The organism is Flavobacterium poyangense (genome assembly GCF_011751075.1).
GTDB classification, from domain to species: domain Bacteria; phylum Bacteroidota; class Bacteroidia; order Flavobacteriales; family Flavobacteriaceae; genus Flavobacterium; species Flavobacterium poyangense.
On record NZ_JAALLN010000001.1, the window covers coordinates 288357 to 346027 of the forward strand.

44 protein-coding genes and 1 tRNA gene (2 of these 45 cut by a window edge) are annotated in these 57671 nt (G+C 34.9%); 12 read left to right on the forward strand and 33 right to left on the reverse strand.

The features are described from left to right. Positions 1-621, forward strand: the 3' portion of a protein-coding gene (locus G3A47_RS01155) for a hypothetical protein (RefSeq protein ID WP_166919626.1). It extends 435 nt beyond the left edge of the window; the window shows 621 of its 1056 coding nt (coding positions 436-1056); the start codon falls outside the window, past its left edge; it ends in the stop codon at positions 619-621. Between the two features lie 244 nt (positions 622-865). Here the strand turns inward: G3A47_RS01155 and G3A47_RS01160 are convergent, their stop codons facing one another. Then, positions 866-1405: a hypothetical protein gene (locus tag G3A47_RS01160; RefSeq protein ID WP_166919627.1), complete on the reverse strand. Its 540-nt coding sequence runs from the start codon at positions 1403-1405 to the stop codon at positions 866-868. Between the two features lie 521 nt (positions 1406-1926). Next, positions 1927-2241: a hypothetical protein gene (locus tag G3A47_RS01165; protein WP_166919628.1), complete on the reverse strand. Its 315-nt coding sequence runs from the start codon at positions 2239-2241 to the stop codon at positions 1927-1929. A gap of 839 nt (positions 2242-3080) precedes the next feature. Between G3A47_RS01165 and G3A47_RS01170 the strand changes: the two genes are divergently transcribed. Continuing rightward, positions 3081-3665, forward strand: a complete 585-nt coding sequence (locus G3A47_RS01170; RefSeq protein WP_166919629.1) for a hypothetical protein — start codon at positions 3081-3083, stop codon at positions 3663-3665. 230 nt (positions 3666-3895) lie between these two features. Here G3A47_RS01170 and G3A47_RS01175 read toward each other — a convergent pair whose 3' ends face one another. Next, the gene (locus tag G3A47_RS01175) at positions 3896-4726 is read right to left on the reverse strand and encodes a M57 family metalloprotease (RefSeq protein ID WP_166919631.1); all 831 of its coding nucleotides are present in this window, start codon (positions 4724-4726) and stop codon (positions 3896-3898) included. A gap of 579 nt (positions 4727-5305) precedes the next feature. On the opposite strand from G3A47_RS01175, the gene G3A47_RS01180 reads away from it, so the two are divergent. Then, positions 5306-8020 carry a S8 family serine peptidase gene (locus G3A47_RS01180; RefSeq protein WP_166919633.1) on the forward strand — a complete coding sequence of 905 codons (2715 nt, stop codon included), beginning with the start codon at positions 5306-5308 and terminating at the stop codon, positions 8018-8020. Positions 8021-8354: 334 nt separating this feature from the next. Here G3A47_RS01180 and G3A47_RS01185 read toward each other — a convergent pair whose 3' ends face one another. The 4 genes from G3A47_RS01185 to G3A47_RS01200 all read right to left on the reverse strand — a co-directional run bounded on the left by G3A47_RS01185 (position 8355) and on the right by G3A47_RS01200 (position 15110). After that, a complete protein-coding gene (locus G3A47_RS01185) occupies positions 8355-9440 on the reverse strand; it encodes a cytochrome-c peroxidase (RefSeq protein ID WP_166920989.1) in 1086 nt (361 codons plus the stop codon). Positions 9441-9527: 87 nt separating this feature from the next. Continuing rightward, positions 9528-11039, reverse strand: a complete 1512-nt coding sequence (locus G3A47_RS01190) for a DUF6850 family outer membrane beta-barrel protein (protein WP_166919635.1) — start codon at positions 11037-11039, stop codon at positions 9528-9530. Between the two features lie 10 nt (positions 11040-11049). Beyond that, on the reverse strand, positions 11050-12258 hold the full coding sequence (locus tag G3A47_RS01195) for a DUF4876 domain-containing protein (protein ID WP_166919637.1): 1209 nt from the start codon (positions 12256-12258) through the stop codon (positions 11050-11052). Positions 12259-12284: 26 nt separating this feature from the next. Further along, positions 12285-15110, reverse strand: coding sequence for a TonB-dependent receptor (locus G3A47_RS01200; protein ID WP_166919639.1), 2826 nt, complete (start codon positions 15108-15110; stop codon positions 12285-12287). Between the two features lie 315 nt (positions 15111-15425). Between G3A47_RS01200 and G3A47_RS01205 the strand changes: the two genes are divergently transcribed. Then, positions 15426-15510 (forward strand) — tRNA-Ser (locus tag G3A47_RS01205). A gap of 405 nt (positions 15511-15915) precedes the next feature. After that, entirely contained in the window at positions 15916-17136 is a 1221-nt protein-coding gene (locus G3A47_RS01210) for a site-specific integrase (protein WP_166919641.1), read from the forward strand. A gap of 44 nt (positions 17137-17180) precedes the next feature. Here the strand turns inward: G3A47_RS01210 and G3A47_RS01215 are convergent, their stop codons facing one another. The 9 genes from G3A47_RS01215 to G3A47_RS01255 form a co-directional block, all read right to left on the reverse strand. Beyond that, the gene (locus G3A47_RS01215) at positions 17181-17477 is read right to left on the reverse strand and encodes a MerR family transcriptional regulator (RefSeq protein ID WP_166919643.1); all 297 of its coding nucleotides are present in this window, start codon (positions 17475-17477) and stop codon (positions 17181-17183) included. Positions 17478-17525: 48 nt separating this feature from the next. After that, entirely contained in the window at positions 17526-17966 is a 441-nt protein-coding gene (locus G3A47_RS01220) for a hypothetical protein (protein ID WP_166919645.1), read from the reverse strand. A 99-nt stretch (positions 17967-18065) separates the two neighbouring features. Beyond that, entirely contained in the window at positions 18066-20135 is a 2070-nt protein-coding gene (locus G3A47_RS01225; RefSeq protein ID WP_166919647.1) for a type IA DNA topoisomerase, read from the reverse strand. A gap of 19 nt (positions 20136-20154) precedes the next feature. Continuing rightward, complete coding sequence (locus tag G3A47_RS01230; RefSeq protein WP_166919649.1) at positions 20155-21567, reverse strand: DUF4099 domain-containing protein; 1413 nt, start codon at positions 21565-21567, stop codon at positions 20155-20157. Positions 21568-21686: 119 nt separating this feature from the next. Beyond that, positions 21687-21986: a helix-turn-helix domain-containing protein gene (locus G3A47_RS01235; protein WP_166919651.1), complete on the reverse strand. Its 300-nt coding sequence runs from the start codon at positions 21984-21986 to the stop codon at positions 21687-21689. Between the two features lie 286 nt (positions 21987-22272). Next, positions 22273-23115, reverse strand: coding sequence for an RteC domain-containing protein (locus G3A47_RS01240; protein WP_166919653.1), 843 nt, complete (start codon positions 23113-23115; stop codon positions 22273-22275). Positions 23116-23239: 124 nt separating this feature from the next. After that, positions 23240-24088, reverse strand: a complete 849-nt coding sequence (locus G3A47_RS01245; RefSeq protein WP_166919655.1) for a helix-turn-helix domain-containing protein — start codon at positions 24086-24088, stop codon at positions 23240-23242. Between the two features lie 23 nt (positions 24089-24111). Next, entirely contained in the window at positions 24112-24390 is a 279-nt protein-coding gene (locus G3A47_RS01250) for a hypothetical protein (RefSeq protein WP_166919657.1), read from the reverse strand. Then, on the reverse strand, positions 24387-25109 hold the full coding sequence (locus G3A47_RS01255) for a hypothetical protein (protein ID WP_166919659.1): 723 nt from the start codon (positions 25107-25109) through the stop codon (positions 24387-24389). The genes G3A47_RS01250 and G3A47_RS01255 overlap by 4 nt, the downstream gene beginning before the upstream one ends. Positions 25110-25439: 330 nt before the next feature. Here G3A47_RS01255 and G3A47_RS01260 point away from each other — a divergent pair, with 330 nt between their 5' ends. Next, the gene (locus G3A47_RS01260; RefSeq protein WP_166919661.1) at positions 25440-27140 is read left to right on the forward strand and encodes an AraC family transcriptional regulator; all 1701 of its coding nucleotides are present in this window, start codon (positions 25440-25442) and stop codon (positions 27138-27140) included. A 180-nt stretch (positions 27141-27320) separates the two neighbouring features. Here the strand turns inward: G3A47_RS01260 and G3A47_RS01265 are convergent, their stop codons facing one another. The 10 genes from G3A47_RS01265 to G3A47_RS01310 form a co-directional block, all read right to left on the reverse strand. Further along, positions 27321-27803 carry a hypothetical protein gene (locus tag G3A47_RS01265; RefSeq protein ID WP_166919662.1) on the reverse strand — a complete coding sequence of 161 codons (483 nt, stop codon included), beginning with the start codon at positions 27801-27803 and terminating at the stop codon, positions 27321-27323. A 1-nt stretch (position 27804) separates the two neighbouring features. Further along, complete coding sequence (locus G3A47_RS01270; RefSeq protein WP_166919664.1) at positions 27805-29154, reverse strand: TolC family protein; 1350 nt, start codon at positions 29152-29154, stop codon at positions 27805-27807. Between the two features lie 65 nt (positions 29155-29219). Beyond that, positions 29220-30458 carry an HlyD family efflux transporter periplasmic adaptor subunit gene (locus G3A47_RS01275; RefSeq protein WP_166919666.1) on the reverse strand — a complete coding sequence of 413 codons (1239 nt, stop codon included), beginning with the start codon at positions 30456-30458 and terminating at the stop codon, positions 29220-29222. A gap of 10 nt (positions 30459-30468) precedes the next feature. Continuing rightward, positions 30469-32739 carry a peptidase domain-containing ABC transporter gene (locus tag G3A47_RS01280; RefSeq protein ID WP_166919668.1) on the reverse strand — a complete coding sequence of 757 codons (2271 nt, stop codon included), beginning with the start codon at positions 32737-32739 and terminating at the stop codon, positions 30469-30471. Positions 32740-32811: 72 nt separating this feature from the next. After that, on the reverse strand, positions 32812-33894 hold the full coding sequence (gwsS, locus tag G3A47_RS01285) for a grasp-with-spasm system SPASM domain peptide maturase (protein WP_166919670.1): 1083 nt from the start codon (positions 33892-33894) through the stop codon (positions 32812-32814). 2 nt (positions 33895-33896) lie between these two features. After that, positions 33897-34112: a hypothetical protein gene (locus tag G3A47_RS01290; RefSeq protein ID WP_166919672.1), complete on the reverse strand. Its 216-nt coding sequence runs from the start codon at positions 34110-34112 to the stop codon at positions 33897-33899. Continuing rightward, a complete protein-coding gene (gene gwsG / locus G3A47_RS01295; RefSeq protein WP_166919674.1) occupies positions 34105-35076 on the reverse strand; it encodes a grasp-with-spasm system ATP-grasp peptide maturase in 972 nt (323 codons plus the stop codon). Before gwsG ends, G3A47_RS01290 begins: the two co-directional genes overlap by 8 nt. Then, complete coding sequence (locus G3A47_RS01300) at positions 35073-36062, reverse strand: hypothetical protein (RefSeq protein WP_166919676.1); 990 nt, start codon at positions 36060-36062, stop codon at positions 35073-35075. Before G3A47_RS01300 ends, gwsG begins: the two co-directional genes overlap by 4 nt. Before the next feature lie 20 nt (positions 36063-36082). Continuing rightward, positions 36083-36331, reverse strand: coding sequence for a hypothetical protein (locus G3A47_RS01305; protein WP_166919678.1), 249 nt, complete (start codon positions 36329-36331; stop codon positions 36083-36085). Between the two features lie 327 nt (positions 36332-36658). Continuing rightward, entirely contained in the window at positions 36659-37318 is a 660-nt protein-coding gene (locus G3A47_RS01310) for a response regulator (protein WP_166919679.1), read from the reverse strand. 507 nt (positions 37319-37825) lie between these two features. Between G3A47_RS01310 and G3A47_RS01315 the strand changes: the two genes are divergently transcribed. Beyond that, positions 37826-38002 carry a histone H1 gene (locus tag G3A47_RS01315; RefSeq protein WP_128390614.1) on the forward strand — a complete coding sequence of 59 codons (177 nt, stop codon included), beginning with the start codon at positions 37826-37828 and terminating at the stop codon, positions 38000-38002. 112 nt (positions 38003-38114) lie between these two features. Here the strand turns inward: G3A47_RS01315 and G3A47_RS01320 are convergent, their stop codons facing one another. Next, positions 38115-38708 (reverse strand): hypothetical protein, encoded by a 594-nt coding sequence (locus tag G3A47_RS01320; RefSeq protein WP_166919680.1) that lies wholly within the window; start codon positions 38706-38708, stop codon positions 38115-38117. An 82-nt stretch (positions 38709-38790) separates the two neighbouring features. After that, the gene (locus G3A47_RS01325) at positions 38791-39042 is read right to left on the reverse strand and encodes a helix-turn-helix domain-containing protein (RefSeq protein ID WP_166919681.1); all 252 of its coding nucleotides are present in this window, start codon (positions 39040-39042) and stop codon (positions 38791-38793) included. A 669-nt stretch (positions 39043-39711) separates the two neighbouring features. On the opposite strand from G3A47_RS01325, the gene G3A47_RS01330 reads away from it, so the two are divergent. From G3A47_RS01330 to G3A47_RS01340, 3 genes are all read left to right on the forward strand, one after another. Beyond that, positions 39712-42726: a SusC/RagA family TonB-linked outer membrane protein gene (locus tag G3A47_RS01330; RefSeq protein WP_166919682.1), complete on the forward strand. Its 3015-nt coding sequence runs from the start codon at positions 39712-39714 to the stop codon at positions 42724-42726. 222 nt (positions 42727-42948) lie between these two features. Further along, on the forward strand, positions 42949-44136 hold the full coding sequence (locus tag G3A47_RS01335; RefSeq protein ID WP_243860366.1) for a RagB/SusD family nutrient uptake outer membrane protein: 1188 nt from the start codon (positions 42949-42951) through the stop codon (positions 44134-44136). A gap of 40 nt (positions 44137-44176) precedes the next feature. Next, positions 44177-46747, forward strand: coding sequence for a S9 family peptidase (locus G3A47_RS01340; RefSeq protein WP_166919684.1), 2571 nt, complete (start codon positions 44177-44179; stop codon positions 46745-46747). A 61-nt stretch (positions 46748-46808) separates the two neighbouring features. Here G3A47_RS01340 and G3A47_RS01345 read toward each other — a convergent pair whose 3' ends face one another. Continuing rightward, positions 46809-47078: a DUF6520 family protein gene (locus tag G3A47_RS01345; RefSeq protein ID WP_166919685.1), complete on the reverse strand. Its 270-nt coding sequence runs from the start codon at positions 47076-47078 to the stop codon at positions 46809-46811. A 104-nt stretch (positions 47079-47182) separates the two neighbouring features. After that, complete coding sequence (locus G3A47_RS01350) at positions 47183-48694, reverse strand: MauE/DoxX family redox-associated membrane protein (protein WP_166919687.1); 1512 nt, start codon at positions 48692-48694, stop codon at positions 47183-47185. Positions 48695-49075: 381 nt separating this feature from the next. On the opposite strand from G3A47_RS01350, the gene G3A47_RS01355 reads away from it, so the two are divergent. Beyond that, a complete protein-coding gene (locus G3A47_RS01355) occupies positions 49076-49513 on the forward strand; it encodes a DUF1896 domain-containing protein (RefSeq protein ID WP_166919689.1) in 438 nt (145 codons plus the stop codon). Beyond that, positions 49500-54887 (forward strand): N-6 DNA methylase, encoded by a 5388-nt coding sequence (locus tag G3A47_RS01360; protein ID WP_166919691.1) that lies wholly within the window; start codon positions 49500-49502, stop codon positions 54885-54887. The genes G3A47_RS01355 and G3A47_RS01360 overlap by 14 nt, the downstream gene beginning before the upstream one ends. Positions 54888-54909: 22 nt before the next feature. On the opposite strand, the gene G3A47_RS01365 is transcribed toward G3A47_RS01360, so the two are convergent. From G3A47_RS01365 to G3A47_RS01375, 3 genes are all read right to left on the reverse strand, one after another. Continuing rightward, complete coding sequence (locus G3A47_RS01365) at positions 54910-56085, reverse strand: hypothetical protein (protein ID WP_166919693.1); 1176 nt, start codon at positions 56083-56085, stop codon at positions 54910-54912. 286 nt (positions 56086-56371) lie between these two features. Continuing rightward, positions 56372-57163 carry a phospholipase D-like domain-containing protein gene (locus tag G3A47_RS01370; protein WP_166919695.1) on the reverse strand — a complete coding sequence of 264 codons (792 nt, stop codon included), beginning with the start codon at positions 57161-57163 and terminating at the stop codon, positions 56372-56374. 129 nt (positions 57164-57292) lie between these two features. Then, positions 57293-57671, reverse strand: the end of a protein-coding gene (locus G3A47_RS01375) for a PDDEXK-like family protein (RefSeq protein ID WP_166919697.1). Its footprint extends 758 nt past the window's final position; the window shows 379 of its 1137 coding nt (coding positions 759-1137); its start codon lies beyond the right edge, outside the window; its stop codon occupies positions 57293-57295.

Genomic DNA, 57671 nt, shown 5'->3' on the forward strand with positions numbered 1-57671 from the left:
GAGCTATTTGATAAATGGAATGCAATTTACGATTACAATCAAAAATTAGCCGACACTTTAAAAATTACAGTTATTGGAATTGATAAGAATTTTGATGACCAATCAAAAGGTTCTAGAGATGTTGCCATGGTGAGTAATTTTAAAGAAGCCGTTAAAAAACAGCATCTCGAAAATGAAAAGTTTTATGGACTTTTTGGATATTTTCATGTACTTCAAAAGAAAACAGAATCAGGAAAAGAAACTTTTGCTGCGGGATTAAAAGATTCAGGAATTAAAGTGGCGGGGTTTGTGAGCTACACCATAGATAGCGAAATGTATTTACCAAAAAATCCTCAATTCCCAACTCCGGAAAACGAAAGAGTAGATTGGATGAATGCCGACGGGCCATTAATGCTGGTAAAAGGAATTAACGATCTAAAAGAATTGAGCAAACCCAAAGTTATTACTCTTTTTAAACTTGATGCAAAGGATTCCCCTTATTTAAAGTCGCAAAATCTGGTAAGTGTAAAATCGAGGGCATTTGGAGAAAATGTTGTTCCCGTAAAAGGATCTTCTGTAACAGATTATTTTCAATATGTATTTTTATTGCGAAATTCTCAAGCTCTTACAAAGTTGAAATAAAACAAAAATTCTAAAACTAATTTAAAAAAATTGTATACCTGTATTATACTTATCCTCAATAAGATAAGGAGAAACTTTAAAAAGTTACCCTATTTACCCTGTTCTTAACATACGCTTGTAAGCCCTGTAAACACTGGGATTAATATAAGGTTCACGGAGCCTCTTTCTCCGCAAAAAGCACCTCATCGAGGTGCTTTTTTATTTTAGGTACTTTTCATTGTACTTTGCTAAATTGGATGCGCAGCTAGTTTACTCTACTAACGGCATCTCCAGTTATAACTACTATTCTTGGAGAATTATTACCACATGTGCCAATTGCTTTACAAAAATTAAGCGCAATAGTTGAAGGTTTAATCTGTTTATTTACCTTCATTAGTTCTGCAATAAATTGATCAGCATCTTCAGCTACTGAACCAAAAAACTCTTCTAACTTATTTACAAATTGATCAATAAATTCAATCGTCGCAACAACGGCAATTCCATATTTTGCTAACAATCCATAAATTAGTAAAAGTGCTGATAATTTACATGCCAAACACTCATTGAGTAAGTTTTTAAATGTTCTGAAAAGATATTTCACAGCCGCTTCAAAGTCTTCAACAAGTATTTTTGATTTAGCGATATAATCTAATAGAACAATATTTGTTTTCCTTCTCAAATAACTAAAGGGATTTCTTAAAAACTTGTCTTTTTCAATATCACTATTTTCAATCGTATACTTTAATTCGTCAATTCCAACTTTAAGGGTATCCTTTTCTTCTTGGGTTAAGTCTAGTTTTTCCATATTGTCGATTTTTGGTTAGCATTGGATACAACGTCAGTCTACTTCGCGAAGTTACCGGTCAAAGCGGGCCGGGTTCTATCTATCGAAGATAAACAAATTTCGCAAAAAAACAAGCACTCAACTTATTAAAAATCAACAACTTCAATAAAACATCAATTACTTTTTTTTGAATTCATGAAGTTTTCAATTTCTTGTAATTCCGGTTGTTGGCACTAGTGTTTATATTTACAATGAATTAGATTTTGTTAAGTTTTCTCTTTTAAATCTTTGAATTTCTTCGTAATCACTTATTCCCAAAATTTCGAGTAGATTTAAATAATTTAGTTTTCCTTTATTGCAATAACCAATCAAGATTTCACGATCATTTCGTATTTCATTTTCAAAACTTTGTTGAAAATTTAGTTCAATTCTACTATTATCATTTAAAAATATTTTAATTTTATTATCTACACCATTAGATAAAGTTCCATCAAAATTTCTAAAACCACTGTATGCTCCCTTGAAGTCAAAAGCACTTATCTCTATTTCTGAATATCATTTAGTAAATATTCTTTTTCGATTGTTAAAATACTATCTTTTTTAAGTTCAAAATCAGAATTTAATTCTCCTTTCAATGTTACAAATTTATTGTACTTGTATATCCCGATAATTGTTGCAATAAAAAATGTAACAACCAGTATGCATAACAATGTTTTATCGAATATTGTAATAGTCCCACTTTTAAAAATATTTAATTTTATAAAAACGGGTAAAGTAGTAATCAAAATAATTGCAAAAAATATATTATTTACTGTCCAGTAAAATTTTTTCGATTTGGTAAGTATTTTATATTTCAATTTATTCTCGTTTTTTTTTGCGGTAACATTACTGCCAACTCCCAAATATACATAACTCTAACAAAATGACACAAAAGTGACTGCTTAACTTTTTAGACAGCCTCTTTTCTTTTTTTAGTACTAAACACACCAAAATAGGCAATGTATCAGATGTGTTAGTGGTTAATAATGGACCAATCCAAAAACCTGTGAAGAAATAGAATTCTTAGCCTTATGTTTCTTAACCGCAAGGTGCACAAAGGTTTTACGCAAAGTACGCAAAGGTCTATACATACTGGTTTTACAGATTAAGCTAATACTTTTTTTTACCCTTCCTAGAAAATAATCTGAATAAATCTGCGTGAAAAAACACTTAACAAACATAAAAACTCAATAAATTCAGAACAAATAACTTTTTGATAAAGCTTTGCGAACTCTGCGATCAACACAAACAAAAAAACTTGCGCACTTAGCAGTTAAAAAAACATATAAAGTTTGCTGAAATTTTTTATCCACAGGTTTTCGTGTTTATCCGGGATCCATGAAAAAACAAAAGAACCAACATTACTGCATTTTGCTAAATAAATACCGAAAAACCAACAACCCTTCATTATTTGGAATATCACAATTATATTAGTACATTCGATCTCAAAATAAACACCTAGACATAAGCAAGTTAGATTTTTAATTAACGGCTACGAGAATGTGAGAGACAACCATCATTTATTCTAAAGTGTCGCGTGAATAACCAGGTTGCTATTTGATTATCATGCTGCTTTATACCATTACTGAATAAAAAAGAAAAGTCGCCGGAAACGTGAAGAATACGAAACGAGTATTAATTCAAAAAAGAAACGGTTATGAAACATTATTTTCTACTACTCTTTTTACTAACCGGATTCGGTTATTGCTATTCCCAAACTACTGTTCCGGGATATTATGTAACAAACACTAACGACACTATTAAAGCTCAAATAAAAATTCCAAAATCTGTTTGGGGCTCGGACGATTTATCAAAATTCTTCAATAAAGTGGAAGTTGTTGATAATAGTAACAATACTAAAAAATTTAAGCCCGAAGACATCAGAAGTTATGGATTTTTATACAATGATAAACAGTATCTGTTTTTTTCAAAACCTACTATAAGCATCAATAACCTTAAATTTCTGCAACCCATTATTCGTGGGCAAAAAACCAGTCTTTACTACTTTGATACCGTAAACCAAAACGGAGCTCGCATGGGTACTTTTTATACTTTAGAAAAAACTGACGGCACCTATATTTTTTTAATTAGCGCCACACGGCTTAGTAAATACAGAAACGAATTAAAAGACTTTTATAAAGACAATACAACCGTACAACAATTAATTGACACCAAATTTCAATCCAAGACATCAATAGAAAGTGACCTCATAAAAATCGTAGAAGCGGTAAATAAATTATAAACTTCCATCTGATTAAAAGGTTATTAGGTCATCCATTTTATTGATACGGCTTCTTTTTCTTATTATTTTCTCTGCGAAATTCTCACACAAAAAGAGAATTCTAAGAATCTTTATCTTCTTTACTCTATTTAAAGAGCATTCCGGACTTTACGCTTAAAGCAAAAAAGAGACTGCTTCACAAATAGTGAAGCAGCCTCTTATATTTTGTAAAAAGAACCCTAATCTACTTTTTAATATAAATAATTCAGGGCTGTGATATCGTTACCATTGAAAGCTCCGGTCTCATTTGAACCGAAACATGCTCTCATGTAAGAAGTTGAATCATATCCTGTAGGAGTTCCCGGAATGTGAATTGCTCCAACACCGGCAGATCCTTCATTTGAATTCTGTCCACAACTTTGACGGCTAAAATAGTCAGTATGACGTAAACCAATACAGTGACCAATTTCGTGTGCAGCCACATGCGCATTTACATTTACTGAGTAAGACTCTAATCCAGAATATAAAGTAACTGAATTAAAAGGCGCTCCTCCTGAAGGGAAACCAGCTACTCCACCGGCGCCTCCAACTTGTCTTCTCACTACTATGTTTGCTCCAGCAGTACTTGAACTAAAAGTTAATGTGAACTTAATAGTCAATCCTAAATTATTGTATCTGTTTATTGCCGCTTGCAATCCTGCTCTCATGTTGGTAGTCAAAGCAGTTGTACCTGTTCCTGACAATCCAACAACTTTAATAGTTCTTGGAGCAGACACTAAATTAGTAGTACGGTATTGTTCTGTTGTGATACCACCGTGAAGATCCATTTTGTTTAACTGATCTTGTGTTATCATGATGTCTCCTTCAACTAGGAACGCATCTTCAACAGAACCGTCTAACTTAGTATTTTTGATCACTTGAACATCTTTATTATTTAATGCAAGTGCATCAATTTTATTTAACACATCCTGTGTTACTTTAAGAGATTCTTGGTCTGCTTTTTTTGTCTCATCTTCTTTGTTACAAGAAAACAGCATTACTGCTACAAATGACAAGGCTAAAAGGGGTTTAAGTTTTTTCATTTAATAGTTTTTTGGTTAGTAAAATAATTTAATATAATTAGGGGTTTTACAAAATATTCGTACTATTTTTTTCAAAACTATATAATTTTAGTGTTAAAATACTTATAAATCAATTGATTTAACAAAATTAACATATTTTGTTAAATTATTTTGTTAACATTTTTTTATACTATTTATCTGATTATTGTTGCGAGCCCAATGAAATCAATAACTCAATATAAATCAAAGTTTTAAATAAAATAAAATGGTCTGTAATTTTCAATATTCCATTTTGCACAATAAATATTAAAAACGGTTTTAATTTTTCTTATAAAATTTTAAAAAGTAAACAATGATATAAAATTGAATAGTGCGTTTAAAAACCCGGAAGATTTTGAATGAGATAAAAAGACATAATTTTTTTACAAATATTTTAATAACTTTGATTTATCCGGAAGGATAAATATTTAAAATAGAAACCATTAAGAACAAATTTTGAGCAGTTTTATCTGGATTAAGAAGTAATGAACTACCATTATCCTCTCTTTTTAGTCTGAACATTTATGAATATGGTTAAAACTCCCCTAACAATTACAATAAATGAAGAAACAAATTACTTTACTCCTTTTTATGATTGCAACAATCGGTCTCTCTCAAAATTCTGAAAAATGGGAACAATACCTAAAAAAAGAAAACGAAAAGAAATTTGAGAAATACTATTTTACAACTTTAGAAAATGCACATTACAACAAATACAAGATTATAAAAAAATTGGATAACACTTATTGTATTGTTGAAACCGAAAGTTCAAAATCGAAACAGTCTTTAAAAAAAATTATTCCGGTTAATAATTTATGGAAACTACCCTCCAATTTTTCAAATCATAAGGAAGACAAACCCTATATAATAGCTACTGATTCCATCGAATTGTTGCTTGCTGATTTGAAATCTATACAGATTTCGGATATCAAAATACTCAACAACAATCTTATAATCATAAAAAGTAATTCCAAAAAAATTCTTGATGAGATTATAACTTTGAATAGTGTGACTTCTATTTCACAAGAATCGCTGCAACCAAAAGCAGAATCTAAAATAGTAGATCAAAATTTCACTATAAATTACATCAATAAAGCCAATAGCAATTTTCCTCTTTTAACAGGTGAAAATCAAATTGTATCGATCAAGGATGATTTTATTGATCTAAATGATATCGATCTGTTAAACAAACACATTCCTTCTTCAACACAATCCTCTACTGTATCAAGCCACGCAACGGCTATGGCCACTATAGTTTCCGGGTTAGGCAATAGTTCTGCTTTAGGAAAAGGAGTCGCTCAAAAGTCTAAAATACAATCGTCTGACTTATTGAATATGTATCCTGATGAAATCGCCACTTTACAAGGAGCTACTACCCAAAATCATTCTTACGGGACCGTGATTGAAAATTTTTACGGTTCACTTGCAAATGCCTATGACCAACAACTATTCTCCAATATGAATTTAACTCATTGTTTTTCTTCCGGAAATAGTGGACTTCAAGGCTATAAATCGATTACCGGCAATTTCAAACAATCTAAAAATAGTATTGCATTGGGTTGTATTGACCAAAACGAAGTAATTATGCCGTTTTCTTCAAAAGGTCCGGCCTACGATGGCCGTATAAAACCGGAGATAGTGGCTTTTAGTACACAAGGAACTTCAAATTCTACAGCATTAGTTACAGGAGTTATTACTCTTATGAAACAACATTATAAAACGATACACAATAACTCTTTACCAAATGCCCTTACAAAGGCAATTTTAATCAATAGTGCAAAAGATTTGGGTAATATTGGACCGGATTTCACTTATGGCTATGGCAATATCAATGCTGATAAATGCCTGAAAACGATCAGTGAAAACAGAATTCTTTCCGGTAGTTTAACATCAGGCCAGACAAACTCGCATAATCTTACACTTCCGCCCAATGCAAAAAACTTAAAAGTCACATTAGTCTGGAACGATTTGCCGGCTGCAATCAATAGTAACATCAGTTTGGTGAATGACTTAGATTTAGAAGTTATCTCAGCTGACAATACTACTTTTTTACCCTGGATTCTTAATCCTGATGCACCTCAACAGCAAGCTACAAAAGGGAAAGATAAACTTAACAACATCGAGCAAGTGACTATTGAAAACCCTGTATCCGACGCCTTCACTATTGCTGTTATTGGCAGCTACATTTCAAATACGTCTCAGGATTACAACATTGCCTACGAATATGAATTGGAAAATCAATTTGAATGGAATTATCCCATCAATAATGATAATTTCCCGTATGACGGTAAAACTATTTCTCCTTTCAAATGGAGTTCTTCCTTTTCCGGAGCTTCGGGTCAATTGTCTATTAGTTACAACAATGGACAAACTTGGGAAATTATCGCAAATAGTATAGATCTGGACAACGAACAATTTACTTATACGCCAACTGCGCAAAAATTCTCAAAAGCAAAATTAAAAATGAGCGTTGGCAATACAGACTACATTTCTGATGCCTTTACAATCTCTTACGATTTGAACATCAATACAAGCTTAGTTTGTGACGGTACAACAGAAATTAACTGGGACAAACCTGCCGATGTTGCTGCATTTAATATTTATCAACTAACAAATGATCATTTAGAATTTAAAGAACAAATAACAAACACTACTTATACCTATACTGATGGAAAAATTCACACCGTTGTTCCTGTATTTGACAATAACGAAGGAATAAAAAGTGAATCAACTTTACAGTACGCTCCAAACTCAAATTGTTATTTCGAATTGACTTTGGCAGAAATTTTTGAGGAGGAAAAAGTAAAAATTAGTGCCAGTCTTTTTAGCTTGTACAATATCAAAAGAATAGAGTTAGTAAGGCTAATTAATGCTACTGAGAATGTCATCAGCACCCTACAGGATATCAATTCGAAGACATTCTCTTTTTTGGATACTACTCCAATAAAAGGCAGTAATAAGTATAAAATAAATATAATTTTAGAAAACAACAATGTTGTGAGTTCTCAAATTGTGGATGCTAATTATTTAGGGAATGATTTGTTTTCTGTTCATCCCACGCTATTACGTAAAAGTGAAGAATTACATATTGAAGCCAAAAAAGAGGGAAGTGCTGTTTTCTATCTCTACAATAGTAGCGGACAAAATACTTTCACTTCCCCACTCTCTTCTAAAATCAATACCATTAATCTGAAAAATATCGCCTCAGGAATTTATATTTATAAAATAACAACAGACCTAGGCGGAAGACAAACAGGAAAAATTGCCGTTTTTTAAGCTATTTCGGGATGTGTAGTTAATTCAAGTTGTGAGCTGTGGGTTGTGGGTTGTGAAATGTAAAATGTGAAATGTGAGTCTGAAATTTGATACGTTTTGTTTTATGGCTTTATTCTGAAAGATAAACCTAGAAGGAAATACAGTGATTAATATCACCTTCATGTTCGATTCCTACATAAGGCGTTAAAGTAATGAAATAGAAATCAGTATTGCTTTTTGGCTTTCGCAAGCATTCTATCAATTAGAATTTTGGTCTTATAAAAGAACCGATAATCTCTCAAACTCACATCTTACATCTTACATCTTACATTTTACATTTTACATTTTACAACTTTTATCTCAATATTTTCGGACGTTCCATTTTGTATTGTCTGCCCGATAAGGTTTTGATAAAAGAAACCAAAGAAACGATTTCATCATCGGTAAGATTCAAAGGCTGCATCAACACATCGGTTTTTGGGAAGAAGGGATCTGCGGCTTTTTCGCTTTCACTTGGATCAATCATATGCATCCCGCTGTTGTACATATTAACAACTCCTGTAATATTATCAAACAAACCATTGTGCATCCACGGACCGGTATGCATGACATCACGTAGCGAAGGAGTTCTGAATTTCCCAACATCTTCTGCCTTTTTTGTAATATTAAAAAGCCCTAAATCTTCATACTCTCTTTTATAATAAGTAAGTCCTATATTATGAAAAGATTCATCGGTAAAATATTTCCCGGAATGACAGTTCATGCAACGTGCTTTGGTACGAAAAAGATGAAGCCCTTCTATTTCCTGATCCGACAACTGACTGTAATCGCCATCTATGAAAGCATCAAAACGGCTTCTTTTACTTTGTATTGTTTTTTGAAAATCAGCCAAGGACTGTAATATTTTCTCATAAGTAATGGCAGTACTACCATAAGCATTTTGAAATAAGACATCATAACCCTTCACTTTTTTCAACTTTTTAGCCAGGTTTTTAGATTCCATATTCATTTCATGATGCGCGGTGATTGGACCCTGCGCCTGCTCTTCTAAAGTAGCGGCCCTACCATCCCAAAAGAAAGATTTTCTGGCGCTGATATTATATAAAGAAGGCGTATTTCTTTTTCCTTGCAAATGATCATTCCCCAGAGATACTTCTCTTGCGTCACCCCATGCCAGTTCGGGATCATGACAGCTACTGCACGAAATCTGATTGGAACCCGAAAGTTTAGGATCAAAAAACAGCATTTGTCCTAATATCACATTGGGTTTATCCATAGTGTCATAATAAAGCGTATCCATATTCAAAGATTCAAACTCCTGCCAATTAATGCCTTTATCCACATTTGGTTTTGGCCATTCTTTTGTTGGTTTGCTATAAAGCTCCCTCCAGTTTGGACTTGTTATTTTTTCGCTTATTCCAATGCTAAAACTCAATAGCATCTGTATAACTCCAATTGAAAAAATAAAAAAACAAGTTTTTAGTAAAATAGACTTCATTATAAATCAGTAGAAATTTTGTTGTATCAATTAAAATGTCAAACCCAATGACATTTGAAAATATGTATTGTTGATATTTTTAGAATACTTATAGTAGTCTAAATTTGTTTTAATAAAAAGATTTAGGTCAGCTGCATATTTATAATCCCATCTCGCTGTTAGATTTACTTTACTATAAGCCGAAGACAAATAAGCAAAGTTGTAATCCAGCATTTCAAAAATTTGATTGGTTTTAATACGGTCGCTGAGATTCATTTTTGCGTCCAAAATCCAGTTATGTTCAAAAGAAGCAGAAACATTGATCAGCGAACGATCAAAAAGTTTTGATGCCGAAAAATCCAATTTACCTGCACCCTGGCTAATATCAATCGTTCGAAGAGGATCGATATACTTTTCTGCGGAATTTTTCAAATTAAAACTTGGCGCAACAGACCATGATAATTCAGGATTTGGAACATAGTACAATCCGGAAATTACAACCGATGCCACTTCATTTGTATATTTAATATAGTCCGATATTTTAACATAGGATGTTGTGCTTTGATTGTCAAAAATATTTTCTGTTCCCGTACGATCTGTGTAGGAAAATCCGATTTTCGCACCCAAAACCTGCTCTTCTGTTTTTTTCAAATAAGAAACCTCCCCTTCGTAACCTTGCTCTGAAATACCGGATGCAATGAGGTTTTGAAATTCTGTCATTATCTTTTCATATTCAAAGTGGTTGTATCCTATCGATACTGCAAAACCATTATGATCTCTTGGAAACAATTGTACGTTAGCACCATAGCCTTTACCATCATAAAAAGAACTCATTTTATTTCCGGTAAGGAGGTTGTTGTACATTCCAAGACCCGTCATATGATAAACAGCGGGGGCGCCTAACTCACTAAAAAATTTCAAATTATTGGACTGCGTATATTTTTGCACCTTAAAAGAAGTTCCAATCGCATAATGATCTCCAATATTTCCTGAAATCCCAGCTGTTACTTTTAAATCTGAAACCGTATTTTTAGGTCTTGGATCTCTATCCCGATATTCTAATAACGCACGGTATTCTGCTGCGATTCCAAGAGTCATTTTTCGGAAGTCCTTAGCATAACCACCTTTAAAAGCATATTCTTCATACGAAAGATCCCCTCCAATAGAATCGGCCGTTACATAAGGATATATGACCTGATAATCTGAGCTTTCGTTCCAACGTACATTTTTACGCCTGCCGTTCTTATAAAAAGCACTTCCAAAAACAGTGTTCTCAGAATCAATCTTATAATAGGATTGCGCATTAATAAGAAACTGACTAATGCCATTTCCTAATTGTCGGATATTGGTTTGTTGCGATTCTGTGCTATAATTGGTACTGAATTCCGACAAAGAATAACGGTGTAAAAAATGTCGGTTTGCAGGATTACTATAAAATGCATTAGAAAAAGTAGCTGCAGGAGATACGTTCTCATGAATACGCAGCAATACCGAAGTACTATCCTGTGCATACACTACACCTGAACTAAAAACAACAAATAGGATGATGAAACGAAAACTCATGATTATAGTATTAATTCATTAAAGAGGGTTTAGCCTCAGGGCTAAAATCTAAAGTCGAATTATTGGTGTCTTTTAATATTCTGTTACCGTTTGAGGTATTTGAAAGTACTTTACGTCGAACACTTTTTCCATAACGGCTTTGGTCAGAATCCACTTTTCCGCAGTAAGTCCAACCCATATCTAAAGCCGGAGCAGTAACAATCCATTGAAATTCTGATGCAACACTTAAATTAACAGCATCAATGATCCAGTTATTTGGAATAGAATAAACGCTTTCTCCCATTGGATAGCTTTCCCCACCAACTACCAGATTATACTCATAGTCATACGTGTTATTAGCTAAAAAAGCATCTTTGGTTATTGGCAAACGAGCGATAACAAAACTCTTAAAACCTCTGTTATGAATCACCATTGAAGAAAATAAATTCTCCATATTAGGAACAGCAGGATTATCAACATCATCCGCATCTTCCGTGTAGAATTCGAAATTGGCTGTTCTCATATCAATCGAACCTGAGCTATATTCCTTATGGTTAATTGCATCTTCGGCAATAATAAAAAACGCACCCGGAGCAATTGGATAGGTTGTACCATTACCCGGAACAATAGCAACCGCTGATACCGCAAAAGACTGCGCCATAATATTTGGAGTATAGGCTTGTTTATCCGTGGTCATAAATTCTGACTGTGCAATCATTAATCCATCTGCGTACAGTACTTTATCTGTATTGTTGTAAATTTTAAAGTATTTGTCGCCTAAATATTGTTTTCCTTCAGCAGTTTTTGTACCTGTAAAAAAAACTTCCTCAATAATAAAGTCAGATTGTGTTGCTTTTAAGAAAAGATTTAAAGAAACAGTAGCCGTTTGCCCGGTAATTACAACCGATTCTTTATAACCACTTACAGCAGCTTCGGCAGCAACTCCGTCTGTCGTATATTTAATTTTTCCGTCGACAGCAACTTCATAAGAACCTTCATTCAATGCAATAGAAAGATTGTTATTTATGAAAGAAGTACTTTTGGTTACTTTTCCGGTATTAAGCTCTTTAAACGAAATCGTAAGATCCGAAAGTGAAACGCTGCTTAAACTTTCAGGATTAACAAGCGTTAAGACCACATTGCTTTGTTTGTCACCAGCATTATCATCATCTTTTGAACAGGATTGTAATAGAATCATCACGGCTGTTACCAGATAAACGGGGAGTAATTTAATTTTCATAATCGGGGGTATTTATATATTAAAAGTTAAAAATTCAGGTTTAATTCCATTCCGAAATAAGGAGATGTAAGTCCTCTTCGCTCTACCTTCTGTCCGTTGATTTCATAATTCTGGTAGTAGCTGAAAAGTCGGTTAACGAACATGGAAATTCTAAATCTCTTGTAGAAATCTTTGGAGACTTTTAAATTCATATTCATCGACATCGGAATTGTTCTTTTTTGAAATAAGGCACCATTATATTTAATATCCAGCCATTGCAAAACAGCATCGGATTTATGCACTTCCAGATAAGGATGCTCTTCACCTGAAGGATTGATATACGAAATTGGTGTCCCATTCATTGGTGTAGACTGATCACTTCTAAAACACATAAATTGAAACGAACTCGAGAATTCTAACCCAAGTGAAGGAACATATGTATCCACAATCAGGTTTGCGTTTAGCTGTTGTTTTTCAGAACCGTCATCCCATTGATAAAGACCAATGTAAGGAAGTCGCTTTCCATCAATAATAATATCTTTCTGTCCTCTTTTGTAGACAGGACTGCTATTGCTATAAGTCGTTTTAAACCAAGCTCCGTTTACGGTAAATCTTGTATTAATCGATTTAAAACGTTTTGAAGAAAATTGAAATTCAATTCCGCTTTTAAGTAAAGTACTTCCGTTGTTGGTAATCGCATAGGAATTCAATATCGTATCCATTACAAAAGTCATATCAGCAAGATCAGGCTGTCCAGTTAATGTATTCGGATCTACAGAATTAGCATTATACTTTTTATACGAAAGAACATGATATCGGGAGCCATTTCGGAATCCGGAATTTAAGCGCTCCTTAAAAAAAGTGGCCGAAAATCGGTTATTGTCATAGGAAAAATCAGCTCGAACTTCCCATTTTTTATTGACAACAGGTGCCAAATCGTAATTGGTCGGATTCGTTTTGTAAGTCATCAGGTTGATCCTTCTGTATTCGGGAGTATTATGATAATAATTGAGCTGTACCAAATCATTGTAAACATAATCGGGATATAACTGTGCCAATGTCGGAAACTTGGTATATTGCCCTGCTCCTACAGTCAATTCTGCTCTTAAGGCATGTTTCCCCACTTTGAAAGACGGAAACACCCACTGCGCATTGATTCGCGGATCAAAATAATATTTGCCATGAATCGCATAAGTTGATGGCACATTTAATAAGGAGGTAGCTCTAACCCCAGCCGCAACATTCAATTCGTGATCTGCAATCGGAATTTTAACAGCATCTTCCGCAAAAAAAGAAATATCCGTACTTGCAGGAATATCTTTGTAGGATCTTGGACGTGTAGTCATTTCGGGAGATGGCGGATGATTGGTATCATAAACCTGACCTTTTCCGTTATTTTTAGAATACGTCCATTCTGTACCAAGTTTTAAAGCATGTTTTATTCCAAATAAAGGAACTTCAAAATCTCCCATTACTTTAAAAAAGGCATCTAATGGTTTTCCGTCCACTTCAAGATTTGAAATATACTGCGGCGTTAAAAAAATACCATCCGACTCTCCTTGTTCGGTAGTATTCGGAATAGCGGTTGCACTTGAAACCTGAACCCATTTCGTCTGTTTAATCTTATCGAATTGCTGTCCTACCGACGCAGAAGCATGCAACGATTTCAGGAAACGGAAAGTTTTGAAATTTAAATCCAGAGAATTAGCGAATGAAAAACGATTAAAATCAGAACTATAACGGTCAATTTTTGCATAACCAATATCGGGATCTGTTTTTTCGTTATCCATTGAGCCCGTATAATCTAAACTCGAGTCCCATTGAACCAATCGAGTATCATTCTCCCATATTTTTTGTGTCCGGATTGATGTTGTAATTCTTTTGTAATTCTCAAAACTATTTCGAGGGTCCGGTTTTGCATCTAAATAATCAAGACCAACATTCAATACAAATCGTTTTTCATCAGATTCAAAACCTTTACCGATATAATACAATTTACTGAACTCATCTGCTTTAAACCGTGATTCTAAATTACTGCGTCCTCTTTTTCGTTGAATTTTAATAAGTCCGCTCGTTAAATCACCATATTCAACAGAAGGAATACCTCTAACAATCTCTACTTTCTCAATTTGATCTGTCGAAATAGAACGCATGTCTACTCCTTTTGATGTTATATTTCTACGTGTATTTGCATACCCCGAGCCCGGCGTAATTTGCACCGTAGGTCCGGTTGTATATTGCAGATTCGAATCGGTATTAATTGGAATTCCATCAACTACAAAAGAAGTTCCAAGAGATGAAATATCATAATTAGGATCAGCCGTTCCAACTTCCCTTAATTTGATATGATTGGACGCATTAAAAACCGGATCTTTTGATCTTCCGCCCGGTAGTAATTCCAATAAATCTGTAAAGCTTGATGGCTGTAAATGCTGCATTGCTTTTTTGTCAATAATAGAAGTACTTGTCATGCCGCGCGATTCAACAGCTGTGATAACCACTTCATTTAACTCAATGCTCGACGGAATTAATTCTAAAGTCAGCTGCTGACCAACTGTAAGTTCCAATGTTTTTTCAATAGTCTCATAGCCTTTATGTGATACTTTTGCTTTGTAGCTCCCACTTGGAACAGCCTTTAGCAAGACCACACCAAAATCGTCAGATTGCATTTCGTATTTCTGAAATAATCCTTTTAGAGATAGCTGAACTCCTTTTATTGGTAATTTACTTTCTGCATCCTTAACAATAATCTGAGAAGTTAAGGTATTGACATTCTGAGCAAAAGCGACATTAAAGAATAAGACAAATAGCAAAAGAATACTAAACTTACTCTTTTTAACAGAGGTTATTGTGGAACTATTATAAAAAGGCATTGCATTAAATTTGTAGCGGCAGTTATACAATATATAACAGAAAGGCGATTAAAAGTTGCAAATATAACCTAATTTAGACCAATTAAAAATAGTAAATCGTAAAAATTCCGTACCTCAACCTGCAAATTGCCCGGAATAACAAATGAAGAATTCAAGAGCTACTGGATTGAATGCTATATCACAGCTAATCAATCTCTAAGCAAACCTCAAAAAAATAAAATACAGTTAATATAAATAATAGCTCAAAAAAAGTTTTTATAATCGAAAAAGCGTCTTATATTTGCACTCGCAATCAGCAAATGATCGCAACATACTGGAGAAATGGCAGAGCGGTCGAATGCGGCAGTCTTGAAAACTGTTGACTGTAACAGGTCCGGGGGTTCGAATCCCTCTTTCTCCGCTGATTAATTATCAAAACCTTTAGATCTCACGATTTAAAGGTTTTTTTGTTTTTGGACATTAGTGTATCCCTGTTGACATAAATGTTCTGACAAATAATCGTAAACGCCTGTATTTACTGGGATTTCAAGAAAGATTAAAGGAGTATCTGTGCTATATTACAAGATCTCATAAGGAGATTTTTAGAGCAAAACTCTTTTAAATTCTATTTTTTCCATTTTCATTCCATAGTCAAAATACACATTAAATGTCAAAGCATTGTGTACCTATAGGTGTACCTATTTTTTTTAAGCAACTTTAAAGTAAAATAGGTACACTAATTTCAGGGAATTCCCGAGGAATTCCCTGAAAAAAAAGAAGACTCTCATAGTTTTTATTCAATTTTATTAACGAAAAACAATGAGTCATGGTAAAAGTAATTTTCTACATCAAAGCACAGAAAGCTAATAAGAATGGTGAAGCTCCAATCTTCGCACGTGTTAGCTTCAAAAAACGTGAGACTTCAATCTCAACCGGAAAATCAATCGAACTGGAACGCTGGGAAGAGACTAAAAAACTTAGAATTCTCTTAAAACAGGAAAAAGAAAAAGTCATAAAACAAAGATTGGACAATTTTCAATTAGCAATTGAAAAAAAATTCAATGAACTGTATAAAATAGATCCGGACGTATCACTTCTTCTTTTGAAAAAGGAATTGACTGGTAAAACAGAAACAAAAAAGAAATCCATGACAATATTGGAGGTAATGGAAAAGCATAATTTACATTTTAAAAAAAAGGTAGAAGCAGGAGATCGCTCTGCTGCTTCTTTGCAGAAATACGAAAGAGCAAAAGATCTCCTGAAAAATTATATGGAGAAACAGTATGGACTAAGTGACATGGATGCCACAGATGTTAACGGTGCATTTGTTCACAACCTTGAAAGTTTTTTAACTTATGATAGCGTTTACAAAGGACGCACAGGAATTAAAAACAATTCAGTAGTGAAATACATTAGATCGTATAAAACGGCTTGCAGTCATTGTTTTAAGCTTGATTTACTGGAGAAAAATCCTTTTAACATTTATGAAGGACGCCTTAATGTAAAAGATGCAATATTTTTGACTCAAGAAGAGCTAAATAAAATAGAAAGAAAAAGAATATCTTTCGAGAGACTTCAGCGTGTCAGAGATATATTTCTATTCTGTTGCTATACCGGTTATGCTCCCGTAGATGCAGCTAAGCTAACACAGGAGAATATCTTCAAAGGAAACAAGGGAGAATTATGGCTAATGACTACAAGAACCAAAACTGCCATCAGGGCAAATGTTCCCATATTACCACCAGTCCTAAAGGTCATTGAGAAATATAAAGGAATGCAGGACGCCCTTATTCCAAAAATCTCTAATCAAAAAATGAACGCATATCTTAAAGAACTTGCCGATATTTGCCAGGTCGATAAACACCTAACATGGTACGTAGCCAGGCATACTTTTGCAACAACAATCACCTTGGGTAATGGAGTGAGCCTAGAGAATGTATCTGCAATGATGGGACATACTAACATCAAACAAACTCAGCATTATGCCAAAGTATTGGATCACAATGTAATGAATGATATGCAGAAAGTCATGAAAATATATCAATAATTAATGTTTTTAAAAAGAAAAGGATTCTCTATTGAATCCTTTTCTTAACATTCATTATCACGTAATATTTTATCAATTTTAGTAGCCTCATATAAGAATATGTCGCCAAGTTTTGTGTAAGGGAGAATACCTGTCAATCTATACTTAACAATTGTATTACTAGACAAACCAAACATATTTTTTAAATCCTCATTTCGATAATACTTTGTAAGTGTCCTTCTGTGATTCTGCTTTAATTTAGAATCAATTACGTCCAATTTTGCTTCCAAAATTGCAAATAATTTCTCGAAAGCAACTATACTAGTACCAAGTTCCTCAACATCATTGCTTTTGTCTGACATAATTAAAATGTATTTAAACAAGGTTAACTGATCTGTAAAAAAAATCAACTACTTACTTGCAATTTTTAGTTTCCTTTCTTCTAAAATCGCCAACATTCTATCTAAAAATTTCAAATGCTTTTTCCTGTAAGTAAACCCTTTGGCTTCAGAAAATTGCTTGCTAATCATTTCTATAGGTGTTTGTAGACCAGCATCTCCTGAATAAGTAAAATTGTTCACTATAAATTCCTGCATCTTACTCCTGTTATTATCTTCGTCCCTCCTATCAAAAAACAAAATATTCTCACTCATCAATACATAGAAAAGCTGTGCCAAATCACTTTTGTTGTACCCTGAGCCACATTTAACAACTTTAAAGCTATTAGAAAAAGCCTTGTCATTTGGTCTAGTAAATAAACTGCTATTCAGTAACAACATTTCTATATTTTCAATTTTACTTCTCAATACGGTTATATCTGTTGTTACTTGTTCGAATGATTTCTGATCCATTTTCATCCTCTTTTATGTGCATTAATCTTCATTCTCTCTTCAATACAAATACTTGATTTACATAAAGTTTATATTAATCTGGGGCAATTCAGGTTCTATCTACTTTTTCTCAAATTCGAATGAAGTTTCTTTTCTTTCATTTAAGATGATATAGGCATTAAATTTTTTCCCCGATCTACTCTTCATTCCTCTGATTAAACCCGTCTTTCCTAGTTTTACTAAATTTTCAATTTCACTAAGATTTAAGTGCATTCCGCATATATTACGAAACTGAACCCAGTTGCAATTTTCATCAGGACATTTGACAAGTATATCCTTAATTAACAACGATTGCTTATTACATTTGGGACAATTTAAGTCCGGCCCTTTCTCCATTGCAACAGAAGTCTTAAGAAGCTCATGAGTTAAAGAAACCACGTAATCCTCAATACCTTTTTGAAATATTTCAAGCGGTAACTGATTACTTTCTATTTTTTGAAGTTCCATTTCCCACTGACCGGTCATCGCGACATCCGCTATCATCTTATCTTTAACAATGTCAAATATTTGCAAGCCTTTTGGGGTGGGTATAAGAAATTTTTCTTTTCTTTTGATGTAATCTCTGTCAAAAAGAGTTTCAATAATGGATGCTCTGGTAGCCGGAGTACCGATACCGGTATCCGATATCGCTTTTCTTGCTTCTTCCTCTTCTACCCTTTTCCCGGCGGATTCCATAGCAGCTAAAAGTCCTGCCTCTGTAAACAAGACAGGCGGACTGGTTTTCTTTTCTAAAAGATTACATACTTTTATTTTAATTTCATCTCCGGCTTTTAATGCTGGCAAATCCTCAATATACTGCTTATCCCCATCGAGAAAACAACCTTTTATACTGCGCCATCCCCTCTCCAGAATCTTAAATCCTTTACTGGAGAAGTGATAGTGCAACACCTGTAACACTATATCTGTTGTCTCTTTGATGCAGACCTGCGAAACAGATTCCAATAAACGTGACGCAATCAGATCATAGATAGCCTTTTCTCTGGCCGGTAATGCTGGTGGTAATTTATCAGTGATTAATAATCCATGATGATCCGTTACCTTAAGATCATTTACAATACGTTTGTTTAATTGCCCGGGCTTAAGATTCGCCACTGCTTCTTTGTGACTAACGCTCGTTTTCAGTATTCTAATAAGATTGGGAATCTCGCACCACAAGTCTTCCGGTATGTGTTTGCTTCCGGTTCTGGGATACGTAATGTATTTCTTCTCATACAGACTTTGAGCAATATTCAGGGTTTCTTCGGCTGAAAGATTTAATCTTATATTGGCTTCTTTTTGCAATGCAGTCAAATTAAACAGCAGTGGTGGTTGCTCGGTAATAGTTTTCGCTCCAATGGAGATCACTATGGCTGTCTTAGCTCTTTCGACCTCTTTAAGGGCTGTCTGAGCTTGTCCTTTGTCATTCCATTTAGTACCGGAAAGACTTTTGAAATGGATAGTATCCACTTGATGATGGAGCTGTAGTTCCAAGTAGGTCTGCACCTTAAAGTTTATATGCTCAAAATATCGCTCGCATATTATAGCTAGTGTAGGAGTTTGCACTCTGCCAAGAGAATAAATATCATTACCTGAAGCAATGCTTAAAGCTTGTGTAGCATTAATGCCTACCATCCAATCCGCACGACTTCTCCCTACTGCTGCCTTGTAAAGTCCTTCAAAATCTGTTCCCGGTTTCAGGTTCTCAAATCCTTGCTTAATCGCCTTCTCGGTTAGTGAACTTATCCAAAGCCGCTCAAAAGGTTTGGTACATTTGAGATAATCGTAAATGTATCGAAAGATGAGTTCTCCCTCACGTCCGGCATCAGTAGCCACTATGATACTATCTGAATGGTTAAAAACCTGTTCTATTACTTTTAACTGTTTTATTGCTCCTGCATCAGTACTATATTTTTTATCCTTTTTCACTTTTTTTTCCCTCAGCAGGAATGGTTTGGGTAAAACCGGCAGTGCCGTTTTACAAAAACCCCTAATACCATAATCTTCCGGCATAGCCAGTGCTACCAAATGTCCAAATGTCCAGGTAACAAAATAGCCGTTTCCTTTCATGTAGCCATCCATTTTTTCTGAGGCTCCCAACAAACTGGCGATTTCCCTTGCCACGCTGGGCTTCTCGGCTATAATTGCTTTCATATCTCACTATTTTTAACGGTTACATTTTTCGACCTTTACTCCTTGCAGGTTCGTTGGAATTTTCCGGATCTTCCTGCTGTTTTTTTCCTTTAGGCTCATCTTGTTCCGATCTGAGATTGGTTTTGTCCGCTTTAGTTGGTTTTTCCTGTTCATTGGTCTTATCCGGATGTTTAAAAGCGAAATCAGTTTTGCCAGTTTCTTTATTAAAGGTGATATAACCTTCATACTTTTTCCCATTCTTATCTTCGAGATTGTCTATATAAATCGTTTTCCCTGTTTTAAACTGATTGTACTGCTTATCACTTAGTTCAACTCCACGGAATGTTTTAGGCACCTCCTGCGATGGATCTTGCGGACTCTTCTGCATGTTTCCTTGTGTCTGTTCCTTAAAATTGCTTCTGTCAAAATGAAATTCCACATATCGCTTATCGGCATTAAACTGTACTGTGGCATCAAACGGTTCTCCTTTTCTGGAGATCATCCCCTCAAGGTAAAGGGGTTTGCCCTGCATCAAGGTTTGTTTTTGCTGTTCATCGAGCTTAATTCCTTTGATTTCTTCAGGCAGGTTTATTTTATCCGTGCGTAATGCTACTAACTCATTGGTTAATCTGTCTATGCTTATAATGGAAGGAATTTGCTCGTTTGTTTTAAGATTGGTAAGGTTTACCACACGTCCCATATTACCCGTTTTGAGTAAGTTATCTTTATCCTCCTGGCTAAATTCATGTCCAAAAAAGGGATAATTCAGTTGAGGTTCTTTACGTATACCATGAATGGCAACCACTACTTTTCCTTCATCATTGGTCTGTAGGGACAATCGGGCATCCAAACGCGTAATAGCAGTTCCTAAATTAAGGCTAATAGGAACCAATTCGTTGGTTTTATACCCCTTGAGCAATGGCTCCAATAATTCCATTTTTTCAAGTTTTTCTTTACTTAAACCAAAATTGTTCATCGTGTTCCAATCTATTTGGTCTGCCTGATAGCGGTATTGATTGTTTTCCGGTGGTGTTTCTGTAGTTTTCATAGTGTTTACATTTTCTTTGTTATCATTACTTTTTAGTTCTGTTTTAACCTCATACTTCTCCAATAGCTTTGCATTTTCGACTTCAGGGTTATGAATCTCCTTCTGCATTTTAGCCGCAATATCAACAGCCTGTTCTTTAGGTACTTTAAAGAATTTGAATCGGGTGGGATTTTGTAGCTGACGCATGAAATTGGAAAAGAAATTGGAAAAGACATCTCCTTGTCTATCTACTACCATAAATTGATTCTGATATCTTTTACTAACGGGAGCTGTTTTTAACTCTCTACTTTTTTCATCGATTCCTCTTACCGCCTCAATCTTCATTCTTTCTTTGTCCAATACCAGTAAAATGTCCATGAGTTGTTCTGGCGATATCTCTGGTATACGTTTGTCTTGTTCATTCATATTTTCCTTTTTTAAATTTCATGCTGTTAAACCCGGAATTCGTTATCCCGAAAATAGCTTTAACCCTAATGCGCACTAACTTTCAGTCGTTTACAGGCTTTATTTGCCCGAACTTGTCCTTATTTGTTTTTTCTAACCGGAACGGAAAAACCCTCCCTAATAAATGCGTTAACATCAGAGAGCTTATAATAAAGTTTGCCACTTATAGTATAATAAGGAAGTCTGCCAGAGGAGCGATAGCGCTGTAAGGAGCGTGAACTTACCTTTAACATCATATGAAGATCCTGGCTGTCTAATAGTTCCTCTCCATCCACTAAACTCCTTTGTTTCTGGGCAGATTCAAACTTCTCCCCAATCAGGTCAAAACGATTCATAATACGTTCCATCCAGGCTAAAAACTCTGTTCTGTCGATATTCATAGTCTTTCTTTTTAATCAATTAATACTCTTGCAATCGCTACGAGTTGAATTTCAAGACAACAACACACTGTGCATCAAAGTGTCTGTAACGATCTGTACAAAATTGACTATCGTAAAGAGTATTCGCCGCCAAGTCTTACCAATTGAAAATTGCTTTTTTTCAAAACTCTTAGGATTGTGCAATTCAATGATTAAAGGCATAATCCTAATTCAGTTAAAAAAAATACCCACAACTGCCAATGGGTAGTCATGGGTAATCTTAAAATGTCTTTAAGCTAATCACTATTTATAGATCTTTGTCCATGTATTGTTCTACTGAAGACTTGAGTTGATCTAAGAAAAGAGTTCGATTACCGCTGCGGTCTTTCATACGATGAAAAGCATGATGGATATCGCCTAGTTGTGTTTGAAACAAGAGTTGAAAAACCATGCTGATTTTACGAATTCCAATTTTACCGTGAGAAATCGCTCCTGAAATATAGAGTGCATAAATGAGTTCAATAAGTGCGTTTTTTGATTCAGTCCACGTTATATTTTCATCAGTTTTACTACTTGTTAAATTAGGCTTGTCAACTGGATTGATCTTTACTATTAAGTAATTATATAACAATTCATTTGCAATAATTCTGGAAACCTTGTAGTCGTAATAAGTTGAAAACTGTGTGTCCACTTCAAAAATGAAACTATTAAGTCCTGTATGAAGGTTAATTTTTCCCAACTGAAAAAAATCATGATCCCGGTCTGTTCTGCCCGAGCGGTAATACCTGTAAAAATCTGAATTTCGAATGTGTTCCTTGTATTCATTTTTTAATTGCTGTAATTCGCCGGAAAAATACTTATGGTACATCTTCCCGCTATGTACCGGACAAGAAGTTTCAATTCGATATATTTTATTGTAGTAGATCAATTTTCCCAGTATTTGAGGCTTGATAATTCTAAAAAACTCAATCTCTTCATTCTCATTTTTAAAATGATGACTGGTAACATACTTCTTCATGGAAGTTAATATATCCTGCAGGAAAATAGTCATGCGATAAGATTCGTCAATTACATGTGGGGATTCTAAACTAATTTCCTGTTCTTTTTTTAAGATGCGATAAAGCGCATCTTTATAATTGGACTGCGTCATAGAACAATATTTAAAAGAGTAGTTACCTAAACTTGTTTCTGTATAATTATCCTTTAGAAACTTAAAATGCTTATGGATTGTATTGTCGAGGTGATAAATTATTGTGATCCTATAAGTATCACAATTACAAGGTTAGTCGATAGTCGCTGGGAGAAAGGCGTGTATATTTTTTAAAGAAGTTACTAAATAGTGAAACACTGCCAAATTGCAATTCCTCACTTATTTTAGCAATGCTTAAATCTTTATTTTGTAGCAATATCTTTGATTCATTTATTATAGCATCTATAATAAATTCCTTAGCTGTTCTATGATAGGCTTCCTTTACTATTTTAGTGAGATTACCCGATGTCATACACAATATTTCTGCATAGAATTTTACCCCGTGCTCCTGTTTGTAGTTTAACTCCAAGGTTTTAAAAAAATGCAAAAGCATTTTCTCCTTTACCGTCTGAACCGAATGAGGTTCTTTGTGGAGACTGTAGTAATTCTCTGCAAGTACATAGAGCAATAAGTTAAAGGTTAGTATAATTTTCTCTTCTTTAAAAATGAGTTTATCGTATTGTTTTACTTTACGAAATAGCAACTTAAATAAATCAATCAGATCTGGAAAATCCTTGTGTTTAATTAAGACCTTAAAGGGGTATTTAACAACATTCAACTCAAAGTACCCTGCATGTAGTTTCCTTAAACTATTTTTATGTACAAAATTGGAAGTGAAGGATAAGAAATAGATTTGCGAAAGCTCTGTCACTTCTATAATCTGACAGGAAGATTCCAATGGTATTGTAACTGATTCTCGAACCAATAAATGAACTTCTTTATCATTTATAACTAGTTTAATAGCTCCTGATTTAACGAGTATAATTGAAAAATAGTTTTCATCAAATAAGCTATTCATCGAAAATTCTCTATACGAACTTTCAATGGCATGAAGCTTTAACCCATGCAGCTGTATTGATTTTGTATTTATCAAGATGATCTACTCTTTACAGATTTTTAGCTTGAACCGGGATGTTCCTTAGAAGACAATACCTTAACCATTAAAAAAACAAACACATACAGTAGATTACATGCAGTGGTTCCCAAGAACAGAAATGCAAAATCTCTCGGATTACTTCTATACATCTTCAAGTGATCATTGACACCATAAGCGATTATTTCATCATAGTCCAATAAGTCTATGATGAAATAAAAGCCAATAAAATTGAAAAGGATTAACAGTATGCTCGATACCCATACAATTTCATTTTCAATACCAAATAATCGCTCCATCATCGCGACATAACATTTTTGTTTAGTGCAATCCTGGATACTAGAGAGGTGGTTACAGCGGTATATGGACTAATGATTGCTCCCTTAACAGCTCCCACAAAGTTTCCTGTAGATTTAGACCAATCTTTGTCCCCTCTTTTTCTCATATTATAGGACCAATGTCTTATTAATGTCGAAGTAAGGAGTAAAACTCTTTTGTCGAAGTTGTTGAACTTAGTATTTTCAATTACAGAAGCTTCAAAGGAAACTATATAGTTATAGATATATTCATATTCCTTATTTTCTAATAGTTGAACTTCATCAATAAAATTTTTCAGCTCTGTTTTAGCTGTCGAAGACAACGAGGACCCCGTAATAACTTCTTCTAGTTTTGCCGCGGGATTTTTTAGAATTTGTTCAATTTCTTCTGCACTAACATCTGTTGTGGTATAGCCTTGATTAAGCAACATTAAATCGGTATTTGTTAATGCTATATCATTTATACGTTGCCGGATTTTTGTAATCGTAGTATCATTTTCTGTATTTATCAAATGGTAGGCATTAAAAATGTCTATATAGGCCTTTCCGGCTGGATCATATGGATTAACAGGATTATGGGGCATGGAAACCATACTTGTTGAGCCTGGTTCTGTAACCACAGGTGTTTCTTTTGTAATTTCTTCCGAGTTGCAGGAAATTATTCCTGATGACAAAACAATTAATAATAGTACAATCTTTTTCATAATTTAATTTTTTTAATATTAGAACTTCTTCAGCTTTTATTTCTCTTTGAAAAGAAGCAAAGCTTTAATTTCTAAGAGCTGAATTCAGAGTAAAACTAGAATACTGACTTTCGCATTGCAACACTAATGCTATTGTTTTCTAAAAAAAGTGATCCTTTTTTTTCAAAAATCCACACCCTATTTCAATCAAAAAACCAACTTATTATCAATTGTTTACATTATATTTAATCCCTATTTCCCACAAAAAAAATTTCCTTATTTTTTTTGTAACATAATCAATATTTAAATACTCATTTTTATTATAAAATAGTACTTATCCCTCTCAAGCCTATGAATAAAAAATATACATTGATTTGCTCTCTTGGTATGGGAGGTCAAATTTGCGCGCAGGAGATTGAGCGAAAAAATCCCGATACATTGCAACTTAAAAACTACGATTATCTTTATGAGCAGATTGATAATTTTGAAAAAGATACCCAAAAACAGTCTTTATATCTAAGCGCTTTTTTATCTAAAGCGAAAGCTGAAAAAAATCATGAAGAAATCTTAAATGGGTACAAAAACTATCTTTATGCTGTCCCTGATAATTTTAAGCTGATTTATGCCGATAGTATGATATATAGTGCCAAAAAATCGGGCGATAAGGCTTTGATTGGTTCTGCTTATCTAACCAAAGGAATTATCTACTATAGTGAAAAGAAACTAAGGCGTGCCCTGGACAACTACATCATTGCTAATAACTATATTTCCAAAACTAACGATCAGTATTTAATCTATAAAGTAAAATTTAATATTGCTAGCATAAAATATTATTTAGGCTTCTACCACGAAGCCATTTCATTATTTAAAGAGTGTATTACTTATTTCGAGTATAATAACACTGCGGGCTATCTCAATTCTCTGCATTCTCTGGGGCTTTGTTATACCAAAATTGGCAATTTTGGTCAATGCTCTGCTATAAATGAAAAAGGACTTAAAGAAGGAAAAAGACTCAAAAATAATGAAGTGGAGCCTTTCTTTATGCACTCTGAAGGTATCAATCAATATTTTAAAAAGAATTACGCAACGGCAATTAAAAACATATTAGGAGCTTTACCTGCAATACGAAAAAACGGCGATTTTGCTAATGAAGCTGTCGGTTACTTTTATCTTGGTAAAAGCTACTGGGACTTAAAAAATACACAAGCTGCTATTATGTATTTTAAAAAAGTGGATGATATTTTCGCTGCCAAAAAGTACATACGCCCGGATCTAAGAGAAAATTACGAAATGTTAATTAGTTATTACAAAGCGGAAAATAATTCAAAATTACAGCTTTATTATGTGCGAAGGCTTTTAAAAGCTGATAGTTTACTCGACAGGAAGTATGTGTACTTGTCGGGAAAAATACATAAGGAATACGATACAAAGCAGCTGTTACTGGAAAAACAGAATATCGAAAGTTCCCTTGAGAAAAGGAAACACAATGATTATATACTTGTAAGTGTGATTGCCGTTTTATTCTTATCCCTGTTATCGCTAGCATATCGATTTACCAGAAACAAAAAACTCTATAAAAGAAAGTTTGAAGAGTTAATGAAAAAAGAAACTAAATCAAATGAGAAAGATTTACCTATAGGAATAAAAGATATCCATCCTGAAACGGTTACTTCTATATTGAAACAGTTAGAAAAATTTGAAAAGAATAAAAAATTCTTAGAAAAAGACTTGACATCCATAAAGCTTGCAGTTGCATTTAATTCCAATGCCAACTACCTTTCTAAAGTCATCTACCATTCAAGAGGGAAAAAATTTGTCGACTATATTAACGACTTAAAAGTTGATCATCTCATCGTTTTACTGAAAGAAAACACAAAAATGAGAAACTATACTAATAAAGCGCTAGCCCAGGAGGTTGGTTTTAGCAGTACTCAAAGGTTTGCTAACGCCTTTTACTCTAGAACCGGAATGCCAACTTCTTATTTTATAAAAGAACTACAAAAAGAACACACTGAAACTGAACTGGACGATAATTTAACTTTCAGGAGTTAGAATTCTCGATTCTTACAAAGAACATTCATTTATTCTAAATTGCAATCTTTTTATTAGACAATCAATCTTCACCCCTACTTTTTGAATAATACTAAAAGTACAAAAAGACAATGTTGTTTTCACATTGCTTTTTTGTATTTCAAGGTATTGATAGAATATTATGAGTTTTTAAAACCTTATTTAATAAACATTAAAAAAAACGCTATCATTAACGATAGTACGAGGTAAGCTATCTATACTTGGTTCAAGATAATATTCAACAACTACATTATTAAACCTGTTCCTTGTTAATAACAGCCCATTTTTCCTACTAAGATAAATATGAATTGAGCTATTTTCCCCATCACATAAGTATTTTTCAATGTCTATCCCATTTATTTTTTTTCTGGAAATAAACTCTAGTTTCGTTCTATTTAATAGTATTGAATCCTTGAAAAACACTAATCTGTCATCTCCTTCTCTTAGTTTATCATAATTGTACTTATAATGCAAACTATCTGATGCCCCATATTGGTTAGCAACTGTTTTATCAGAATATTTTTGCCCACCATTTAGCCTGTAGAAAATTACTTTTCCATCATAGTCTAATTTGAAGTTTGATTTATTCTGACTGCAGAATACTAATGTTAACAGTAACCCAAAAAATATAAAACTCTTTTTCATTTTAAATTACAGATATTCCTTGAAAATATTTAATCGTTATTTTTTTAAATTGTAAGTCATATTTCAATGCTGTATTCTCATTCTGGATTTTAAGAAAATTATTCTTTTCTGTCAAATATTCAAAATAAGAAATAAAACCCTTCTCATGTCTTATCGTTGCTGCTTTCAATGCAATTCCTGCATTTTCTAATGCGCTTAGGGAAGAATTGTATTGCTGTAAGGTTCTTTTATATTCGATACAGGATTTATATATTTCCTGTTTTAATTTCTGCCTATTTTCCTGGTCGATAATCTTGGCTTTTTCTACACTTATTTTAGCACTTCTAATAGCATCTCTTGAAGAAAAATTATTAAAAACAGGAATATTAAGTCCTAATCCAAAAGAATGGGATAGGTTATTATTGAACTGTTTTCCCAGTGAAATTAATTGTCTTTCCCCTGAAGCTAAAACCTCATAATATGAAGAAGAATAATTTGTACCTGATGAAAAATATAAACTTAATTGAGGTAGTTCTTTCGCTTTAGCTAATTGGATATCTTTTTCTGCTACTTGCAAATTGTAGGTACTACTTTTAATCGAATGCATAAAGGTTAATGCACTTTTGTAAATAGCCTCAGGATCTATTTCTTCGACTGATAAAAATAAGTTTTCATTTAAATTAGCAATAGGTACAATTTTTTGTTGCAAATCAATATTTAGTATAACCTTGAGATCAATTAAAGATTGCTCATAGTTTAGCAGTGCCTCCAAGTATATTCCTTTGTCATTGTAAAATTGTGTTTTCGCTTGGGAAAGCTCTAGAATATTACTTCTCCCTGCAACAGTTAGTTTTTCTATTCTGATTTGGTTTTCAGTACTTACCTCAATTTGATACAATACATTGGTAATTTGTTCTTGGGCTAGCAAAGCTCTGAGGTAGGCAGTCGCAACATTAAGTACAAGATCATTTTTTAATTGTTCCATACTCTCTTGCGCAATTTTATATTTTAGTTCATTACTCTGTATAGCATACTTTTTTTGAAACCACCCAAAAAGCAATACACTTGATCCGGCAGATAATCCTAAAGAGGAAAATTTTGTATTTTCAAATTGGTTGGTTGTCGGATCTATTGAGCGTCCAAAACTAGTTCCATAATTCGAAGATAGATTTAAACTGGGAATATGACTGTATTTACTGGATTGATAAATCATATTTGCGGCTCTGGCATCCAGTTCATCCAGTTTAATCGACAAATTGTTTATTTGAGCATGTTCGATACATTTGGACAGAGTCCAGATAGAATCTTGTGCATGAGCCTGAAATAATGCCCCAAAAGTAGACAGAGCTAACAGTATTAATATCCTTTTCAAGAGGTGGTTAAATTTTAATTAAGTGATGTATTATTTGAGTGTTTTCATAGTTGAATAAGTGAAGATTATTTTTTTATCTGCTTTATAACATCATAATACAAACTCTCAGCCAGTCGCATATCTTTTGTAACAATTTCAGACTGCGCTGTAAGCCCTTCGATAAAAGGAATATCTTTATTATAATTTGTCTTTAGGTGCTTTGGAAGTATTACTTTAACCAAATAATAGCCGCTATCGGCAGGAATTGGACTAATGTACTCTACTTTGCCCTCTACCTTCCCATATTCGTGAGAAGGGTAAGCATTAAATTTCAGGAATACTTTTTGTCCCTCTTTTACTTTTCCAAAATTCCCCTGAGGCACAAGACTTTCAACATAGATTTCACTATTTTCAGGAATGATATACGCTAGTATTTTACCAGCTTGCACTATTTGGTTTTCCTGTAAAAAGGAAGTAAAAACTAACTTTCCTTTTTCAGTCGCGATCAAAAGATATCTATTTTTCCAATCATCTATTTTGCTTTTAAGATTATAAACTACTTGCTGAAATAAAGCTTGTTGCGAAACAATTTCCTTATCCAATTCCACGATCTCCTTTTGAATTCCGTTTAACTCTGATGAGTTATTTATATAACTGGATTTCATTTGTGGTTCGGACATTTTTTTTCCAATATTTTGGCTTGTTAATTCTCTAAACTCTTGTTCGGATATAATTTTTTCCTGTACTAATAACTTATTCTTTTCAAGCGTAGTTAAGTTTAACTGCAAATCTGCATCATACAATTCCTTTTGCTCATTTAGTACTTTTCGTGACTGATTAATAATATTTAAGTCTTTATTTAGTAGACTTTTCTTTTTGTTCGAGTAATCTCCTAAAACATAATCACGGTAAGGGATATAAGCTTGCATAAATGTTTGATAGTCGCCTTGTAATTCTCCTAAATGGCTAAAATCTCTCTTCATAAGAATCTTCATATTTTGAGGGTTTTGCTCTTGTAAAAGTGCATAAATCTCATCAATAAATTTTGAGAATTGTAACACCTCTTCTACTTGTGCAGTTGATTCAAGGCTGCCAATAATGTCACCTTTATTTACTAATGAACCGTTTTTTTTATCCAATGAAATTAATCTGGCAACTTGTTTTGCCATAATAGGCTTGGGTGCATTACTACCCGTCAATTTTGCTTTTGAGGAAACTGTTTCCGGATATTGAATAAACCATGTTAAAACTCCAATAAAAAATAAAATTCCAAAAGTAATTGGAGTTCCATATCTACTTAATGCATTAGGTTTGATGTTGTCCATTTCTGTATAATTAATTGCCTAATTCTAATTGATTTTTCACGAGTTCAAAATATTTGCCTTGTAGAGCGGTTAGTTTTGAGTGTGTTCCTTCTTCAACAATTTTGCCTTGTTCAAGTACTACAATTTTGTCAGCATTTTTAACTGTGCTTAATCGATGAGCCACAACTACGACGGTTCTTCCCTTAAAAAAAGACTCTAGGTTTTCAAGAATTACCTTTTCATTATTAGCATCAAGTGAATTGGTCGCTTCATCAAATAGTAAAATATCAGGATTTTTATACACTGCTCTGGCTATTAGAATTCTTTGTTTTTGTCCTGCGCTAATACCATTTCCTTCCATTCCAATCTTGGTAAGAAAGCCCAAAGGCATTGTCTCAATAAAAGGCAGGATATTTGCCACAGTAGCAGCATATTCTAAACGGGCTCTGTCTGGTTCTTCCACCCCTACGGCTATATTACCGCTTACGGTCTCACTGAATATATAACCATCCTGCATTACACTTCCAATTCTGGATCTCCAGTGTTCAGGAATAATCATCTTTAACTCCTGATTTTTAGATGCTAATTCATTTTCAAAGGTTAGTGGTAGCTCATTTTGCGCTTCAAAAATCCTAATATTCCCCTTGTATTTATCGTCATAGAATTTTTGTAGAATTTTCAAAATTGTTGTTTTTCCACTTCCACTCATCCCTACAATAGCTGTGACTTTACCTGCTGGAATCTCTAAATCAATGTTTTTTAATACTTGTTCATCTTCGCCGGAATAATAACCAAATGTTAAGTTTTTGATTGATATACCAATTTGTGCATTTTCTGATTTTAAACCTGAAACAGGTCCTTCAGGTTCATCTTCTTCGCGGTGTATTTCATTTAACCGTTCTAATGCAATATTTGCATCCTGAAATTCCTGAATAAAACTGATGAATTGCTGGATAGGACTATTTAGCGCTCCCAGAATATATTGAATAGCTAACATCGCACCAAGGGTCAAATCACCTTTAATGACTGAGGTAGCTACTATACCGGTAACCAGCAAATTTTTTCCCTCATTAATGAACAAAGCCCCTGCACTTTGCGCCTGACTAAGAGAAAGGTTTTTGAAACCAATACTAAAAAGTCCCCTTTGCATGTTTTCCCATTTCCATCGAAAGGGTTTCTCTGCATTGTGCATTTTTATTTCCTGCATACCTTGCACCATTTCCAAGGTTGCACTATTTTCTCTGGATGCCAATGCAAATTGCCTGTAATTAAGCATTCGTCTCTGTTTTAAGAATAAGGTGACCCAAAGAATATAAAGTGCACTTCCAATGGCAAATATTAAGAATACCTGAAAACTATATAGTAGCATAACAAATGAATAAACTATTAAATTCATTAGTGAGAAAAGAATATTGATGCTATTCCCGGTAAGGAACCTCTCTATTTTATGCTGATCACCTATCCGCTGCATGATATCACCAGTCTGCTTGGTATCAAAATAAGAAATTGGCAAACTCATTAATTTTTTCCAAAAATCGGTAAGTAAAGAAAGATTAATCCGTGTACTAATAAACAGGAGCAGTCCTTGTCTGGAAAATTCTACTATTGCTCGTCCCAACATTAATACGAATTGTGCAATAAGGACAATATATATAAAATTAATATCTTGTGTATTTATACCTTTATCGACAATACTTTGTGTTAGAAATGGGATCATTAGCTGAAGGATACTCGCAACCAATAAACCCATGATAATTTGAAAAAGGTATCCTTTATGTTGAAATAAATAACCTGATAATTTACTCCATGAAAGTTTCTTATTTCCTTGCTTTTCATAGCCCGATTCGTCTTCATTCTTATTGAAGTCAAGTGATGGTTCTAGAAGCAAAGTAATCCCTTTATGTTGTGTTTCACCTAACCACATTTGCTTAAACGCTTCGCCATCAATAGTCAAAAGACCATCTGTAGCGGGATCTGCAACTAAAAAATTCCATTTTTTTGTACTGGATTTTGTATTGGTTATTTTATGCAACACCACAAAATGGCTATTTTTCCAATGTAGTATACAGGGCAGAGGAATGTCTTTTAAATCTTCAATGCAAGCTTTAACTCCCAATGTATTAAAGCCTATTTGCTCAGCAGCATTGCTAATGTAATACATATTAACGCCTTGCTTACCTGTTTCACAGATTCGTCTTAATTTATTTATGCTGTACTCTTTTCCATATTGCTTTGCTATCATCCTTAAACAGGTAGCACCACAATCCATTTTGTCCATTTGTTTATAAAAAACGTATTTCAATTTGGTAGATAATTAAGGATATTAAAGATTAAATTCTGATTTTGTAATCCGATTTGTAACTAACAAAAATTATTATTCTTTGTATAATTCCTGCAAGCCATAATAAGTAATCCCTTTCTCTTTTAAAGGATTCGTACTCCATTCTTCCCACTGGCAGGTATAGGGGTTGTAACCGCATTTTAGAGGAGCTGAATAAATATCATCTGGCGTTTCAATAAATGCTCTACAATCGGTGCAGATATGTCGAAATTCGCAGTCTTGACATTTCATGATTTGATCCTTGGTTATACTCCAGTATTTTCTAAAATCTGGATTATCAACAACTTCTTTTAAAGTTACATCTCGAATATTTCCATAACTTTCTTTCATCGACGGACAGTTCTTGATATTTCCTTCTGTATCTATTGCTATTTTTCGGTTTAAACACGTATTCGAATTTAAGGATTCAGTATAATGCATAACATTGATTGAAAATTGCTCCAACTGAACTAAACCACAATGTAAATTGCTTGTAATATTCTTATCCGTTAATACCGCAGTTCCGGAGAAATCATCAGGTTGTAGTATTTTACATTCATCTGCTGAAGTAATAATTAAATTTCTCACCTTACGATTGAATTCTAAAAAATGTACTATATTTTTTTCGTCTCTTAAATAATTATTCATCGGAAGAACTATTTCCAGAGATTTAATTTGATTTTCATTTATTAATGCTAAAACTACATCCAATTCATCTAGTTCGATTTTGGAAAAAAAACGCAACTGAATATGGTTGCAGCAAAGCGCTTCAAGCTGCAAGAAGAATTGCTCGTTAAGAAATTCGATAGAACCATTACTATCTATTAAGCAATTTGTAATATGGGCAGGAAAACGCCATTCTTCAGACATCTTGGGAAAAAATTCTAATTCATCACTATCGCAATAAAACCCCAATTCATTATCAACTAAAAAATTTATATATTCATCCAATATTGGTAAATATTTTTTTTCGATAATTTCCTTTGTTTTTATCACATTAATGGCATTTACCTCTCGATCTATGAGGTCATAAAGTGACAATGGAGCAAAGAAAATTTGTTCTCTCTGTATATCTACAATAGCTACTCTGCTACTGCCTTTTGTAATAGTACAACAACTGAATATTTTAATATACATTTCTATCTTAATTTTACTATTCTGGAAATAGGTTTGTAAAATTTATTTGTGCTCAGGTCAATGGAATTGTATTTCCCAAAAGACACTACTCTAATGTTATTCTCTATTTCTTTTTTTTCAAGAACATTAATATCCCAATAGTCAATATTAAGTGGCAGTAGCTCTTTATTGTCTTTTATCCATTCTTTTATTTCATTAATTATTTTATTTTCATCCATAATTCATCAAATCTTCTGCAATTTCTTTGCTAATTGGATAGTTACAATTTTTTTCCAGCCACTGGTACTGTCCTATTGGGTTAACTTCCAAAAAGACATATTCATTATCTGTAGAGTAGATTAAATCCAAAGAACCTGTTTCTAAGCCTATGCTATTCATAAATACACTAATCTTCCGCTCTATATGCTTTGGTAAATTATAAGGTACAATTCTGTTAGGCAACTCTTTATCAAAATTTCTAAAATCAATTTTAGTTTTTTCATTTTGTTGCGAAAAAATTGCCATTGGGTAAAACTTGCCCTTTAAATAAAATACTCTCAACTCATATTTTTTTTCAATATATTGTTGAAATAATGCTGGTGTGCAGTTTTCTATGTTTTGGTTTCTAATGCTTTCCGGAGTAATAATCGCAGTTGCTAAAGTCAAAAAGCAATTGAATCCTGGGTAATTTTCAATATTCATTGTATCAATGTCTATAGCTTTGGTAATGATCTTTGAAGGACATGAGGCGATAAATTCATTTAATTTTTTCATTTGCCCAGTCACAATGGTTTTAGGAACCTTTAAACCTGAACGCACAGCCAGTACCAACATTTGTATCTTATCAATTCTATTATCAGAATACTTACCTAGACTGTTCTTTCCACTTGTCAAATCCACTTTTGCATAGGCAGAATTGATCTCTTTACTTAAAGGCACACTAAGTTTTTGAGCGAAATAAGTTAGTTTTTTTAATTCCTTTTTTGAAGCACAAAGATTGCCCCTTCGGTACCAATACGAGCTTACCTCTTCAAGATCCAATTGAGTGTTTTCGAAGCTAAATACAACTTTCTCATCAATAGTAATACTTTCCACTACAAAGGAATCATTTAACCGTAAGACTGGATTTCCCTGGGAAAAATACAACCAATCCAAAACGTCATTGGTTGAAATGTCATTACGCGTACTTTGTATAACTATCATTCTTTTATAACCAATGTTTGATTTATCGAATAAATACAAAGAAATGGATCTAAAAAGCAATAATCGCCTCTATAATATAGCTCATTTTTAGTATGATAAGCAACTTTACGCATATAATCTTGTATTGGCTCTAGATAAATTTCTGCTCTTTTTTTATTGATAGCATCCAGTTCTTCTTGGGTAATTGGGTCGTAAGGAACACCTACCTGATATTCACTACCCTGATAGAAAAAACCCATTGCAAATCTTCTGGCATCATAGATTCCTTTTTTTACATTTTCAAGACCAATACTATATATTTTTTCATCTGGAAGTCCACTGCAATGCCAAAGCATCATATCAAAATTTCCTACATTGGTAGCTTGAATTACACCTTCCTCTAGTACTCCTACTTTTTTGTAACTTGGAAAACCATAAGTATCAATAAAAGCATATAATTGTTCTCGTACTTTTCGATCACAATTTAAAAGATCATCATCAGGACCATTATTTCTACAATCCTGATCCATCTGAAAGATTGCATCCATCTTTTTTGCTAATATTGGCATTTCACTTTTCATTACCTTCTCATGAATATCTTTATAATCTTTTGTAACAAAGTCAATATAGGGATTTGGCTTAGGGTCAGAATGTAAAAAGTATTTAATGAATTTTCCCTTATCCTGGCCGAGTGCTGCAAGATCATTAAAGTATTCTATAGATTTAATGGTATCTTTCATAAAATAAGAAACGGCAAACGCGTTAAATTTATCGGAAGGAAAAGAATAACCTGTGCTAAAAGCCTTTTCATATTTTCTTTTTGCCTCTGGTAGATTATTATCAATTATCGAAAGTTCAGCCAAATTTACGGTGTAATAATAATCCCTCAATAAATTCTCACTTTGCCCATAGGAACTTAAAATCTGTAATAGACAGCACGTCAATAAGAAAAATCTCATCATAATATATTTATAATATGGAATGATACTTAATGACTTAAGTACCATTCCAAAATTTAAAAAATAGACTAAACTATAGTAGTCCACTTACCATCCATACCTTGCAGTTCTAAACATTTATACTCTCCAGTTTCCATGTCTTGTGTGAATTTATCTGCTTTAATATAATACTTAACTCCTTTATAAACAAATAACCTCGGTTGGCCCTCACGAACTTGTTCGCTCGTTCCTTCTCGATCTACACCACCTGCAACATTTTTTAATTGTTCTTTAGTAAGTGGCTCAAATCTTGCAGAATTTAATGCTTCTAATTGCATAATTAATAAATTAAAATTGGTTGATTAATCCCTTTAACGCGCATGGGCCTAGCGTCTCCTTTATTTCATTTTTCCTTTGGTCTAATAAAAGGTAAGACCGCAATTTATCGCGACTAAATATTGTTATACTGGTTAAATATTTCACTAAAAAACAAACAAAACACCATCATTATAATGATAATGATAGCAATTCAATTAAAATTTAAAAGTATTTTTACGATAATACTGGGCCGAATGTAAAAAGAAAACCCATACAGATAATTACTACAAATACAGAATTAACAAATGAGATAGCAGAACCCTCATCTATGTTAATTATTTTAACAATTACAAAAATCCTTGCTTAATTACCTCTTTTACAAGGTTGCTGTCATCAATTACTCCAAAGATTTTCTTAAGGTCTACAATGCGCCTTTGAATCGTGCTTGCAGCTAGTGGTATTACTTCTTCTAGTTCTTTAACTCTATAGCCTTTAGCCAAGTAAAAAAGAATTTGTCTGTTGGTGTCTTCCACCATTAGCTCCTTTTTCCAGATTTCACTAACATATTCTTTAACCAGTACACTTTGATACAGGTTACCTTCTAAAACATGACAAACAATATTAGTAAAGCTTGAGGTAGTTACATCCGTTTTTATAGCGATTCCTTCAGGTTTAATTTTCCTAATTATGTCATAAACCAAAAGCTTCTGCGTATGTGATGTTATAATTATGATTTTGCAGTTTTCAAAATATCTTCTAATAAGGTTAGCCAAGTCAGCTCCTGATAAAATATTTTTCTCTTGATAAATTGGTAAAGAATAATCGAGAATCGCTAAATCAAAAAACAGTTCATGTTTTAATTTAGCATATTCAATCGCCATAAAACCCTCTTTGCAGTTGTATGCTTTTGTAACAACAAGAGGCTTGTATGATGCAAAATCTTGTAGAAGTACATTTTCATATAATTCTACATTCATGGGATGATCATCTACAATAAGAATGTTCATTATTCAAATTTTGATGTTTTAATTAGTTTAAAATTTCATCAGTAGAACATATCGCTTTTCTTTTATTATATCCTGTACTACCTATAAAAATTGATTTCACTAAAAGTTTTTCTTTTAAATTCTAACAGGAATTAGCTGCTTAGCACTTAAAAATCAAAATTAAATATTTATCAATATAAATAAATATATAACTGTATTTTTACTAAAAAAACATTATTTTACACTATTTATGTTAATTTTAACACACATAATATTAATTTAAGAATATCAATTTTTTTAAATAATCGTATTCTATTTCTAATCGAATTATCAGTAATTACTTAACAAAAGGAAAAATTTAATTTGTTTTAGAATGATCTTTCAAACTCAAAAAAAATTGAATTTTAATTAAAAATGAGGGAAAAGTGATTTTGGGCAAGGTATAGAGTCGCGTATTTTTTTCATAAAAATTGTTTAAAACAGTCAGAAACTAATACTTTTGCGCCCCATAATTTAAAACATTATTTAATGAAAGATTTAATCGAAAAAATCAACGCGGAAATCGAAACATTTAAAACTGAATCGGATTCACTAATTGAGAAAGGTGTAAAAGCTGCCGGAGCAAGAGCTCGTAAGTCAACTTTAGAGTTGGAGAAACTTTTAAAAGAATTTAGAAAAGTTTCTATAGAAGAATCTAAGAAGTAGCTTTTGGATGTAATAAAACCTCGTTTATTTTTAAACGAGGTTTATTCTTTATTATAAAAAATTAAACGATTTAACCTGTACTCCATAGTTAACAACTAAATCATTTTCCTAGTTAATTTAGCTTTTTATCATCATTGAGATACTTCCAAAATTTATTAAAGCTAAAGCCTAATCCACTAAAATTCGGCTCGAGAATTATTGAATGAGCAATTGCGCCACGAAATCCCTTCTTTTTTTCACTAGTTATTTTAAAGTTGTCCAAATCTTGACCTTGCTTAATTTTAGAGAAAATAGTTTGTATTAACGTAATTACTTCAGGTGAGTCCTTGCAATGTTTTTTTAGTGGAAATAATACAAGTTTTAAATTCTCCTCTACTTCCTCATTTTCAGAAACAGATGCTCTTTTTCGAAATATTGCAGGATGTCGATTTGTAACTAGTATTGCAGGTAACAACTGATCCTCATCAGCATTATCTCCATTTATACTATGCCAAGATAAAACCTCGTCACTAAAATGAACTCCAGAATCAGTTTTCATAATTACTACAGCATTCTTTTGTTCTGAAGCAAACGCGGCCATTCTACCAAAATTTTTAATTAAGATATCACTCAAAGGTTCTTGCCAACCATAGTCAAGCAAGTATATGTAATAATCCCTATGATGTTCTTCGGGAATCCCTTCTAAACTATGCACCATTAATCCCATTTCTATTTCCTTTATTTTGTAACTCTTATTTATAAACTTTTTTGTTTAAAAAATGATGCCGTAGCACCTTTAACTTTTAATTTTATAAATCAAACACAAACAATTCCTTAATATCAACATTTAATTCATTTGCGATACTAAACAATGTTTCAATCTTCGGATTAGTTTGTCCTCTTTCAATTTTTCCTATATGATTTTTTGCAAGTCCTGTTCTCAATCCTAATTCTTCTTGTGAAATAGGTTTACCTGTATCTTTATTAATACATTGATTCCTTAGATACATAATCCTTTGGCCTAGTTGTATTCTCTTATTTTTATAGCCATTTCCTTCCATATGATAAAAATCGTCTTAAAAAAAAAGAAAAAAGGCAATCTATAGATTGCTTTTATAAAAATTTGTCGTACATTTGATATTAATAATTAAATTTGCGATTCTTCACATAAAATATTTGAAGCATTCGCTTTGAATCTCGTTTTCAAAAAACTGGTACTTTTTTAAACGCACGAGATGATAAGTATGATGCTCACGTCAAATGGCGTGGGCTCACTTATTCGTGCGTGGGTATACCAGTGCCTTGAAAACGGATAAGCTGAGTTCCGCGCCTCTTTTTTTGAGACTATTTCTCAGCTTTTCAAAGCCTTCAATGTTTGAAAGTTCGCACCCGTTGTTTAATCCTTAATCGGTTTGCTTATGGTGTAGTTTCTTTATTTCATTTTTATAATGCCTGACCCTAGTCGTTGGTAGTCCTGCTTGAGTTAGTTTAGGGATGGGTCAGGTTATTATACTGCACAGTAGGATTCTTTTATGACAAATGATAAAAGAGAAAATGCAATTCGATTTAAATACCCAATTGATTTAGTTTTTAAACCTTATAAACATAAATACCTTACGCCTATGGCAAACTAATTAACAAGAAAAAGCCTTCTATTCTCGTGGTGGAATACTAGTATAGAAGGCAAAAGAAAACCAAACTTTCGTTCAATTTTAATCTTATCTAAAACTATGAAAAATCTTTCATTCAACAAAGGAAAACCTTACGGTTTATACTTTTTTCTTTTTGCATTATTTCTCTGGTATCCCATGGAAGCTAATGCAAATTCAGCAAAGCTTATCCAAAACCCAATCACAGGTGTTGTGACAGACGCTCTTGGACCTATGCCGGGAGTAACAATAAGTGTAAAAGGATCAGCAGTATCCACCACAACCGATCAGGATGGTCGTTATACCATCAATGCTATTACTTCGAACATTCTTGTCTTTTCCTATATCGGTTATAAAACGGTAGAAATCCCAGTTGGTTCTCAGTCGACAATTAATTTGCGAATGCAAGAAGACGCCACCACACTTAAGGAAGTAACCATCAATGCCGGGTATTATTCTGTAAAAGATAGTGAGCGCACCGGCAGCATTGTAAAACTATCCTCCAAAGACATCGAAAAACAACCTGTCTCTAATGTCCTTGCCGCTATGCAAGGAAGAATGGCGGGGGTGAATATTATTCAGAACTCAGGGATGCCCGGTGGTAGTTTTGAGATAGAAATCCGTGGGCAGAACAGTCTTAGACTCGATGGTAATAGTCCTCTTTATATTATTGACGGTGTTCCTTATTCCTCACAGTCTATCGGGAGTTCTTATACATCGGGTAATATGCCTGCACAGAACAGCCCGCTTAACAGTATCAATCCCGGAGATATTGCCAGTGTTGAAGTACTAAAAGATGCCGATGCTACTGCCATTTATGGTTCAAGAGGTGCTAATGGTGTGGTTCTGATCACAACCAAAAAAGGAAAAGAAGGTAAAACTACTTTTAGTACTACGTATTCCAATGGTTATGGACGTGTGGCTCACTTTATGGATCTGATGAATACCTCGCAGTATCTAGCTATGCGCAGGGAAGCTTTCGCTAATGACGGGGTTACAGATTATCCCTCGGATGCTTATGATGTAAACGGTACGTGGGATCAAAACAGAAATACCAACTGGCAGAAAAAACTACTTGGAGGATCAGCCAGCTATACCAATGTTCAGGCTTCGCTATCGGGAGGTTCCGCGCAGACACAATTTCTTTTAAGTGGTAATTACAACAGAGAAAGCACCGTATATCCCGGAGATTTCGATTATATCAAAGCCAACGGACATTTTAGCCTCAATCATGTTTCAACAGATCAGAAGTTCAAGGTAACACTTAGTACAGGCTATACCGCACAGTTCAGCTATCTGCCCTCTGTTGACCTTACCCGCGATGCTATTACCTTAGTGCCTAATGCTCCTGCCCTGTATGACGATAAAGGAAAACTCAATTGGGAAAACAATACTTTTGAAAATCCTTTGGCCAAACTAGAGGGAAAGATTAAAGGAGATACTTATGATTTCTTGGCTAACGTTCTTCTATCTTATGACTTAGGAAAAGGATTTACAGCTAAAACCAGTCTGGGATATACTGACCTTAATCAGGATCAGCTCAATTTACTTCCTTCAACGAGTTACAATCCTTCTTACGGATTAGGAAGTGAAGTCTCTGCCGTATTTGCCAATACGGTCAACCGAAGCTCATGGATCATCGAACCTCAACTGGGGTGGAATTACAGTCTTGGCAAAGGAAAAATAGAAGTACTTGCGGGAACTACTTTCCAACAGCAAAAAAGCAATCAGCTTATAAGCGCAGGTGAAGGTTTTGCCAGTAACAGCCTGATTGAAAATCCTGCATCAGCCAATACATATCTGATCTTAAACAGCGATGAAACCCTTTATCGGTATCAGGCTCTTTTTGGACGTATTAATTTAAACTGGCAGGGTAAATACCTTCTTAATTTTACAGGAAGACGTGACGGATCAAGCCGCTTTGGACCCGGCAGGCAGTTTGCGACTTTTGGGGCTGTCGGCGCAGCGTGGGTGTTTAGTTTGGAGGATTTTGTAAAAGAAAAAATACCTTTTTTACGCTTTGGAAAACTACGCGCCAGCTATGGAACCAGCGGTAACGACCAAATTGGCGATTATCAGTATTTAGACACGTATAGTACTTCAGGATACATCTATGGAGGGATTAACGGTTTGACCCCTACCCGCCTTTTCAATCCTGACTTTGGATGGGAAACCAATGAAAAACTCGAAGCGGCTTTGGAACTGGGATTTTTAAATGATCGTATCACCACTACTATTGCATGGTATCGCAATCGCTCGTCGAGTCAATTGGTAGGAATACCACTGGCAGGAACGACGGGTTTTTCCGAACTGCGCGCTAATCTGGATGCTGAAGTTGAAAACAGCGGCATCGAATTTAGTCTTCGTACCGTGAACATTCAAAACAAAGAGTTTAGCTGGATCAGTAGTTTTAATATTACCCGCGCCAAAAATGAACTGCTTTCTTTTCCGGGGCTGGAAGGTTCTTCTTACCGGAATCAATATGTAATTGGACAGCCTGTAAATATTGTAAAAGTATACCAGTACACCGGACTCGATCCAGTTACAGGTAGTTACCAGTTTAAAGATTTTAACGGGGATGGTAAATTCTCTGCCTCGGATGACAAAAAGGTACTCAAAGATCTTAGTCCCGACTATTATGGCGGATTTCAAAATCAGCTTCGTTACGGCAATGTACAACTGGATTTTCTTTTGCAGTTTGTCAAACAGGAAAACTTTAACGAGAATTTCAGGACTTCAATGCCCGGAACCATGGTCAATCAGCATGAAGCTGTTGTTCGTCACTGGCAAAATCTCGGAGATACAGGTCCTTATCAGGCTTACAGCGATAGTAACTCTGATTTTAGGGCAGCCAGTATCCGCTATTCTCAAAGTGATGCCGCTATTAGTGATGCTTCATTTATCCGTCTGAAAAATGTTTCCCTTTCATGGGATCTGCCACAAAAATGGACAAGGAATATTGCCTGCAGACTCAGTCTGCAAGGACAGAACCTACTGACCCTTACTCCTTATAAAGGAATTGACCCTGAGTTTCGCTCTTCAGGATACCTGCCTCCTCTTCGTATGATCACAACAAGTTTACAGGTCACTTTTTAACTTCAAAAATATAATCTTATGAAAAATAGTAAACCACTGCTGTTTTTACTGGCGCTTTGGAGCATTCTTCTAAGCACACTGACTGCCTGTGATAGTTTTACCGAGATAGACCTTCCGTCTTCTCAACTGAATGCCAAAGACGTTTATAAAGACAAAGCCACTGCCAATTCAGCAATGGCTGATATTTACACCAAAATCCGTGAACAGGGGCTTCTCACCGGTATGCCGACGGGACTTTCCAGTCAATTGGGACTTTATACCGATGAATTGAAGTATTATGGCATATCAGGCAGTATTCAGTCCGGATTTTATACCAATTCATTACTGGCTTCCGACAATGAAATTCTGCAATTGTGGAATAACAGCTACAATCAGATTTATGCCGCCAATGCCATCATTGAAGGGCTTGCCGCATCGGATGCTTTGGAAGCAAAAGATAAGGAACAACTCACTGGTGAAGCTTTATTTATCCGAGCATTAATCCACTTTTACCTTTGTAATGTTTTTGGTGATGTGCCTTATATCCGTACCACCGATTACAAGCAGAACAGTATCGTACACCGAATGCCCGAGAATGAAGTGTATCAACTCATCAAAAAGGATTTGCTTGAGACTTCGGATTTACTTGCCCCTCAGTACAATACTCCCGAGAGGATCAGGGTTAATAAATGGGCGGCACAGGCGCTCCTTGCAAGGGTATGTCTTTATTTAAAACAATGGGATGAGGCTTCGGATGCCGCTTCTTCGGTGTTAAATCAATCCGACTTGTATTCTTGGCCTTCCGATCTTAACGACGTATTTCTAAAAGGAAGTCCTACCACCATATGGCAATTGATGCCTTCCACTGACGGAATGAATACTCATGAAGCGGAAACTTTCATTTTCACCCAAGGTCCTCCTCCTTCGCTGGCTATTAGTCAGGATTTGTTTGATGCCTTCAGTAATGACGATCTGCGTAAGACTGTTTGGCTCAAAGCTGTTATCAACGGTACTTCCACTTGGTATCATGCCAACAAATATAAAGAAGCCTTTAATACAGGTACATCGGCCGAGTATTCTGTTATTCTCAGAACAGCCGAACAATATCTTATCAGAGCCGAGGCTCGTGCCCATCAGGGCGATCTCATTGGCGCAAAAGAAGACCTGAACAAAACCAGAAATCTGGCAGGACTGGGCAATACAACTGCCGTAAGCGCGAATGAAATCATCGCGGCAGTTCTTCAGGAACGCCGTTTGGAGTTTTTCACTGAACTGGGACATCGTTTTTTTGACCTGAAAAGAACCGGAAAGCTTGATGCGGTTCTTGCACCTGTAAAACAACAATGGGAAACCACTGATCGTCTGCTTCCTATTCCTGAATCTGAACTTTTACTTAATCCTAATCTAGCTCCGCAAAATGGGGGATATTAAGCCCATATCAGACTACCTAAAGAAGTTTAACCGCTTCTTAATGGGCATGTTATGTTTTGTTGTAACGGCTACCTGCTGGGGGCAGGAAGTTCCTAAACGAAACCTAACAGAGGCTAATTATTCCCTATGGAGCAAACTACTGATCGATAAGTTATCCGATAAAGGACAATGGTCGAGTTACCTTTTGATGTATGAATCTAAAAAAGATACCTTATTTGTAAAAAGTACTAAAGGGAATACTATATATGCTTTTCCTTATGCCAAACAGGGCTTTTTTAATGGGGAATTGCAGTTTGCGTGTATAGCGCATGATACTCTGAACATCGTTGATCTGAACAAAGGCAGTCAAACTAGAATACCGGCTATCGAAGACTTTTCATTTTCCGCTAATCACACCTTTTTATCAGTACTGGTTAAAGATTCCAATGGCGAACTAACGCTTATTGTTCAGGATCTAAAGGGAAACAAAAAACTTGAAATTCCCCGTGTTAGCCAGTGGCATCATGAGCCTCACCGAAACGGACTGCTCTACTGTTCTAAGTCTTCCTCAGGAAATGAAATAGGTTATATAAGCTTCGAAGCAACACTAAAAAGACAGTCTATCCTACAAGGTAGTATTGAGGAGTTTCAGAATTTAAACTGGCGCGGACAAACCATTGCTTTTGTACAATATGATGAGCAGGCTCCACAGCTTTTCAGCTATCACATTCCAAGTGGTAAACTTTCTGTTTTTGATTCGAGAAAAGAGGCTCAATTCCCAAAAGGTATGAAGGTCTCTGACCAAAAACACCAAACCCTTACGATCTCTAAGGATGAGGAGCGTATCTTTTTCTGGATGAGTGAAGATCCCAAAGAACAGCCACTTATAGAGCCTGATGCCGTAGAGATATGGAATACCAAAGACAAGCTGGTTTTCGATCACAAAAAGTATATAGGACAGTACATTCATATGGATAAACTGGCTGTGTGGTCGGTCAAAACCAATACCTTTCTGCCTGTTACCAACAAAGAGCAGCCTAAGGGTTTTCTCAGTGGAGATTACAGGTATGCCTTTGTTTATGATCCAATAGCTTATGAGCCTCAAAGTAGTTTTGATGGTCCTTATGATCTTTATCTGGTGAATCTTCAAACAGGTAAACGAAAAAAAATACTGGAACGCTACTCGGGAGATCACCTCACAATACCATCACCTGATGGACGCTATTTAGCTTATGTTAAAGGGGATCACTGGTGGATATACGATATAAATACTGACATGCATGCCAACATCTCTGTTTCACTTGTTCCACAATTTTTTAAGAATCAGGATAAACCCGGCCAAAAGACACCTTACGGTGTTGCTGGGTGGACGGTACAGGACAATTCTATTGTCCTGTACGATCAGTATGACCTTTGGGAACTATCCTTGGATGGGAAAGACAAAAGAAGGCTTACCAAAGGAAGGGAAAATAATATAACCTATCGTATTAAGAGTGAGATACCTGAACCCATTTACCCTGAAGATCAAATTGTGCCCAAATCCTTATCGCTTTCTTTAGACAAAGGGTTCCTATTGCAAGCCACCAATCAGCTATCAGGAGCCTCGGGATTTTTTAAATGGGATTCTAAAAATCGTGAGCAAAAACTCGTATGGGAATCCAAAAAGACCAATCAGCTTGTCAAAGCTTCTAAGAGCAACAGTTATCTTTATGTGGAACAGAGCTACGAGTGCGCTCCAAAACTGATGTTTTACGAAAAATCATCTAAGGAAATCTTTCAGAGTAACCCTCAGCAGAAGCACTTTTATTGGGGCAAAACAGAAAGGATTTTATTTAAAGTAAATGAAAAAACAATGCAGGGCATTCTATACTATCCTGCAGGGTACAAGACAGGAGTTCAATATCCGATGATTGTAAATATTTATGAAAGACAATTTCAACACTTCAATGACTATATCAATCCGACTTCTCATTCCAGTGATGGCTTTAATGTTACGCGTTTTACCCAGCAGGGTTATTTTGTCCTGCTTCCTGACATGGATTTTGAAATTGGGAATTTAGCTGGGTATATCACTAAAAGTGTACTGGCTGCAGTAGATACCGTAATTGGGAAAGGAGTTGTTGATCCATTAAAAGTAGGTCTTATTGGACATTCCTTTGGAGGTTATGAGACGGATCTCATTATCACACAAACAGGGCGTTTTGCCGCAGCAGTTTCAGGGGCAGCATGGACAGATCTGGTCAGTAGTTATCTTTATGTGGGTACTACCTTTAACAGACCCGATTTTTATCGCGCGGAATACGACCAACTCCGCATCGGCAAATCGCTTTTTGAAGACACAACCCCGTACTTGAAGAATTCTCCTGTCCTGCAAGCCTCTAGTGTTACTACTCCTTTACTGGCATGGACGGGCGGTGAGGATACACATGTACACTATCTGCAAAGTAAGGAGTTTTATATGGCGCTTCGCCGATTGGGGAAAGAGCACATCTTACTGGTTTATCCCCATGAAGGGCATAATCTAACCCAGCGGAAAAACCAAAAAGATCTAAGCTCCCGTATTGATCAGTGGTTCGGACATTATCTTAAAAATGAACCGCCGAAAGACTGGATGAAAAGCGATTTCCAATAAACAAATGATGCCGTTCAGAATTGAACGGCATCAAATTTTTAAATCAAAGTGTCAATTTCAACTACTGTACATTTCTTTTTAAAGGTGTAAGACAGGTTGAAATAGGTTTGGCATAAAGTTGGCTTCCATCAGGAGCAGTGCAATCAAAGTTTCCTGAATTTGAACATTCCTGCACAGCTGCACAAGGAGTTGCACCCGAAACGTGTTTCCATCCCATAATAGGAGCCGCTTCAGCATCGGCTTTATCCAAAGAATTTGTATTCATGGCACTTGTCATGCCAAATGCAACTACTGCCAGAGGCAATACGAACTTAAAAAATTTAGTTTTCATAATTATAAAATTTCATGGTTAACGATCTACTCTTTTTTACAGGTTTTCGATCAAATCCCTGCTATCGGCCAATAGATTTTTGATGTTTTCAATACTGTATTATCTTATTTTCTATAATTCGAAATAATTTTCTCATCGAGATCGTAACGAACAATATGGCTGCCTATTAGAGCTATTAATTTATTGCCCTGGATTATGAAACTTTTTAGCTTTTTACCTTTTATATCATAGATGCAAAAACTAAATAAGTATCGTTTTTGAGCGATATCATACACATCTATTATACTGGCACTTTTCCATATTTTATCATCTTCGTAGTGCCCTGGAATAGCAGAATTCACAAATAACAAATCTTTACTCACCGCACTGCTTTTATTGACAAACAAAGGCGGTTTGGCTAATTTTCTCTGCCCTTTTTCTTTTATTCTAACCACTGTGAGTTTTGCACGTGTTATAGTATCAATGGTATTTCCTCTAAAATCAATTTTTAAATCCCGGTCAGCAACTGTAAATTCGTTACGATAAGCATATAAGAAAACGATTCTTTTAAGCTCAGGGCTATAAAGCAATTGACCATCGGTATCGAATACTCCATCAAATTGCTTTTGCAAAATTTCCGGATTTAGAATTGTTTTTCCTTTATCCAGATCAATTACTCCCAATATACTCTCCCCATTTATAGAAGAGTGTGCCCGCACAGCAACGGCAGTTGAATCAATGGCCTCAGCAGTTGTAAAATAAGCTCCTCCCCTTACTTTTATTCTCGCTTTCCAGTCTTTTGTCTGGCCCCTGTAAAGACAAGGTACTCTTCCATCTAAAACAAAAAAGTATGGTGATTGAACAATAATTTTCACTGCCTGAAAAGGAAGGTCTTTTGGTTCAAGATCAATAACTTTTTTCTCTATCTGTTTTAACTGCTGGTCCAATACTGTGACTAATAAAGGAGCTGTATCATTTCCCAGATATATTTTATCACTGTCAATTCCTGCTATGTAATACGAATTGAGTTTTAGGTTACTGGTATGGATCACCTTAGCCGGCGTATGAGGAAATCTTCGAGTCAGTTTATTATGATAATGGACAATATTTTCAGAGAGTATAAATAGTACAATCACAACTGCTGAACTGAACAGTCCTATTCCTATTAAGATAAAACTAAGTTTCTGTGGTTTAATCCTATCCTTTTCTAAAGGTGTAATCAACCTGTAAAGTATGATTCCGATTACTGCCATCAGAACAAAAATTCCGTTGAAGATTAAATGTTCTGTCCAGCTTAACTTTTCCAAAACCCCTCCACAGGAACAGGGAACAAAACTGGTATAGTGTAATACAATAAAAATATAGACCGTAAACATGACCATCAGACCATAAGAAGCAAAGAGTCCTGTTAAACGAAATCGTGGAATAATCAGCAGCGTACAGATCAAAAGTTCGGTAACTGGTACTAAAATGGAAACCCAATAAGCAAAGGCACTGAGCAAAGGAGACTGTCCCAGTTGTATCCTGAAGTTTTCAAAATCCACCAATTTACTTACCGCCGCGTATACAAACAAAAAGATATAGAGCAGGCAAATTAGTTCTAAAATAATGCTTTTAAGGTTGCTGTTGAATCTCATAACATCAGAATATTAAATAATAAATGAATCCTGTGATACAACACGCATAATACCCAAGACTGGAAAAAGCACATTACTTCACAAATAAAGATTTTGATAAGCTTTTAAGAAACATTTTCAATTCCCGTAAGGTGTAAAAGTTTAGTAGGTTATGATCTGCGGCAAATAGATTGGAATTGAAACCTAAACAAAATTATATCAGATCGATATAGCGTGTATTGTGAAAAACCTGCCAAAACAGATAATTATTATAGAAAATCCTGCTTTCTAGCTTTCGTATCAGCCAAATGATGTCTGGTAAGGCCAAACTATTCCACAAAAAGAGAACACTTCAATAACGGATCTACATTCGTTACCGCTTTAAAATCTAAATAAAAAAATATGAATACACATCAAAAAGATCTTTCGTATTTCAAATTACGATTAGAGGAATTATTACTGACCAGCTTTCCTGAAAAAACAGATAATCACAAATTTATAGAACAACGTTCATCCTGGGCAGCGAATGCTTACCAAGGGGCTTTTCTATCCGGAAATCCTATTGCTCAATGTGAAGAGATTGCAAATTACATTCTCTTTGAAGGCTTACATTTCTCTAAATTCGATACAGTATTTAAGGTCGTTTGCAACGAATTTGATACCCTAATGGCAGACGAAGAACTACGTCCTTTTGCCCTTAAAATGTTTTGGGTCTGTGAGCCTGTTTTCGCCAACTATCTACTTAAAAATGATTTTGCAGATACCTCAGAGTTTGATCTACTCTATACCGAGCTGACAGGAACCATAGCTATTTGGATCGACGAAAATGGGCTTCAATAAACGCCAGCATCTCCAGGACAATAGTGAGGCGCTTCGGATTGCTTTTAAATTAGAACAGGAAAACCGGCAAGCTTCAGAGGAAGAAAGAGCCACAATGATGCAATACAGCGGATTTGGCGGGCTTAAATTCGTTCTAAATCCCATAGAGAATGAAATAGACATCAATCATTGGAGAAAAGCTGAACACGACTTATTTCCACTTACCCGAAAACTTCACCAACTACTCAAAGAAAATTCTACAGACGAAAAGCAGTACAGGCAATATGTCAATAGTATGAAAAGCTCCGTCCTTACGGCTTTTTATACACCACCACAGGTTATAGATGCAGTTTCCTCTGCACTGCATGAAAGTGGTTTGAACATGGATAAATTCCTCGAACCTTCCGCGGGCATAGGATCATTCATACAGTCCTTTTCAGAAAATCAAAAGGCCCATGTTACGGCTTATGAAAAGGATTTATTAACAGGTAAAATTCTAAGACAGCTTTATAATGATAGTAATATCCGAATAAGCGGTTTTGAGGAAATTCCGGAAAAAGAACAAAATACTTATGATGTAATTGCCAGTAACATTCCCTTTGGTGATACATCGGTATTTGACCTTTCCTATTCTCGAAGTAAAGACCCCGCAAAAGTACTGGCAGCCCGAAGCGTTCACAATTACTTTTTCCTAAAAGGAATCGAAATGCTGCGTGATGGTGGCATAATGGCTTATATTACCTCACAGGGTATTCTCAACAGTCCTAAGAATGAACCTATACGCAGGGCACTCATGCAGAGTAATAATTTAGTTTCAGTTGTGCGCTTACCCAATAATCTCTTTACCGACTATGCAGGAACAGAAGTTGGTAGTGATTTAATTGTCCTTCAAAAGAACAAAGCAAAACAAGGTCTGACCGAGACAGAAGAACTGTTTTGCCAAAGCAAGCAAACACAATACAATACCCCTGGTAATGCGCTTCTTCTTCATAGTACAAGAATTGTACATACTGACCAAAAATTAGATACCGATCCATACGGACAACCTGCATTGATTTATACCCATAAAGATGGGGTTAATGGCATTGCCAAAGATTTAAAACAATTGCTTTTCGAAGATCTTAACGAGCATCTCAATTTGAGTCTTTACAGAAACAAAGGCAATGATGAGCCGGTTATTTATATACCAACAACACAAACGACCTCCCCACCGATTGTTAAACCTGTAAATATTCAGCCAGAAATACAATCTTTATCCACTCCGGTAATTACCAGCAAAAGCCCGCTGGAATCAAAGCAGCTAAGCATTTTCGACCTCTTTGAAAATATAGATCAACCCTCAGTAGTTCCCGCCAAGTCAAAAAAAACTACAACAACTAAAAGACAAAATACCAAGACAAATCGCCAACCAACAGGTCCTCAGATGGATCTCTTCACTAGTACAATACCACCAGTTTATACAACGGATCTCACCCATAAAACAACCAATGCTAGACCATTATCGGATGGTAAAAAACAGGAAGCTATAGGTGATCTTTTTTCGAACATAAACGGTAATGGTCAGATCGATAACGGAGCTGTTCCCTTTACCATACCTAAACCTGCTCCATATACTGACCCCTTGCAATCCTTTCATCGAAACGATTGCTTGGTCATGGATCAGAACTGGGTAGGTTATTTGCAAAATGTAAATAAGGCAGACAGCACGGCTGTTTTCCATCCCCTACAACTACCGACATTACAAAAAGCAAGAGCCGAAGCATATATCAAAGTGCGGGATATTTATCAGCAATTATATATAAAAGAAGCTGAACTTCAAAACGAGCATAAGCAAGAAAGGGAAAAACTCAATCATCTTTATGACACCTTTTTTAAAAGATACGGAAGTCTTAACAGCACCGAAAACATCAAGCTTATTAAAACCGACAGTGCCGGAAAAGAAATGCCTTATCTGGAACGTGTCATTGGAGGGATTGTACATAAAGCAGATATATTCAGCCATCCGGTAAGTTTCTCAAACCTTTCCATTGCAACCGACAATCCTGAAGAAGCGCTAGCGGCATCACTGAATAAATTCGGACATGTGGATTTGGACTACATGTCCAAAATCAGTGGAATGACCAGTGACTCTTTGAAAGGAGCCTTACATGGTCGTATTTTCTATAACCCCTTAGAGAGGGAATATGAAATTTCTGAACGCTGGATTGCCGGTAACGTAGTAGAAAAAGCTCAAAACGTAAGAGCTTATATCGAAAACAATCCTGATGACACAGCTGCCAAAACAAGCCTTATTGTATTGGAGGAAAACCGCCCAAGGCGAATTGAATTTGAGGAACTCGACTTTAATTTAGGCGAACGCTGGATACCCACAGGTATCTATGCCCACTTCGCATCTTACTTGTTCGATACTGATGTACTGGTTCATTACTCGGAAAGCTCCGATGATTATTCCGTAAAGTGTGACCGCAAAAACGTACACATTTGGGATAAATATGCTGTTAAAGCCGAGAGCAGAACCTTTGACGGTATTGCACTTCTCAAACATGCTCTTGTTAATACTACGCCCGATATTACTAAAAAGGTGATCGTTGGCAATCAGGAAGTAAAGGTTCGTGATATGGAAGCCATACAAATGGCAAATACAAAAATTGACGAAATACGTACTGACTTTACCGAATGGCTTCATGGCCAGAACGATGAGTTTAAAACAAGGCTTACCAACCAATACAATGATACCTTTAACTGTTTTGTTCGCCCGAACTATGATGGAACACATCAGGACTTTCCCGGCTTAGACCGTAAAGCATTAGGTATTGAAGACTTGTATTCCAGCCAAAAGGATACCGTTTGGATGATTAAGCTCAACAACGGTGCAATTTGTGATCATGAAGTAGGTGCCGGTAAAACATTAGTAATGTGTACCGCGGCGCAGGAAATGAAACGTCTGGGACTGGCTCACAAGCCGATGATAATAGGACTCAAAAGCAACGTCCATGAAATAGCCGAAGCCTACCGTACTGCTTACCCACATGCCAAGATTTTGTTTCCGGGAAAAGAAGACTTCACACCCCAGAAACGGCTGCGTATTTTCGGTGATATTAAAAATAACGATTGGGACTGCGTGATACTCACGCATGATCAGTTCGGCATGATTCCACAGTCACCCGAAATGCAAAAGGAAATCCTTGAAATGGAACTTGACAGTGTGGAACGAAATCTCGATGCATTGCAATCGCAAGGCAAAGAAGTCACAAGAGGAATGCTTGCCGGTGTAATCAAGCGAAAAGAAAACTTAGAGGTAAAACTTAAAACCCTTGAGCATGATATCGAGAACCGCAAAGATGATATTGTGGATTTTAAAATGATGGGCATTGACCATCTTTTTGTGGATGAAAGCCACCAGTTTAAAAACCTGATGTTTAACACCCGTCACACCCGGGTGGCAGGATTAGGCAATGTGGATGGTAGCCAAAAGGCAATGAACCTGCTATTCGCTATCCGTACCATACAGGAGCGAACGGATACCGATATGGGAGCAACTTTTCTTTCAGGTACCACCATCAGCAACTCACTGACGGAATTATACTTGCTTTTTAAATACCTGCGACCGCGAGCAATGGAGAAACAAGGCATATATTCTTTTGATGCCTGGGCAGCCATCTATGCACGAAAAACAACCGATTATGAATTTTCGGTGGCCAACAATATTGTAGCCAAAGAACGCTTTCGCTACTTTATTAAAGTTCCGGAACTGGCGCAGTTCTATTCAGAAATTACGGATTACCGTACAGCAAAAGATATTGGTATTGACCGCCCCAATAAAAATGAGGTGTTGTACAACATCCCCCCTACACCCGACCAGGAAGTATTTATCAAAAAACTAATGGAGTTTGCCAAAACAGGAAATGCAGAGCTATTGGGCAGACCAAAACTGAGTGCCAGCGAAGAAAAAGCAAAGATGCTCATCGCTACTGACTATGCCCGCAAGATGTCACTTGATATGCGTATGGTAAGTGGCAGGTATGACGATCATCCTGACAACAAAGCTTCGCATTGTGCAGCAAACATCGCTAAATACTACAATCAATACAATGCTCAAAAAGGAACGCAGTTCGTTTTCTCTGATTTGGGCACTTATAAACCGGGCGAATGGAATGTTTATTCTGAAATCAAACGAAAGCTCGTAGATGACCATGGAATACCTGCCCAAGAAATCCGTTTTATTCAGGAAGCTAAAAGCGACAAGCAGCGCAAGGAAATGATAAGTGCAATGAATGAAGGTAAAATCCGTGTAATGTTTGGTTCCACCAGTATGCTTGGTACTGGGGTTAATGCTCAAAAAAGAGCCGTAGCAGTCCATCATCTTGATACGCCGTGGAGGCCAAGCGATCTTGCCCAACGTGATGGAAGAGCTATTCGAAAAGGAAATGAAATTGCCAAATTCTTTGCCGAAAACCAAGTAGATATAATTATCTATGCAGTTGAAAAATCATTAGACAGCTACAAATTTAACTTACTATACAACAAACAACTTTTTATAGAGCAGCTCAAATCCAATAAGCTCGGAAAGCGAACCATTGATGAGGGCAGTATGGATGAAAAATCAGGGATGAACTTTTCGGAATATGTGGCTATTCTTTCCGGGAACACTGATCTGCTGGATAAAGCGAAACTGGAAAAACAGATTGCCGGATTGGAAAGCGAAAAGCAAGCATTTAACCGATCCAAATTTAGTTCCAAATACAAATTAGAAGATACTATTGCAACACTTACAAATGCCAGATCGCATCTGGACAAATTTAACCTTGACTGGAACAACTTACAGGCTCGTCTACAAAAACAACCGGACGGTACCCTATCCAATCCCCTTCAGCTTGAAGGTCTATCACTTAATTCCGATGTACAACAAATAGGAGCTAAACTCAATCAAATTGCCGATAGCACCCGTACCGCAGGAGAATATGAAGAAATTGGTAGTCTGTACGGATTTCGACTATTAGTAAAAACTGAAGTGTCTGAAAAAGAAGGCATCGATATTCGAATAAATCGTTTTTTCGCACAGGGCGAAAGCGCCATAAAATATACCTACAATAATGGTATAATGGCTAAAGATCCTCAAACAGCGGCTACAAACTTCCTTAAATCATTGGAAAAGCTACCAGGATATATTCAGCAGGAAAAGAAGAAAATAGCCGAACTTGAAAAAGATCTTCCTGTACTTCAGGAAGTCGTTAATGGTACATGGACAAAGGAGAGTAGATTAAGTGAGCTTAAAACCGAACTTGCTGCCGTTGAGAGGCAGATACAGTTGTCTATAACACCCGAAAATAAAGAACGTGATGAAACAATTGAAATCAATAGTATTCAGCCGCATAGGGTCAGCCGTTTTAGTTAGTGGTTTTGAGTTGCTATTTCAATTACTTGTATTTAATTTCTCGTTTAGAAATTTCTACAAGTTTTAGCTCATTTTTATTTTTGCCTTCGTAAGTTTCCATTTTTGTCCAATTACCTTTCTTATCATAATCATAAACTTTTTTTACCGTTTTGATATATGAGCCATCTGAGGCTATAAATTCATCTAATATCATATTTTGAAAACTATCATATTGAGTAATTTGTGTTTTATATTTTTCGAATCCAATACTTCTGTAATTCCCTATAATTTCTTGCTCTTTTATTTTGTTGCCAAACTTGTCATAATCAAATTTGTAATTATACCCCACATATGATTCTTTATCAGAGTAAATGTAGATGCCCTTTACTTCAACTTCGTTACCCTTATCGTCATAAGAATAATATTGGTCAGTATTGTGGGGAGAAAATTTTGCTAATTGATATTCTCTAATGAGTAAATTCTTAGAATTATATTGATATGCAAACAATGGCTTTATTATACAATTAGGATCTCCATAGCTAGAACAATTACCTTCTTCAATCAAATTGCCCTGTTCATCGTATTTATATTGAGTCATCTCAACTGCCTTGTTTTCCCCAAAACTATGAGTAAGTTTTAAAACTACTTTGTCGTTACTGTTATATTCATATTTCTCAATTTCGCGCAAATAGTTAGATTTTCCTTCTTGAGTTTTGGGATTGTAATTACTAAATCCTCCAAAAAGATATTCCATTTTTTCAGTCATTCTATTTTTATCATCATACTTGAAAGAGGTTTCTTTTACTAGAATATTTGTATAATATTCTTTTAATAAAATCAGATTCCTGTTTTCATCATATTCATAAACGTCGCCATCATTGCCAAAGCTGAGTTTATTAAGCTTAGAAAGTAATTTACCTTCTTTGAAAGTGTAGTGAACTTCTTCATTTACGAGCTTTTTGGAAAGAATTACATCTAACCCTAAACCATAATAGATGATTTTATCTGGTAATCCTTTCTCGTTAAAAAAATAGACTAATGAATCAGAAAACTTCCCAACTACATTTTCATTTTTTACCTTGGCACTTGCGACCTTTCCATTTAAAGTTAATGTCAGTTTATCTTCATCAGCTAATTGGAACTTTGTATTTCTTGTTTGCCCCAAACACATAAAGTTTATTATAAATAAAAATACTGTTCTAATTATTACATTTTTCATTAATTAATTTTTATAAAATAACTACCGATGGTCGCGTTATTGGTGAAGTTGGTAAATATCTCGTTGTCCATTATTGGTCGTAAAACTTTAATTTCTGCACGAGCGCAAACTCAAACTTACTAATACTTGGAAATGATCATTTAGCACGTGTAACTTGATATTCATCTAATACTTTTTCTTTTCATTTTTTTCTCTAAAAGTCGAGCAACCCTGTCCCGGCTGTTATAAATATAGTAAAGAAGATCTTTCTAAGAATACAAAAACATAATGGGACATGCTACATTAATTATTGTAATTGTGCCAATCTTTGCTGGGCTTTTAGAAGTATTTCATCAGTAAATAAAACTCTATATTTTTCCTTTTGAATTATACTTTCAATTGTAAGATCGAGTCTGTTAATATGAAACATCTTTATTAATCCTGAATGTAATTTTTCTGTGCCTTCTACTATCAGACGATTTGCTGCGCCAATAGCACCATAATCGTAAATCTGATTTAGAATAATCGATCTATTAATTTTTGCACCAGCTTTTATTGATAAGTCCACAGAAGCAATTAGTTCGTCATGTAATTCATTCTCTAAGATTAAAAATGAATCTTCTTTTGTTTCTGATAAAAGCGCATCATGTGAACCTAAAATTAATTTGTCGTAGCTAGTGACAATTTCTTTAAGATTTCGAAAACGGATAGAAAATTGCTTTAAAAGTTGTAAATCATCGCTTTGAATAACAAATTCATGATTATAATACTCCGCAGAATAGGTCCAATTATAAGAGCCAGCAATTAATTTGACTCCATCAAAAATAGCAAACTTATCGTGTAGAAATTTTCCACTTCGTGTCTGTAAAATATAGACCTTCCCTCCTTTTTTAATGAAGCTTTCAAAAGACAATCTTGTATTTTCAAAATGATCACTGATTATTATTTCAACTGAGCATCCACTTTCGAGTTTATCACTTAACTGTCCTAAAAGATCTTTGTTAGTAAACCATGCAACAGAAATCACTATTGATTCTTTCGCGCCATAAATATTGGATTCAATGTTTTTTTTGATGTTTTTGAAGAGTGCTGTTGTCATAAAGTTTAACTAATGTTTGACTAATAACTAAAGTTGTCAATATAGAGAATCTTCATCGTGTAAAGAAACTCCTGATCCCTAAAAATAGGCCAGTTTGGTTAGCTGCAGATTACTGATCAGCCGTTGAAATTATAATTCTGTTTTTTCTATTGCTATCAGTAATTGTTTAATTTTTTCTTTACAATCATCGAAGAAATAGTCGTCCTTAATAATGTCGTTTTCCCAAACATCGAGAGTTAGATTTGTAAAATAAGAATAAAAAGGCCACCAATTACTTTCTTTAGCAGAACCAACATTTAAACTCTCCAATTCTTCATGAATTTTCTTTCTAGTTTCTTCGGGAATCCTATACACATTAGGATTATTACATAGACCATAGAAACACCTGTTAGATTCAAAAGTAAATCCTATCCAATATTTGCCTTGCCAACTCGACTTTGTTAGATGAAATCTTATATAGGATTCCTCGCTGTATTCAAAATGATATTCCAATCCTTGTTGCAATGCA

What these genes read in the sequence shown, in the direction of transcription:
- G3A47_RS01305 (WP_166919678.1), bottom strand. Translation starts at nt 36,331, where the DNA reads ATGCAATTAGAAGCATTAAATTCTGCAAGATTTGAGCCACTTACTAAA.
- G3A47_RS01235 (WP_166919651.1), bottom strand. Translation starts at nt 21,986, where the DNA reads ATGAATATCGACAGAACAGAGTTTTTAGCCTGGATGGAACGTATTATG.
- G3A47_RS01360 (WP_166919691.1), top strand. Translation starts at nt 49,500, where the DNA reads ATGGGCTTCAATAAACGCCAGCATCTCCAGGACAATAGTGAGGCGCTT.
- G3A47_RS01325 (WP_166919681.1), bottom strand. Translation starts at nt 39,042, where the DNA reads ATGGAAGGAAATGGCTATAAAAATAAGAGAATACAACTAGGCCAAAGG.
- G3A47_RS01350 (WP_166919687.1), bottom strand. Translation starts at nt 48,694, where the DNA reads ATGAGATTCAACAGCAACCTTAAAAGCATTATTTTAGAACTAATTTGC.
- G3A47_RS01355 (WP_166919689.1), top strand. Translation starts at nt 49,076, where the DNA reads ATGAATACACATCAAAAAGATCTTTCGTATTTCAAATTACGATTAGAG.
- G3A47_RS01310 (WP_166919679.1), bottom strand. Translation starts at nt 37,318, where the DNA reads ATGAACATTCTTATTGTAGATGATCATCCCATGAATGTAGAATTATAT.
- G3A47_RS01345 (WP_166919685.1), bottom strand. Translation starts at nt 47,078, where the DNA reads ATGAAAACTAAATTTTTTAAGTTCGTATTGCCTCTGGCAGTAGTTGCA.
- G3A47_RS01190 (WP_166919635.1), bottom strand. Translation starts at nt 11,039, where the DNA reads ATGAGTTTTCGTTTCATCATCCTATTTGTTGTTTTTAGTTCAGGTGTA.
- G3A47_RS01315 (WP_128390614.1), top strand. Translation starts at nt 37,826, where the DNA reads ATGAAAGATTTAATCGAAAAAATCAACGCGGAAATCGAAACATTTAAA.
- G3A47_RS01290 (WP_166919672.1), bottom strand. Translation starts at nt 34,112, where the DNA reads ATGGATGAAAATAAAATAATTAATGAAATAAAAGAATGGATAAAAGAC.
- G3A47_RS01230 (WP_166919649.1), bottom strand. Translation starts at nt 21,567, where the DNA reads ATGAATGAACAAGACAAACGTATACCAGAGATATCGCCAGAACAACTC.
- G3A47_RS01330 (WP_166919682.1), top strand. Translation starts at nt 39,712, where the DNA reads ATGAAAAATCTTTCATTCAACAAAGGAAAACCTTACGGTTTATACTTT.
- G3A47_RS01225 (WP_166919647.1), bottom strand. Translation starts at nt 20,135, where the DNA reads ATGAAAGCAATTATAGCCGAGAAGCCCAGCGTGGCAAGGGAAATCGCC.
- G3A47_RS01195 (WP_166919637.1), bottom strand. Translation starts at nt 12,258, where the DNA reads ATGAAAATTAAATTACTCCCCGTTTATCTGGTAACAGCCGTGATGATT.
- G3A47_RS01200 (WP_166919639.1), bottom strand. Translation starts at nt 15,110, where the DNA reads ATGCCTTTTTATAATAGTTCCACAATAACCTCTGTTAAAAAGAGTAAG.
- G3A47_RS01335 (WP_243860366.1), top strand. Translation starts at nt 42,949, where the DNA reads ATGCCGACGGGACTTTCCAGTCAATTGGGACTTTATACCGATGAATTG.
- G3A47_RS01240 (WP_166919653.1), bottom strand. Translation starts at nt 23,115, where the DNA reads ATGACGCAGTCCAATTATAAAGATGCGCTTTATCGCATCTTAAAAAAA.
- gwsG (WP_166919674.1), bottom strand. Translation starts at nt 35,076, where the DNA reads ATGATAGTTATACAAAGTACGCGTAATGACATTTCAACCAATGACGTT.
- G3A47_RS01170 (WP_166919629.1), top strand. Translation starts at nt 3,081, where the DNA reads ATGAAACATTATTTTCTACTACTCTTTTTACTAACCGGATTCGGTTAT.
- G3A47_RS01220 (WP_166919645.1), bottom strand. Translation starts at nt 17,966, where the DNA reads ATGGATCAGAAATCATTCGAACAAGTAACAACAGATATAACCGTATTG.
- G3A47_RS01255 (WP_166919659.1), bottom strand. Translation starts at nt 25,109, where the DNA reads ATGAAAAAGATTGTACTATTATTAATTGTTTTGTCATCAGGAATAATT.
- G3A47_RS01265 (WP_166919662.1), bottom strand. Translation starts at nt 27,803, where the DNA reads ATGAAAAAGAGTTTTATATTTTTTGGGTTACTGTTAACATTAGTATTC.
- G3A47_RS01370 (WP_166919695.1), bottom strand. Translation starts at nt 57,163, where the DNA reads ATGACAACAGCACTCTTCAAAAACATCAAAAAAAACATTGAATCCAAT.
- G3A47_RS01365 (WP_166919693.1), bottom strand. Translation starts at nt 56,085, where the DNA reads ATGAAAAATGTAATAATTAGAACAGTATTTTTATTTATAATAAACTTT.
- G3A47_RS01180 (WP_166919633.1), top strand. Translation starts at nt 5,306, where the DNA reads ATGAAGAAACAAATTACTTTACTCCTTTTTATGATTGCAACAATCGGT.
- G3A47_RS01300 (WP_166919676.1), bottom strand. Translation starts at nt 36,062, where the DNA reads ATGGTACTTAAGTCATTAAGTATCATTCCATATTATAAATATATTATG.
- G3A47_RS01175 (WP_166919631.1), bottom strand. Translation starts at nt 4,726, where the DNA reads ATGAAAAAACTTAAACCCCTTTTAGCCTTGTCATTTGTAGCAGTAATG.
- G3A47_RS01340 (WP_166919684.1), top strand. Translation starts at nt 44,177, where the DNA reads ATGGGCATGTTATGTTTTGTTGTAACGGCTACCTGCTGGGGGCAGGAA.
- G3A47_RS01320 (WP_166919680.1), bottom strand. Translation starts at nt 38,708, where the DNA reads ATGGGATTAATGGTGCATAGTTTAGAAGGGATTCCCGAAGAACATCAT.
- G3A47_RS01210 (WP_166919641.1), top strand. Translation starts at nt 15,916, where the DNA reads ATGGTAAAAGTAATTTTCTACATCAAAGCACAGAAAGCTAATAAGAAT.
- G3A47_RS01250 (WP_166919657.1), bottom strand. Translation starts at nt 24,390, where the DNA reads ATGATGGAGCGATTATTTGGTATTGAAAATGAAATTGTATGGGTATCG.
- G3A47_RS01215 (WP_166919643.1), bottom strand. Translation starts at nt 17,477, where the DNA reads ATGTCAGACAAAAGCAATGATGTTGAGGAACTTGGTACTAGTATAGTT.
- G3A47_RS01160 (WP_166919627.1), bottom strand. Translation starts at nt 1,405, where the DNA reads ATGGAAAAACTAGACTTAACCCAAGAAGAAAAGGATACCCTTAAAGTT.
- G3A47_RS01185 (WP_166920989.1), bottom strand. Translation starts at nt 9,440, where the DNA reads ATGCTATTGAGTTTTAGCATTGGAATAAGCGAAAAAATAACAAGTCCA.
- G3A47_RS01260 (WP_166919661.1), top strand. Translation starts at nt 25,440, where the DNA reads ATGAATAAAAAATATACATTGATTTGCTCTCTTGGTATGGGAGGTCAA.
- gwsS (WP_166919670.1), bottom strand. Translation starts at nt 33,894, where the DNA reads ATGTATATTAAAATATTCAGTTGTTGTACTATTACAAAAGGCAGTAGC.
- G3A47_RS01275 (WP_166919666.1), bottom strand. Translation starts at nt 30,458, where the DNA reads ATGGACAACATCAAACCTAATGCATTAAGTAGATATGGAACTCCAATT.